At 70.8% G+C, this 57,671-nt stretch carries 47 protein-coding genes (1 of these 47 running past the window's edge); 15 read left to right on the forward strand and 32 right to left on the reverse strand.

Annotated features, from left to right (window positions below; genetic code table 11):
- Positions 1-121: 121 nt before the first annotated feature.
- From AB0L00_RS42660 to AB0L00_RS42670, 3 genes are all read right to left on the reverse strand, one after another.
- On the reverse strand, positions 122-952 hold the full coding sequence (locus AB0L00_RS42660) for a hypothetical protein (RefSeq protein ID WP_364443482.1): 831 nt from the start codon (positions 950-952) through the stop codon (positions 122-124).
- The gene (locus AB0L00_RS42665; protein WP_364443484.1) at positions 949-1,719 is read right to left on the reverse strand and encodes a hypothetical protein; all 771 of its coding nucleotides are present in this window, start codon (positions 1,717-1,719) and stop codon (positions 949-951) included. Before AB0L00_RS42665 ends, AB0L00_RS42660 begins: the two co-directional genes overlap by 4 nt.
- 143 nt (positions 1,720-1,862) lie before the next feature.
- Positions 1,863-2,765, reverse strand: coding sequence for a CDP-alcohol phosphatidyltransferase family protein (locus AB0L00_RS42670; protein ID WP_364443485.1), 903 nt, complete (start codon positions 2,763-2,765; stop codon positions 1,863-1,865).
- Positions 2,766-3,027: 262 nt separating this feature from the next.
- Here AB0L00_RS42670 and AB0L00_RS42675 point away from each other — a divergent pair, with 262 nt between their 5' ends.
- Positions 3,028-4,449 carry an NAD-dependent succinate-semialdehyde dehydrogenase gene (locus tag AB0L00_RS42675; protein WP_364443486.1) on the forward strand — a complete coding sequence of 474 codons (1,422 nt, stop codon included), beginning with the start codon at positions 3,028-3,030 and terminating at the stop codon, positions 4,447-4,449.
- A 49-nt stretch (positions 4,450-4,498) separates the two neighbouring features.
- Here the strand turns inward: AB0L00_RS42675 and AB0L00_RS42680 are convergent, their stop codons facing one another.
- From AB0L00_RS42680 to AB0L00_RS42690, 3 genes are all read right to left on the reverse strand, one after another.
- Positions 4,499-5,554 carry an ABC transporter substrate-binding protein gene (locus tag AB0L00_RS42680; protein WP_364443487.1) on the reverse strand — a complete coding sequence of 352 codons (1,056 nt, stop codon included), beginning with the start codon at positions 5,552-5,554 and terminating at the stop codon, positions 4,499-4,501.
- 80 nt (positions 5,555-5,634) lie between these two features.
- Positions 5,635-6,483 carry an ABC transporter permease gene (locus tag AB0L00_RS42685; protein WP_364443488.1) on the reverse strand — a complete coding sequence of 283 codons (849 nt, stop codon included), beginning with the start codon at positions 6,481-6,483 and terminating at the stop codon, positions 5,635-5,637.
- Positions 6,473-7,318: an ABC transporter ATP-binding protein gene (locus AB0L00_RS42690; RefSeq protein ID WP_364443490.1), complete on the reverse strand. Its 846-nt coding sequence runs from the start codon at positions 7,316-7,318 to the stop codon at positions 6,473-6,475. The genes AB0L00_RS42685 and AB0L00_RS42690 overlap by 11 nt, the downstream gene beginning before the upstream one ends.
- Positions 7,319-7,475: 157 nt before the next feature.
- Here AB0L00_RS42690 and AB0L00_RS42695 point away from each other — a divergent pair, with 157 nt between their 5' ends.
- The 3 genes from AB0L00_RS42695 (at position 7,476) to AB0L00_RS42705 (ending at position 10,916) form a co-directional block, all read left to right on the forward strand.
- The gene (locus tag AB0L00_RS42695; protein ID WP_364443492.1) at positions 7,476-9,071 is read left to right on the forward strand and encodes a sensor histidine kinase; all 1,596 of its coding nucleotides are present in this window, start codon (positions 7,476-7,478) and stop codon (positions 9,069-9,071) included.
- Positions 9,068-9,727, forward strand: coding sequence for a response regulator (locus tag AB0L00_RS42700; RefSeq protein WP_364443494.1), 660 nt, complete (start codon positions 9,068-9,070; stop codon positions 9,725-9,727). Before AB0L00_RS42695 ends, AB0L00_RS42700 begins: the two co-directional genes overlap by 4 nt.
- A gap of 553 nt (positions 9,728-10,280) precedes the next feature.
- Entirely contained in the window at positions 10,281-10,916 is a 636-nt protein-coding gene (locus tag AB0L00_RS42705) for a hypothetical protein (protein ID WP_364443496.1), read from the forward strand.
- 180 nt (positions 10,917-11,096) lie between these two features.
- Here the strand turns inward: AB0L00_RS42705 and AB0L00_RS42710 are convergent, their stop codons facing one another.
- A complete protein-coding gene (locus tag AB0L00_RS42710) occupies positions 11,097-12,383 on the reverse strand; it encodes a nucleotide sugar dehydrogenase (RefSeq protein ID WP_364443498.1) in 1,287 nt (428 codons plus the stop codon).
- 160 nt (positions 12,384-12,543) lie between these two features.
- On the opposite strand from AB0L00_RS42710, the gene AB0L00_RS42715 reads away from it, so the two are divergent.
- Positions 12,544-13,512: a ribonuclease Z gene (locus AB0L00_RS42715; protein ID WP_364443499.1), complete on the forward strand. Its 969-nt coding sequence runs from the start codon at positions 12,544-12,546 to the stop codon at positions 13,510-13,512.
- Positions 13,513-13,622: 110 nt separating this feature from the next.
- Here the strand turns inward: AB0L00_RS42715 and AB0L00_RS42720 are convergent, their stop codons facing one another.
- From AB0L00_RS42720 to AB0L00_RS42740, 5 genes are all read right to left on the reverse strand, one after another.
- Positions 13,623-14,579 (reverse strand): NAD-dependent epimerase/dehydratase family protein, encoded by a 957-nt coding sequence (locus tag AB0L00_RS42720; protein ID WP_364443500.1) that lies wholly within the window; start codon positions 14,577-14,579, stop codon positions 13,623-13,625.
- Positions 14,576-15,730 carry a glycosyltransferase gene (locus AB0L00_RS42725; RefSeq protein ID WP_364443501.1) on the reverse strand — a complete coding sequence of 385 codons (1,155 nt, stop codon included), beginning with the start codon at positions 15,728-15,730 and terminating at the stop codon, positions 14,576-14,578. The genes AB0L00_RS42720 and AB0L00_RS42725 overlap by 4 nt, the downstream gene beginning before the upstream one ends.
- Before the next feature lie 178 nt (positions 15,731-15,908).
- The gene (locus tag AB0L00_RS42730; protein WP_364443503.1) at positions 15,909-16,508 is read right to left on the reverse strand and encodes a hypothetical protein; all 600 of its coding nucleotides are present in this window, start codon (positions 16,506-16,508) and stop codon (positions 15,909-15,911) included.
- Positions 16,509-16,516: 8 nt separating this feature from the next.
- The gene (locus tag AB0L00_RS42735) at positions 16,517-17,518 is read right to left on the reverse strand and encodes an endonuclease/exonuclease/phosphatase family protein (RefSeq protein ID WP_364443505.1); all 1,002 of its coding nucleotides are present in this window, start codon (positions 17,516-17,518) and stop codon (positions 16,517-16,519) included.
- Between the two features lie 129 nt (positions 17,519-17,647).
- Positions 17,648-18,628: an LCP family protein gene (locus AB0L00_RS42740; RefSeq protein ID WP_364443506.1), complete on the reverse strand. Its 981-nt coding sequence runs from the start codon at positions 18,626-18,628 to the stop codon at positions 17,648-17,650.
- Between the two features lie 234 nt (positions 18,629-18,862).
- Between AB0L00_RS42740 and AB0L00_RS42745 the strand changes: the two genes are divergently transcribed.
- Both AB0L00_RS42745 and AB0L00_RS42750 read left to right on the forward strand, forming a co-directional pair.
- Positions 18,863-20,263 (forward strand): O-antigen ligase family protein, encoded by a 1,401-nt coding sequence (locus tag AB0L00_RS42745; RefSeq protein ID WP_364443508.1) that lies wholly within the window; start codon positions 18,863-18,865, stop codon positions 20,261-20,263.
- Positions 20,250-21,086, forward strand: coding sequence for a class I SAM-dependent methyltransferase (locus AB0L00_RS42750; protein WP_364443510.1), 837 nt, complete (start codon positions 20,250-20,252; stop codon positions 21,084-21,086). The genes AB0L00_RS42745 and AB0L00_RS42750 overlap by 14 nt, the downstream gene beginning before the upstream one ends.
- A gap of 74 nt (positions 21,087-21,160) precedes the next feature.
- On the opposite strand, the gene AB0L00_RS42755 is transcribed toward AB0L00_RS42750, so the two are convergent.
- Complete coding sequence (locus AB0L00_RS42755; protein WP_364443511.1) at positions 21,161-22,399, reverse strand: glycosyltransferase; 1,239 nt, start codon at positions 22,397-22,399, stop codon at positions 21,161-21,163.
- A gap of 195 nt (positions 22,400-22,594) precedes the next feature.
- Here AB0L00_RS42755 and AB0L00_RS42760 point away from each other — a divergent pair, with 195 nt between their 5' ends.
- Positions 22,595-23,869 carry a hypothetical protein gene (locus AB0L00_RS42760; RefSeq protein ID WP_364443512.1) on the forward strand — a complete coding sequence of 425 codons (1,275 nt, stop codon included), beginning with the start codon at positions 22,595-22,597 and terminating at the stop codon, positions 23,867-23,869.
- On the opposite strand, the gene AB0L00_RS42765 is transcribed toward AB0L00_RS42760, so the two are convergent.
- The 6 genes from AB0L00_RS42765 to AB0L00_RS42790 all read right to left on the reverse strand — a co-directional run bounded on the left by AB0L00_RS42765 (position 23,818) and on the right by AB0L00_RS42790 (position 28,647).
- Positions 23,818-24,771: a glycosyltransferase family A protein gene (locus AB0L00_RS42765; RefSeq protein WP_364443513.1), complete on the reverse strand. Its 954-nt coding sequence runs from the start codon at positions 24,769-24,771 to the stop codon at positions 23,818-23,820. The genes AB0L00_RS42760 and AB0L00_RS42765 overlap by 52 nt on opposite strands.
- 82 nt (positions 24,772-24,853) lie before the next feature.
- A complete protein-coding gene (locus AB0L00_RS42770) occupies positions 24,854-25,807 on the reverse strand; it encodes a glycosyltransferase (RefSeq protein ID WP_364443514.1) in 954 nt (317 codons plus the stop codon).
- A gap of 1 nt (position 25,808) precedes the next feature.
- Positions 25,809-26,267: a GtrA family protein gene (locus tag AB0L00_RS42775; RefSeq protein WP_364443515.1), complete on the reverse strand. Its 459-nt coding sequence runs from the start codon at positions 26,265-26,267 to the stop codon at positions 25,809-25,811.
- Between the two features lie 23 nt (positions 26,268-26,290).
- A complete protein-coding gene (locus AB0L00_RS42780) occupies positions 26,291-26,998 on the reverse strand; it encodes a WbqC family protein (RefSeq protein WP_364443516.1) in 708 nt (235 codons plus the stop codon).
- Entirely contained in the window at positions 26,995-27,987 is a 993-nt protein-coding gene (locus AB0L00_RS42785; protein WP_364443518.1) for a glycosyltransferase family 2 protein, read from the reverse strand. Before AB0L00_RS42785 ends, AB0L00_RS42780 begins: the two co-directional genes overlap by 4 nt.
- 42 nt (positions 27,988-28,029) lie before the next feature.
- Entirely contained in the window at positions 28,030-28,647 is a 618-nt protein-coding gene (locus AB0L00_RS42790) for a class I SAM-dependent methyltransferase (RefSeq protein ID WP_364443520.1), read from the reverse strand.
- A 239-nt stretch (positions 28,648-28,886) separates the two neighbouring features.
- Between AB0L00_RS42790 and AB0L00_RS42795 the strand changes: the two genes are divergently transcribed.
- Positions 28,887-29,954 carry a glucose-1-phosphate thymidylyltransferase gene (locus AB0L00_RS42795; protein ID WP_364443522.1) on the forward strand — a complete coding sequence of 356 codons (1,068 nt, stop codon included), beginning with the start codon at positions 28,887-28,889 and terminating at the stop codon, positions 29,952-29,954.
- The gene (gene rfbB, locus AB0L00_RS42800; protein ID WP_364443524.1) at positions 29,951-30,943 is read left to right on the forward strand and encodes a dTDP-glucose 4,6-dehydratase; all 993 of its coding nucleotides are present in this window, start codon (positions 29,951-29,953) and stop codon (positions 30,941-30,943) included. The genes AB0L00_RS42795 and rfbB overlap by 4 nt, the downstream gene beginning before the upstream one ends.
- Here the strand turns inward: rfbB and AB0L00_RS42805 are convergent.
- The 7 genes from AB0L00_RS42805 to AB0L00_RS42835 all read right to left on the reverse strand — a co-directional run bounded on the left by AB0L00_RS42805 (position 30,931) and on the right by AB0L00_RS42835 (position 40,317).
- Positions 30,931-33,216 (reverse strand): hypothetical protein, encoded by a 2,286-nt coding sequence (locus AB0L00_RS42805; RefSeq protein ID WP_364443526.1) that lies wholly within the window; start codon positions 33,214-33,216, stop codon positions 30,931-30,933. The genes rfbB and AB0L00_RS42805 overlap by 13 nt on opposite strands.
- Positions 33,217-33,225: 9 nt before the next feature.
- Entirely contained in the window at positions 33,226-34,386 is a 1,161-nt protein-coding gene (rffA, locus tag AB0L00_RS42810; RefSeq protein WP_364443527.1) for a dTDP-4-amino-4,6-dideoxygalactose transaminase, read from the reverse strand.
- 24 nt (positions 34,387-34,410) lie between these two features.
- Complete coding sequence (locus AB0L00_RS42815; protein WP_364443529.1) at positions 34,411-35,766, reverse strand: O-antigen polymerase; 1,356 nt, start codon at positions 35,764-35,766, stop codon at positions 34,411-34,413.
- A complete protein-coding gene (locus AB0L00_RS42820) occupies positions 35,766-37,199 on the reverse strand; it encodes a polysaccharide biosynthesis tyrosine autokinase (protein ID WP_364443530.1) in 1,434 nt (477 codons plus the stop codon). The genes AB0L00_RS42815 and AB0L00_RS42820 overlap by 1 nt, the downstream gene beginning before the upstream one ends.
- Positions 37,200-37,287: 88 nt before the next feature.
- Positions 37,288-38,382 (reverse strand): glycosyltransferase family 1 protein, encoded by a 1,095-nt coding sequence (locus AB0L00_RS42825; protein ID WP_364443531.1) that lies wholly within the window; start codon positions 38,380-38,382, stop codon positions 37,288-37,290.
- Entirely contained in the window at positions 38,379-39,575 is a 1,197-nt protein-coding gene (locus AB0L00_RS42830; RefSeq protein ID WP_364443533.1) for a glycosyltransferase, read from the reverse strand. Before AB0L00_RS42830 ends, AB0L00_RS42825 begins: the two co-directional genes overlap by 4 nt.
- Before the next feature lie 4 nt (positions 39,576-39,579).
- Positions 39,580-40,317 carry a sugar transferase gene (locus tag AB0L00_RS42835; protein ID WP_364443535.1) on the reverse strand — a complete coding sequence of 246 codons (738 nt, stop codon included), beginning with the start codon at positions 40,315-40,317 and terminating at the stop codon, positions 39,580-39,582.
- A gap of 283 nt (positions 40,318-40,600) precedes the next feature.
- Here AB0L00_RS42835 and asnB point away from each other — a divergent pair, with 283 nt between their 5' ends.
- Positions 40,601-42,508 (forward strand): asparagine synthase (glutamine-hydrolyzing), encoded by a 1,908-nt coding sequence (asnB, locus tag AB0L00_RS42840; RefSeq protein WP_364443537.1) that lies wholly within the window; start codon positions 40,601-40,603, stop codon positions 42,506-42,508.
- Between the two features lie 142 nt (positions 42,509-42,650).
- Entirely contained in the window at positions 42,651-43,946 is a 1,296-nt protein-coding gene (locus AB0L00_RS42845) for a polysaccharide biosynthesis C-terminal domain-containing protein (RefSeq protein WP_364443538.1), read from the forward strand.
- 120 nt (positions 43,947-44,066) lie between these two features.
- On the opposite strand, the gene AB0L00_RS42850 is transcribed toward AB0L00_RS42845, so the two are convergent.
- From AB0L00_RS42850 to aceA, 4 genes are all read right to left on the reverse strand, one after another.
- On the reverse strand, positions 44,067-45,080 hold the full coding sequence (locus AB0L00_RS42850; RefSeq protein ID WP_364443540.1) for an NAD-dependent epimerase/dehydratase family protein: 1,014 nt from the start codon (positions 45,078-45,080) through the stop codon (positions 44,067-44,069).
- 168 nt (positions 45,081-45,248) lie between these two features.
- Positions 45,249-46,343 (reverse strand): hypothetical protein, encoded by a 1,095-nt coding sequence (locus AB0L00_RS42855; protein ID WP_364443542.1) that lies wholly within the window; start codon positions 46,341-46,343, stop codon positions 45,249-45,251.
- A 119-nt stretch (positions 46,344-46,462) separates the two neighbouring features.
- Entirely contained in the window at positions 46,463-47,908 is a 1,446-nt protein-coding gene (locus AB0L00_RS42860; protein WP_364443544.1) for a M1 family metallopeptidase, read from the reverse strand.
- Positions 47,909-48,098: 190 nt separating this feature from the next.
- Entirely contained in the window at positions 48,099-49,394 is a 1,296-nt protein-coding gene (gene aceA, locus AB0L00_RS42865; protein WP_364443545.1) for an isocitrate lyase, read from the reverse strand.
- A gap of 151 nt (positions 49,395-49,545) precedes the next feature.
- On the opposite strand from aceA, the gene AB0L00_RS42870 reads away from it, so the two are divergent.
- Positions 49,546-50,982 (forward strand): helix-turn-helix domain-containing protein, encoded by a 1,437-nt coding sequence (locus tag AB0L00_RS42870; RefSeq protein ID WP_364443547.1) that lies wholly within the window; start codon positions 49,546-49,548, stop codon positions 50,980-50,982.
- 107 nt (positions 50,983-51,089) lie between these two features.
- Entirely contained in the window at positions 51,090-52,055 is a 966-nt protein-coding gene (locus tag AB0L00_RS42875; RefSeq protein ID WP_364443548.1) for a glucosyl-3-phosphoglycerate synthase, read from the forward strand.
- A 179-nt stretch (positions 52,056-52,234) separates the two neighbouring features.
- Here AB0L00_RS42875 and lanKC read toward each other — a convergent pair whose 3' ends face one another.
- Positions 52,235-54,898, reverse strand: coding sequence for a class III lanthionine synthetase LanKC (lanKC, locus tag AB0L00_RS42880; protein ID WP_364443550.1), 2,664 nt, complete (start codon positions 54,896-54,898; stop codon positions 52,235-52,237).
- 244 nt (positions 54,899-55,142) lie between these two features.
- Entirely contained in the window at positions 55,143-56,423 is a 1,281-nt protein-coding gene (locus AB0L00_RS42885) for an MCE family protein (protein ID WP_364443552.1), read from the reverse strand.
- Between the two features lie 252 nt (positions 56,424-56,675).
- Here AB0L00_RS42885 and AB0L00_RS42890 point away from each other — a divergent pair, with 252 nt between their 5' ends.
- Positions 56,676-57,671, forward strand: the 5' portion of a protein-coding gene (locus AB0L00_RS42890; protein ID WP_364443553.1) for an acyl-CoA dehydrogenase family protein. The gene runs 234 nt beyond the window's last position; 996 of the gene's 1,230 nt are visible here — the first part of the coding sequence; its start codon is at positions 56,676-56,678; its stop codon lies beyond the right edge, outside the window.

Here is a 57,671-nt window from a genome sequence, read left to right on the forward strand (position 1 = left end):
CCGGTCGTCGCGGCCGAGCTCGACCGTCATCTGTCCACGGCGAAGGAATGGTTTCCGCATCAGTACGTGCCGTGGAGCCGGGGCCGAGGGCGCCCGCCGCTTCGACGGCCTGGTCGGCGGGTCAGAGGGAGGTGAGACGGCCGAGGAGGTCACCGTACGCGCGCAGCGCCGTGCGCAGGCGTTCGGTGTCGGCGTCGCCGTTCCACCGCTCCCGCAGGCCCCGCTGCTGATCCTCCAGTGCGGTGGTCAGCGCGGTCACGGCCTCTTCGCACAGGGTGCCGGCCCGCTCGACCGAGGCGCGGGGATCGTCGACGAAGCCGGCCTTGACCTCACGCCACCGCGAATCGAATCGGTCGGCGTCGTCCCGGCCGAAGAACCGCTCACCGGCCGTCTCGCCGGCCGGGATGTCCGGAGCGGTCCCCTCCGCCACGGCGTCCGCGCCGGACCCGGCCGGCAGGGAGGTGCCGGACTCGCCGGCGACGGTGGCGGGGTCGGGGCCATCCGCCGCGACGGCCACGCCGGGGGAGTCGGCCGGCGGCCGCTCGTCGTCGGCACGGGCCGGGGCCGTCCAGGGCGCCGGGCCGACTCCGTCGTCGGCGGGTCCCGCGTCCGTCGGCGCGGAGCCCGTCGACCCGGCCGGCGAGCTGCCAGGAGCGTACGACCGGGCGGTGGCCGTGGGCCCGGCCGTACGCTCGCCCAGCGGGTCGGCCGGGCTGCCCGGCTCGATCCGGGACTCGCGGGTGCCGTCGCGTCCGGACCCGGTGGCCTCCCGGGCATCGTCCTCCGTGCGGCTCGACAGGATGATCTTGTTCGGCTCCGTGTCGTGGTCCTCGGTGCGGTCGGCCGTCCGGCCGCGCCCCTCGTCGGCGCCGGTCATCGGCATGCCCGCGACGGGCCGGTCGCCGGGCATGGGACGGGCGCGCTCGTCCGTCCGGTCCTGGTAGTCCTTCATCGTCTCCGTCCCTCCGCGATCTCCGCGTCCCTCCTTGACTCGGCCGACTCGTCGGCCCGCCCGTCGGCCGACCCGCGGGGATCGGCGTCCCGCCGGGACGGGGCCCGCTCGGTCGATACGACGGGCCCATCGGCCCGGGCCTCCCGCGCGTGTCCCGCGGCGTCCGGCGGGGCGGAGTCCGTGTCGGCGACATCCGTACGAGAGGCGCCCGTAAGAGAGGCGCCCGTGAGCGACTCGCCGTCGCCGAGCAGTTCGGCGAACAGGGCGCGGTAGTGGACCATCGCCTGGCGGAGATCCTCGGTGCTCGCCCGGCCCGCGTCGGCTCGGCCCCGGATGTCGTGGGCCGTGCGGTACCGGTCGATCGTGCCGGCGTGCTCCACGGACAGGTCGGCGACCTGCTGTTCGTAGTCCTCGGTGGGGTAACCGCGGTCCTTCATGACCCGGACGAGGAGGTTGTCCGCCTCGGCGACGGCGCTCTGGGGGGAGTCCACGAAGTGCTCCTGCACCCGCTGCCAGTCCGCGCGGTACCGGTCGCGTACCGTCGGGTCGAGGTCGCGGATCTGCAGTTCCCGGTGACGCTGCTCGCGGGCGCGCAGTTCCTGCTCGGCCTCGCGGGCGCTGTCATGACGTTCCACGGTGCGGTCGTATTCAGGCCCGAACCTCTCGCGCAGCCGGCGGCGCTGCTGCTGCCGCCAGGCGAAGAGGCCAAGTGCCGCTACGACCAGAACCGCGACGATCACGATGACGGCCACTGTGGCGGTCGACATGATTGCCTCCGGTGGGTGGGCTGTGATGGACGCCACGTGCCCGTAAAAAGCGGGTCAAAACACATCGCCCGGGTCGTGGGCGCCGCGAGGGCGGCCCACGACCCGGGCGATGTGCTCGGACTACGGGAGGCGGGGAGGACCGGTCACCCGACCCGCGCGGGCTGGGAATCGCCGGCCCGGATCTCCGCGAGGGCGCGGGTGAAGTCACGGGAGGACAGCCACAGCTTGTACATGATCGCGAACTCGAACACGAGCAGCAGCGCCGCCGCGCCGATGGTGACGGGGATGATCTGGTTCACCAGCGGTCCGATGATGAACACGGCCATCTGGAACTCGATGCCGCTCACCAGGTGCGTACGGACGCGGTGGTCGCGCAGCCAGTCACGGACCCGGATGTACCACGCGAAGCGGGAGCGGAACTCCTGCTGCAGGTCGATCACCTCGACGGTGCGGGTCTTGATCTCGTCCGGGTCCAGGTCGGGGTCCTCACGCAGCAGGTCCTCGGCGAAGACGGGCGTCTGGGTGGCGGCCGAGTCGGCGATGGCCTTGGTCAGCTCGCCGCGCATCTGCCGCCGGACCTTCGCCACCTGCAGGGCGTCGACGTAGCGGAGCATGTCGAGGAAGACGACCGCGACGCCCAGGAGGAGGTAGATCTCCCTGTCGGTGGCGCGGTACTCCCCCCACATCAGCGCGAGGGTGCAGGTGAGGACGCGGATGCGGTCGAAGACGTAGTCGAGCCAGCCGCCGAGCACGGTACCGGTGCCCTTGAGCCGGGCGATCTTGCCGTCCATGCAGTCCAGGACGAAGCTCAGGTGGTAGAGCACGGCGCCCAGCACCAGCCACTTCCAGTCCGCGGTGAGGAAGCAGCCGGCCGAGCCGAGGCCGAGGAAGAGCGCGCCCCAGGTGATCTGGTTCGGCGTGATGGAGGTCCTGTTCGCGGTTCCGACGACGAGTCGGCCGGCCAGGGGGTCCACGAGGAACACCGTCCACCAGGCGTCCCGAGCCTTGAAGGTCCGGGACTTCACCTCTTCGAGCGTGAACTTCATACGGTTGGCCCCTTGGTCATATGAGGGATGGCCCGGAACTCGCCGAGCCCGGGGATTTCGATTGGTACTCCGTCAGACGCTCCGGCGAACTTCAAGGTTTACCCCCTGTTTACGCGAACTTTGGCTTTGGTCGGTTTATCGCCTGGTGGGAGACCACGGGAGCGACCGCCCCACGGTCGGCCGACCGGTGCCCGACCTGCGAAGGGTTGCCCTCGGCCTGGCGGGTAACGTGCGGTGCGAGAGGCTCTGGGAGGCGATCGGCATGGAGAACCGGCTTTACATCGGCGGCACGTGGACGGCGGCGGAGGGGTCCTTCGACGTCATCGATCCGTCGACCGGCGAGGTGTTCGCCTCGGTCGCGGACGCCGACGCGGACGCCGCCGTACGCGCGCTCGACGCCGCCGCGGCCGCTCAGGCATCCTGGGCCGCGACCGCTCCACGCGAGCGCTCGGAGATCCTGCGCCGGGCGTACGAGCTGATGCACGAGCGTGCCGAGGAGCTGGCCCGGCTCACCACCCGGGAGATGGGACGGCCGATGGCCGAGTCGCTGGGTGAGGTCTCCTACGCCGCCGAGTTCCTGCGCTGGTTCGCCGAGGAGGCCGTCCGCGTCGGTGGCGAGTACCGGGTCGCGCCGGGCGGCGACTACCGGATCCTGACCACCCGGCAGCCGGTCGGTCCGGCCTATCTGGTCACGCCGTGGAACTTCCCGCTGTCGATGGTCACCAGGAAGGTCGGCCCGGCGATCGCCGCGGGCTGCACGATGATCATCAAGCCGGCCGAGGCCACCCCCCTGTCCGCGCTGGCCCTGGGTCGGCTGCTGGCCGACGCCGGCGTGCCGGAGGGCGTTCTCAGCGTGCTGCCGACGAACCGCGCCCCCGAGGTGACGAACGCCCTGATCGCGGACGGGCGACTGCGGCTGCTCTCGTTCACCGGCTCGACCCCGGTCGGCAAGAGGCTCATGGAGCAGGCCGCGGGCAAGGTGCTGAGGACGACGATGGAACTGGGCGGGAACGCCCCCTTCCTCGTCTTCGACGACGCGGACCTGGACGCCGCGCTGAACGGCGCGGTGCTGGCCAAGATGCGCAACACCGGAGAGTCGTGCGTCGCGGCGAACCGGTTCATCGTCCACGAGGCCGTCGCCGAGGAGTTCGCGGCGGGTCTCGCGGAGCGGCTCGGCGCCCTGCGGCTCGGACCCGGACTCGACCCGGAGACGGAGGTCGGCCCGCTGATCGACGAGCGGGCGCGCGACCGCGTCGCCGGTCTGGTGGCCGACGCCCTCGAACGCGGCGCGACCCTTCGCGCGGGCGGGAAGGTGCCGGACGGCCCGGGATGGTTCTACCCGCCTACCGTGCTCGGCGACGTGCCGGTGGACGCCCGGGTGATGCGCGAGGAGATCTTCGCTCCGGTCGCGCCGATCGCCGTCTTCCCGGACGAGGAGTCCATGATCGCGGCGGCCAACGACACCGAGGCGGGCCTGGTCGCCTACGCCTACACCCGCGACCTGAAGCGCGCGCTGCGGGTCGGGGAGGCGCTCGAGACCGGGATGGTCGGGCTCAACCGCGGGCTCGTCTCCAACCCGGCCGCGCCGTTCGGCGGGGTGAAGGAGTCCGGGATCGGCCGCGAGGGCGGCTTCGAGGGCATCGACGACTACGTCGAGCTGAAGTACCTCGCCGTCGACATGTGACGACGACGCGTACGGCCCCGGGAACGCGTTCCCGGGGCCGCACGTTCGGTCACTGCTTCGGCGCCTTGGAGACGTACTCGGTCGTGTAGGTCTTGGACAGGTCGACGGTGTCCTGCTTGCCCTTCACGTTCGGCGAGAACTGGGCGAGCACGTTCAGGACGTTCTTCGCCCCGTCGGCGGGCATGACGCCGTCCGCGGTGAACATGCCGATGGTGTCGTTGACCGCCTGCTCGTAAAGCTTGGGGTCACCGCCGGCGTAGTCCGCCGGCATCTTCGCGGCGATCTCCGCCGGCTTGTGCGCCTTGATCCAGCCCAGCGTCTTGACGAACGCGTTGGCCAGCTTCTGCACGGTCGCCGCGTTGTTCTTGACGTAGTCGCAGTTCATGTACAGGGAGCTGGACGGGTACAGGCCGCCGAGCGCCGCCTTGGTGCCCGCCTCCGTCCGCATGTCGAGCATGACCTTCCCCTTGCCGGTGCTGACGAGCTTGGCGACCGTCGGGTCGGTGGTCATGCCCGCGTCGATGCCGCCGTTGTTCAGGGTGGCGATGAACGTCTGGCCGGCGCCCGCCTTGACGGTCGTGTACCCGGAGGTCGGCACGCCGTTCTTGGTCGCCAGGTACTGCGTCAGGAAGTCGGTGGAGGAGCCGGGGCTGGTGACGCCGAGCTTCTTGCCCTTGAAGTCGGCCGGGGACTTGATCTGGCCGGCCTTCCCGGCCGCCACGACCTCCACCTCGCCCGGCACGTCGGCGAACTGGACGACGCTCTCGATGCACTTGCCCTTGGTCTGCAGGTCGATCGTGTGGTCGTAGAACCCGACGACGCCCTGGACGTCGCCCGAGATGAGGACGTTCTCGGCCTGCGCGCCCGCCGGCTCGGTCAGCAGCTGCACGTCGAGGCCCTGCTCCTTGAAGTAGCCGAGCTGCTCGGTCAGCTTGGCCGGCAGGTAGATGACCTTGTCGATGCCGCCGACCATGATCTTGACGGTGCCGCCCTGCTTGCCCCCGCCGCTCCCGCCGGACGAGGTGCGCGAGTCGCGGCAGGCGGCGAGGGACAGGGCGGTCGTGGCGGCGAGCGCCGCCGCGGCGATACGGGTGGTGGTGCGCATGTGAGCTCTCCTTGGGTACGCGCCCATCCGCGACGGTGCGGACGGCGGGCGGGGGAGGGTGAGGTCTTGGGGGAGGGGGGTCAGATCCGTGCCTCGTTGCCGGCGACGGGCGGGCGCCACCGCAACAGCCGGCGTTCGAGGAGGGTCAGGAGCCACTCGGCGAGCAGTGCGATCACCGTGATGACGATCATCCCGGCGTAGATGCCGGCCGAGTCGAAGGTGCCCTGGGCGTGGTTGATCAGCAGGCCGAGACCCTTGTCCGCGCCGCTGTACTCGCCGACGATCGCGCCGATGATGGCGAACCCGAACGCCGAGTGCAGGGAGGCGAGGATCCAGGAGGTGGCGCTGGGCACGACGATCGTGCGCAGCACGGCGGTACGGCTCGCGCCGAGGATCCGCGCGTTGTTCACCAGGTTCCGGTCGACCTCGCGGGCGCCCTGGAAGGCGTTGAAGAACACCGCGAAGAACACCAGGATGAACGCGGTCGCGACCTTCGACGACATGCCCAGGCCGAACCAGATGACGAACAGCGACGCCAGGATGATGCGGGGGATCGCGTTGGCGGCCTTGATGAACGGCGCGCACACGTCGGACAGGAACCGGCTGCGGCCCAGGACGATGCCCAGCACCACGCCGCCGACACTGCCGAGCACGAACCCGATCAGGGCCTCTTCCAGCGTGTAGGCGATCTGCGTCCAGATCGACCCCTGCGACGTGCCGTTCGTGAACCAGTCGACGAGCCGGTGCCAGATCGCGCTGGGCTTGGAATAGTAGAACGGGTCGATCCAGTACGTCGCCGCCAGCTCCCACGAGCCCAGCACGGCGACGACCAGCAGGATCCGGACGGCGTTCACGGAGAACGCCCGGCGGCGGCCCGCGGCGCGGGCCTGGGCGACGGCGGTCGCGTGGTCGTCCAGCTCAAGCAGCATTGCCGGTACCCCTCTCCCGGGTGATCTGGACCTCTTCGCGCAGTGACTCCCACACCTCGCGGTAGATCTCGAGGAACTCGGGGGTGAGCCGGATCTCCTCGGCGTCGCGCGGCCGCTTCAGCGGCACGTCGAAGGACGCCTTGACGGTGGCGGGGCTCGCGGTCATCACCACGACCCGGTCGCCGAGCACGACGGCCTCTTCCAGGTCGTGCGTGACGAAGACGACGGCCGCGCCGCCGCCCTTTCCGAGAGGGTCGTCACCGGCCCACAGGCGGAGCAGCTCGTCCTGCATCAGCCCGCGGGTCTGCACGTCCAGGGCGGAGAACGGCTCGTCCATGAGCAGGATGGACGGCTCGTTGACGAGCGTCTGGGCCAGGGCGACGCGCTTGCGCATGCCGCCCGAGAGCTGGTGCGGATAGTACGACTCGAAGCCGCCGAGACCCACCCGGCGGACCCAGTCGCGTGCCTGCTCGCGCGCCTGCCGCTTAGGAGCGCCGCGGTACCGGGGACCGGCGGCGACGTTGTCGAGGACCGTGCGCCAGGGCAGCACGGCGTCGGTCTGGAACATGTACCCGACCCCGTCGGGGATGCCGTCGACCGGCCGCCCGTGCACGAGGACCTCGCCGGCCGACGGAGGCTCCAGGCCGGAGACGAGGGACAGGGTGGTCGACTTGCCGCACCCGGTGGGGCCGACCACGGCGACGAACTCACCGGCGCGCACCGTCAGGTCGAGGTCGCGGACGGCGGTGTGCACTCCACCCGACGAGGAGCGGAAGCGCTTGGTCGCGTCGCGGAGCTCGATCGCGGGGCCGTCAGGCTCTGCTTGCGTTGGCATGCCGGGAGGTTACGAGTGCGTTTCCGGGCCGTTAAGTCTTGCTCGCGATGTAATCGCAAGCCGTGTTTCCGGAGGTTAGCGATCTTTGCGACGTTTATCGCATTGTGCTCACCGGATTCGGCGGAAGCGGGCCTGCTTAGGGCTAGTGTGCACGTTGATGTCCTCCCGTATCCGGATCCGCTTCGCACACCAGGTCCTGATCCTGCAGATCAGCGTCGTGGTGCTCGTCGCCCTGACCGGGTACTCCCTGGCCGCGTGGATGCAGCGCGACGAGCTGCGCAACCAGTACGCCTGGCGGGCCCTCACCGTGGCCCGTTCGGTCGCGGCCGACCCGGTGATCGGCGACACGGTGGCGACCGGCGGCGACCCGAACGGCGTCGTGCAGAGCCGGGCCGAGCGGGTCCGGCGGGCCACGGGCGCCCTGTTCGTCGTCGTCACCGACCGGAACGGCATCCGCCTCTCCCATCCGACCCGCGCGCTCATCGGCAAGCGGGTCAGCACCGACCCCTCGGCCCCGCTGTCCGGCCGGGAGGTGAGGGTGATCGAGCGTGGCACCCTCGGCCTGTCCGCACGCGGGAAGGTCCCGCTGTACGACCAGCGGGGCGACCTCGTCGGCGAGGTGAGCGTGGGCATCGACGCCGGGGAGATCGACCGGCGGGTGCACCGGACGATGGCCGTCGCCGCCCTGTTCGCCGCGGCCGCCGTCGCGCTGGGCGTGGGCGCGTCGTTCGCGATCGGGCGCCGTCTCAAGCGCCAGACATTGGGCCTCGAGCCGTACGAGCTGGCCGAGCTGGTGCAGGAACGCGCGGCGGTCCTGCACGGCATCAATGAGGGGGTGCTCGCGGTGGACGCGGCCAACCGGGTCACCGCCTGCAACGCCGAGGCGGCGCGGCTGCTGGGCGTCACCCCGGCCCGCGGTGAGCCGGTCACCGAACTGCCCGTACGCGGCCGACTGAGGTCGGTGCTCGACGGCAAGGAGGAGGCGCACAACCTGTTCGTCGTCGCCGGCGAGCGCGTCCTGATCGTCAACCGGCGGGAGGTCCGGCACGACGGGCGCCTGCTCGGCACGGTGATCACGCTGCGGGACCGCACGGACGTCGAGTCCCTCGCCCGGGAACTCGACGCGGTGCGCGCGCTGTTCGACGCGCTGCGCGCGCAGCGGCACGAGTACGCCAACCGCATGCACACGCTGTCCGGACTCCTCCGGCTCGGGCACTACGAGGAGGCGGCCGGCTACATCCAGGCCCTCGCCGAGGTTCCGGAGGCCCGCGAGGCGCCGCCGGACAACCTTCCCGACCCCTACCTCCGGGCGTTCCTCGCCGCCAAGGCGGCCGTCGCGACGGAGAAGGGCGTCGCCCTGGAGATCGCCGAGACGAGCTGGGTACCCGGCCGGGTCGTCGACCCGCTGGACGTGACCACCGTGCTCGGCAACCTCGTCGAGAACGCCATCGAGGCGGCACGGCTCGGCGCGTGCCGCCCGGCACGGGTGGAGGTCGAACTGCTCGGCGACGGCACCGACCTCCACGTCACCGTCGCGGACTCCGGTGAAGGCGTGCGGGAGGAGCTCAGAGAGGCCGTCTTCCGCGAGGGCGTGTCCACCCGCCGATCCGAGGACGGCCGGCCGCGCGGGCTCGGCCTCGCCCTCGCCCGGCAGGCGGCCCGTGCGCGGGGCGGCGACGTCGGCATCGCCGACCCGGATCCCGGCGGCCAGGGCGCCGTCTTCGTGGCGAGCCTCCCGGAGGTGTTGCAGTGATCGAGGTGCTGGTCGTCGACGATGACTTCCGGGTGGCGCAGATCCACGCCGGGTTCGTCGAACTGGTCCCCGGCTTCCGCGTCGCCGGGCGGGCGCACACCGCCGCCGACGCCCGCGCCGGCGCGGCAGGGGTCGACCTGGTGCTCCTCGACGTCTACCTGCCGGACGAGTCGGGGCTGTCCCTGCTGCCCGAGCTCGAGGCCGACGTCATCATGGCCACCGCGGCGACCGACCCGCACTCCGTGCACACGGCGTTCTCCCACGGCGCGCTGCACTACCTCATCAAACCGTTCACCGCGGAGGAGCTGGGACAGCGGCTGCAGGCGTACGCCCGCTACCGGGAACACCTGACGGTGTCCGGTGAACTCGGCCAGGCCGACGTGGACCGCGCCGTCCGCGCCCTGCACACGGTGCCGCGCCCCGAGGGCCGGGCGGTGAAGGGCCAGTCGTCGGTCACCGCCCGCCTCGTCGCCGAGGCGCTGCGGGGCGCCGGCGTGCCGCGGTCGGCCGCCGAGATCTCCGACGAGGTGGGCATCTCCCGCGCCACCGCGCAGCGCTACCTGGCATCGCTCGCCCAGTCCGGACGGGTCCGCGTCACGCTGCGGTACGGCAGCACCGGCCGTCCCGAGCACCAGTACACCTGGCGAACCCGCTGACCCTCGGCGCGGACCGTACCCGCGTGAAGACCGCACTCGGGCGGTACGCCGTCTCAGCGATTGCGTGACACCGAAAAGTGCCTCGCGGCCGGATACAAGGCGGGCTTCCGGAAATGCCGTTTATTCCGCGAGAGGCGAAGGCGGTATTGCTCGATCATTAACCCGGCATATGTCCCGGTGGACGGTGAGACGGGTATCCCTATATCGGCCGCCGCATTGCGGTGTGAAAAGCCAGATTCCCAACAGGATGAAGGTGTCTAAATTGACGTACTGCAGCAAAAAACGACCGGCTGAAGCGACCACCAGGCTGCGTCCGCTGGCTCTGGCCGCCATCGTGGCGTTCAGTGGTCTCGCGGTCGCCGGGGCCGCGGCGACGCCGGCGGAGGCGGCGCGCGGGGCGCAGATGAACGCCCGGGGATTGGCCTCTGCCAGCGCCTACTGCGAGGGCATGCCTCGCGAATACGCGAGCGATTGCACGGAGAGCGTCGACCGGTTCCTTCCGCCCCGCAGCAAATCCGCTGAAGATGACAAAGCCGGGCCGGACGACATAAACATGGATAACCACCCACACGTCATTCGGGACAGGGACGTCCGTGAGTCCGGGGGCGAGACGAGGAGCCCACGGCGCCGCCACGGCCGGCGGGCGGGCGCGGGCGCGGCCCACCACGGACGGCGGACCGGTGAGCGCCAGCGAGGGACCGAGAGCGCGCACTCCCCGCACGCCTCGCACCGGGGTGAGGGGGCGCAGCGCGGTGAGGGAGAGCAGCTCGCCCAGAGCCCGCGTCGGGGCGAGGGCGCGCAGCGCGGTGAGGACGCCCTCCTCACGCAGGGCCCGCGTCGGGGCGAGGGCGCGCAGCGCGGTGAGGGCGCGCAACTCACGCAGGGCCCGCGCCGGAATGAGGGGGCGCAGCGCGGTGAGGGAGAGCAGCTCGCCCAGAGCCCATACCGGAATGAGGGGGCGCAGCGCGGTGAGGGCGACCAACTCGCTCAGAGCCCATACCGGAATGAGGGGGCGCAGCGCGGTGAGGGCGACCAACTCGCTCAGAGCCCATACCGGAACGAGGGCGCACAACGGGGCGAGGGCGACCAGCTCGCCCAGAGCCCGCGCCGGGGTGAGCGCGCGCAGATGGTCCGCCGTCCGCAGAAGTCGCAGCGCCCCGTGATCCGCATGAGCATCACTCGGCGTTAACGCGGTGCGCGGCGTCCGGTCTCGCCGCCTCAGGCGTGACCGAAGACCGCTGCGGTGGCGACATCACCGGCGGGTGCCGGCGTCCGGCGCGGCACCCGTCGCGTTCCCGTGGTCACCCTGGCCGCCGCGCTGCCGCGGCCGCCCTGCCCGCCTCGGTCGTCAGGGTGGCTCGACGGCTGGTCAGAGCCGCTCCACGTGGTCCGAGACCGGCAGCACGCCGCGGGTGTCCAGCAGCAGGCGGGCCCGGGCGGAGACCAGGTCGAGGTCGAAGGCGCGGTGGGGCTGGAGCAGGATCGCGAGGTCGGCCGCGCCCAGCGCCGTCTCGAGGTCGGGCCGCCGGACGACCTCGACGCCCTCGACCGTCCAGTCGTCGACCAGCGGATCGACGTAGTGGACCTTCGCCCCGGAGGCGTGCAGGCGCCGGGCGAGCGGCCGGGCCGGCGACTCCCGGTCGTCGGCGACGTCGGGCTTGTAGGTGACGCCGAGCAGCACGATGGTCGCCCCGTTGACGCAGTGGTGGTAGCGGTGCAGCAGCCGAGCGGCGCGTTCGGCGACGTACGCGGGCATCCGATCGTTGATCTGCTGCGCGAGCTCGGCGAACTGGAACTGGTACCCGAGCCGCCGCACCCGGTGCGACAGGTAGCTCGGGTCGATCGGGATGCAGTGCCCGCCGACACCGGGGCCCGGCCGGAACGCCTCGTAGCCGAACGGTTTGGTGGCCGCCGCCGAGATCGTCTCCCAGACGTCGACGCCGAGTTCGTCGCAGAACATCGCGATCTCGTTGACCAGGCCGATGTTGACCTGGCGGTAGGTGTTCTCCAGCAGCTTGGCCATCTCGGCCTCGCGGGTGCCGCGGACGGGCACGACCCGCTCGACGAACTTGCCGTAGAACGACACGGCCCGGTCGAGACAGGCGGGCGTCAGCCCGCCGACGACCTTCGGGGTGTTGCGCAGGCCGAAGACCGGGTTGCCCGGGTCGATGCGCTCCGGTGAGTAGGCGAGGTGGAAGTCGATGCCCGCGCTCAGCCCGCTCTTCTCCAGCAGCGGCCGGACGACCTCCTCCGTCGTCCCCGGCCAGGTGGTCGACTCCAGGACGACCAGGGTGCCGGGCCGCAGCCGCCCGGCCACCATCTCGGCCGCGCCGGTGACGGCGCCGAGATCGGGCCGCCGGTCGCCGTCGAGCGGCGTGGGCACACAGATGATCACCGTGCCCGCCCCGGCCAGCACCCGCGGATCGGTCGTCGCGTGGAATCCCCGGGCGAGCAGGCCCGCGACCTCCTCGTCGGAGACGTCGTCGACGTGGGAGACGCCCGCGTTCAGGCCGTCGACGCGACGCTGGTCGACGTCCACTCCGACCACGCGCATTCCACTGCGCGACACCTCGCGGACGATCGGCATCCCCACGTAGCCGAGTCCGATCACGGCGAGGTCCCATTCGACCGCTCGATCGTCTCGTGGCTGGTCCATCGCACCTCACCGAGATCGTCACCCATGGTCAACATTCGAATGCTAAGCGTGATATCCGATTAGGCCGGTGATCGACACGCTCCCCGCCCCCGTGGGGTCCGACCGGTCCCACCGGTCGCCGTCCAGCGACGCGTCCCCTCGTCGGGAGCATGATGGGACCATGTCAACGCGCGATCTCGTCGTTCTCGGTACGGCCAGCGCCGTGCCGACCCGGGCCCGCAACCACAACGGCTACCTGTTGCGCTGGGACGGACACGGCATCCTCTTCGACCCGGGGGAGGGCACCCAGCGGCAGATGCTGCACGCCGGCGTGAGCGCGAACGACATCACCTGCCTGTGCCTCACCCACTTCCACGGCGACCACTGCCTCGGCGTCCCCGGGGTGGTCCAGCGCATCGCCCGGGACGGCGTCGCCCACCGCGTCCGCGCGGTCTTCCCCGCGAGCGGCGCGGAGTACTGGCGACGACTCCGGCACGCGGCGGTCTTCGCCGACACCGAGGTCATCGACGAGGAGCCGATCGCCGGCGGCGAGGCCCGGATCGACCTGCCTGGGGCGCCGTTCACGCTCACCGCGCATCGCCTGTCGCACGGGGTCGAGTCGTACGGCTACCGGATCGAGGAGCCGGACGGCGTCACCATGCTGCCGGAGCGGCTGGCCGCCCACGGCGTGACCGGACCGCTCGTCGGGACCCTGCAGCGCGAGGGGTCGGTGACGGCGCCGAGCGGCCGTACGGTCACGCTCGAGGAGTGCGCCGTCCCGCGTCCAGGGCAGAAGGCGGCGTTCGTGATGGACACCCGTGTCTGCGACGCGATCGCACCGCTCGCCACGGGCGCCGACCTCCTGGTGATCGAGTCCACGTTCCTCGACGCGGACGCCCGCCTGGCGGACGAGTACGGGCACCTGACCGCGGCGCAGGCGGGCGCGATCGCGGCCGCGGCGGGGGTCCGCCGTCTCGTCCTGACGCACTTCTCCGAGCGGTATCCCGCGGCGGAGCAGCCGAGGTTCGCCGAGGAGGCGGCCGCCGCGTTCGACGGCGACATCGTCGTCGCGCGCGACCTCGACCGGGTGCCCATGCCGCCCCGCCGCCGGATCGCACCGGTGTCCGCCGCGGGGACCGGCCCCGTCTGATCGTCGTACCGCTCCGCGCGTACGATCCGACGGGCCGCGGGCCCTGGGAGTGAACCGGCGCCGCCGGATCGTCGCGCGCGTCCGGAGGACGCGTTCATCGGTCCGGCACGTCAGCGGGCCGCGGGGCCCTGGAGGTGGACCGGCCGGTCGCGGAACCACGCGACCGTCCGCTCGAGTCCCGTCTCCAGCGGCACCGCCTCGATGCCGGGGAAGAGACGGCGCAGCCGGCCGTCGGCGGCCTGTGAGTCGCGGACGTCTCCCGGACGCGGCGGAACGTGCGCCACCTCGATCGGCCGTCCCAGCACGGCGGACAGCCGCCGTGTCAGTTCGAGGATCGACACTCGCGTGCCGAACGCCAGGTTGACCGGCCGCGCGCTGGTCACCCCGCGGAGGACCGCGTCGGCGAGCACCGCCACGACGGTGCCGACGTAGGTGAAGTCACGGGTCTGCAGTCCGTCGCCGTGCACGGTCAGCGGTTCGCCGCGTAATGCGCCGTCGATGAAGGCCGGGACCACGGCCGCGTACGCGTGGTCCGCGGGCTGCAGGGGGCCGTACACGTTGAAGAAGCGGAGAGCCAGGACCGGAAGGCCGAAGCTGGCGCGGTACGCCAGAACGTACGCCTCGGCGGCGAGCTTGCTCGCTCCATAGGGGCTGAGCGGACGCGTGGGCAGGTCCTCGTGCTTGGGCAGGTCCGGTACTCCGCCGTAGACCGAGGAGGACGAGGCGGCGACGACGTGGACGGAGCGCCGTCGGCACGCCTCGAGAAGCAGGAGCGTGCCGGTGGCGTTGGCGGCGTGACTCGCCACCGGAGCCGCCAGCGAACGCGGGATCGACGGGCGCGCGGCGAGGTGCACGACCGCGTCCGCGTCGGCCAGGACGTCAGAGACGAGCCCCTGGTCAAGGATGCTGCCCTCGACGAGGTCCGCCCCGGAACCCTCGAGGTTGTCCACCCGGCCGGTGCTGAGGTCGTCGAGGGCGACGACCTCGTCGATGCCCGGCCGGGCCATGAGCTCCCGGCACAGGTTGGCGCCGATGAAGCCGGCGCCGCCGGTGACCACGACCTTCACCGGGCGGCCTCCTCGGCCCGCGCCGGCCGCCGGCCCCACGCCTCGGCGATCGACGCGTAGATCTCGGCGATGTCGGACACCAGCCGCTCCGGGCCGAACCGCGTCGTCGTCCACGCCCGCGCCTCGTCGCCCATCTTGCGGCGCAGCGGCTCGTCCTCGAGCAGCCGCACGATGTGCCGGGTGAGCTCGTGCGTGTCGCATCGGGCGAGCAGTCCCGTCTCCCCGTCCCGCACCACCTCCGCGACGCTGCCCACCCGCGTCGCGACGCAGGGCAGTCCGGCCATCCCGGCCTCGATGAGCGAGACCGGCATGCCCTCGTTGTCGGAGGTGAGGATCACCAGGTCGGCCGCCGCGTAGACGGTCTCCACGTCGGCGCGCCAGCCCAGCATGGTGCACATGCCGCCGAAGGTCCGGGCGGCGGCCTCCGTCGCCGGCATGGCGTCACCGCCGCCGGCGATGACGAACCGTACCTCGGGATGGGAACGGCGCACCTGGCGTGCCACCGCGACCATCCGGTCCGGCCGTTTGATCCTCGTCAGCCGGCCGACGAACGCCACGACCGGGCCGTCGTCGGGGATCCCCAGCTCGTGTCGGGCCTCGGCGCGGCCGGGGAGCGGGCCGAGCGAGGTGCCCGGCGGCACCACGGAATACCGCTCGGAACCGCCGATCCCGGCGGCGATGAGCTCGTCACGGACGCGGGCGCCGACCGCGACGAGCCGGTCCGTCATCGCGGCCGCGGCACGCTCCGCGGTCACCACGAGCCGGGTCTTGGCGGGCGAGAAATAACCGTGCAGCAGGTGGCCGTGGTACGTGTGCACGCGAGCGGGCACGCGCGTCAGCACGGCGGCGGCCCGGCCCAGCAGGCCGGCCTTGGCGGTGTGGGTGTGCACGATGTGCGGCCGGAACCGGCGCATCTCGCTGACCAGCGCCGCGATGGCGCGGGCGTCGTCGCCCGGCCGTACCGTACGTCCGAGGGCAGGTATCCGGTTCGGGGTGATGTCGGCGCCGCGAAGGTCGAGGTGGTCGGCCTCGCCCGGTTCGACGGTCCCCGCGTAGAGACGCTGGTCGAAGAGTCCGGGGTCGAGGCCGCGCATCAGCTCCACCGCCTGGAGAGCCGGGCCGCCGACGTTCATCCGGGTGATGACCCGCATTACTCTGATCCGATTGTCCGCCACCATGCGCCCCCCGGCACCTAAAGTGATCACTTACGTACATCTCCGTTGCTCGCTTTACGAACGATCCGGCTTCGCTAAAGAAAGCGGAATGGCCGTCGCGCGCCACCCGATGAATCGGACGGCACGGGATATCGCCTCGCGTAATACCGAGAGATCACGCCGACTCGGACAGGACGTACCGAAGCGGCCGCTCGAGAGCCCGGTCGATCGCCGTGACACAGGCGCGGTACTCCCCGTCCGAGCGCCGATACGGGTCGGGGATGTCATCGGCGCCGATCGCGCCGGGCGGGCTCATGCCGCGCATGCGGGCGGCCTCCCGCACCAGCGACACGGCCCGGGAGACGACGCACGCGCCGCTGAGCCGCCCCGCGTCGAGACGGTCGACGAGTCGCGCGAACTCCAGGATCGTGAACACCCTGGAATGAGACGCCGGCCGGCACGCGACGACCGCCTCCAGGTGCCGGCGCTCCGCGGTGAGGACCAGGTCGGCCGTCGCCACCACGGCGGCGGTGACGGCCCGGGCGGAGAACCCCGCCGTGCGCCCGCCGAGGGAACGCAGCAGCGCGTCTGCGCGCGGATCCATCGCGACCCCGTCGCATCCGAGCGTGCCGGCGCTGCTCACGGTGAGGCGCGATCCGTCGGACCCTCCGGCCGCGCGGATCCTCAGCCGGGTCAGTTCGGCCGCGATCGGCGACCGGCAGATGTTCGCGGTGCAGACGAACAGCAGGTGGAATCGCTCAGGGGCGGCGGGCACCGGGATCCTCACGGCAACCGCACCCGTGCGAACACGGCGCGGTGGTCGCTGCGGGGCAGGGCGTACACGTCGGCCCGCTGGACCGCGCAGCGCGCGTCGATCATGATGTGGTCCAGGGCGATCGGGGGTACCCACCAGGCCTTCCGGAAGGTCGGGACCAGTCCCTTGCCGGTCCTGTCGGCCGCGTCGGCGTACCCCTCGCCGAGCAGGCCGCGCAGGGGGGCGTGGTCCAGCGTGGCGTTGAAGTCACCGGCCAGGATCCGTACGACGCCGTGCCGAGCGCCGGGGAGCAGCACGAGCGCGCGACGCCACTGCCCCACCCCGGACGGGCTCAACGGCCGGGCCAGATGCACGCCGAACAGCTCCACCCGGCGACCGCCGGGCAGCCTCATCTCCGCGCGCGGCATCGCGAGCCCGATCTCGCTCATCGGGAAGGTCGGCAGCGCGCGCAGCGGATGACGCGCGTACAGGGCCGTCCCCTGCGCGCCCGCCATCGGCATGGCGACCTTGTACGGCAACAGCCTCGTCAGCCCCGCCCGGTCGAGACCGGCGTCGGCCCGGGAGGTGAACTCCTGCACGCTCAGCACGTCCGCGCCGGTCCGGCGTACGAGGCCGACGATCGCGTAGGGATCCGCCAGGCCGAGGCGGAGGTTCGCGGTGAGCACCCGCAGGGACGGCCCGTCCGCCGCCGGCCCGGAGTCGCCGACCGCCCGAGGCACCACCGCGATCGCGAAGGCCGCCGCGACCGCGACCGTCACACCCAGCGCCCGCCAGCGCCGGAGCACCAGGGTGTAGACGATGAACACGGTCGACAACGCGGCGGCGTACGGCGTGAAGGCCAGCACCGGGACCAGTATCCCGGTGAGGAAGGAGATCCGGTCGCTCCCGGTCAGGCGCGCCAGCGCCCAGATCGCCAGGACTACGACCGTCCACCGCACCAGCACGCGCATCACCTCGCGCGTGCGCGTCCGCGGCGTCGTGCCGGTCGGGGTCGCCGTCGCCGTTCTCAAGGAATCCCACCTCTTCCGACTCCGGTCGCACCCTGTCCGCGACGCAGTGCTGTCGTTCCGTCGCGGAGAGTAGCAGACGCCTGGTCGCCGTCACGCGCATGGCAGCGCGCCGCGGCGGATCGAGCCGGGTCAACGATCCGGACAGCCCGGTTTCGGGCAGTCGGTCACCAGGGCCCTGGCGATCTCGCTGACCTCCGCCGGGTTCAGCGTCACGACCCGGCCGACGCCGGGCACCGACCCGTGACCGACGGTGGAGATCACGGTGGGCGGGAGGTCGCCCGTTTCACGCAGGGTGAGCGCCAGGCGGATGAGGTCGTACAGGTGGGCGCCCTCGTCGGTCGTGACGGTGCCGGTGCCGTGCGCCATGAGCGAGAGACCGCGCACCGGGTTGAGGGCCACGCCGGGTCCGGCCATCGCGCGGACCAGTGCCGTGACCAGCCTGCGTTGATGTTCGGCGTGGTCCAGGTCGCCGCGGTTGTGCGCGGCGGCGCGCAGGTACGCGAGCGCCTGTCGCCCGGAGAGCCGGGGGCAGGCCGTCGGCGGGCCGGGCGTCCTGGCACTTCGCACGGTACCGGGCGACGGCGGCCCGGCCGTGGCCGCGCCGGCCGGGCGCGCGCAGATCCGTACGCCGCCGACCAGGCCGACGAGCGTCGCGAGGCCGGTCAGGCCGATCTCCAGGTACCGTTCGACGCCGACATGCGTGACGGACTCGGTCGTCCGTACGAGCAACGGGGGACCGCCCCACGCGAACGCGGCCCGGAGAGAGCCGGCGCCGTGCCCGGCCACCGCCGGGGCGTAGGCGTCGGGCGGCAGGTCGATCAGCGTGGGCCTCCCGCCGGTGGAGGGCAGGTGGAGCAGCATGATCGTGTCGACCTGACGCCGCCCCGTGCCGATCCCGCGCGTCGCGGCCGCGCGACGCTCGTCGTGGCGGGGCCCGTCGTGCCGGAGCTGATCAGGGCGGGGCTCGTCGTAGAGGACGAGCAGCCAGTCCTGCCCGAGCCCCCACGTGGGTCTGCCGGGGTAGTAGCCCCCGATCGCGTCCACCCGGCGTGGTGCCGTCTCGGCGAAGGCGCAGCAGCCGATCAGTAACACGATGAGGACGTCGAGCACGGCGAACGGCCACCGCCCGCGGCCGTACGGAGACCGCCGCGTCCACCGGGGGCTCGACGGTGCGTCTCCGCGCGCTCGGGCCGCGTTCTGGGACTCGTCTTCCATGGCACCCCCGGATGTCGGCCGTCCGGCCGGTACATCGACTGCTACGCTCCGTAGTTATATCCGTTCGCACCGTGCGGGACGGCCGCGGCCTTCCGGATGTTCCCGCCGCCTCGGACAGGAGGGACCGGCGTGGGGGTGTTCCGCCGCGACCGTGGCGAGGGCTCCCGGGACGGCGCGTCGCCCGGCTCCGCACGCCCGGCGGTCGCGGGCTTCCGAGACCTGTGGCGACCGGCGACGGTCGTGCTGCTGCTCGTGCCCGTGAGCATGCTCGGCGGGACGTCGGCCGACGGCCGGTTCGCCGCGGTGGCCGGGATCGCCGCGCTCACGCCGGTGGTCGCCGTCCTGCTCGCGACGGGCGTCCTGCCGTTCCGGCTCTGCTACCTGGGGATCGCGCTGTTCGCCGGCCTGCTCCTCGTGAGCTTCTTCCGCCCGGCGATGACGACCCGGGTGGCACCGCCGCCGGTGCGCCCCCGGTTCGCCGACCACCTGCACATCCTCGGCGGAGCGGCCCCGCTCCAGCTCAGCCGTCTCGCGGATCTCGTGGGGCTGCTGTCCGGCCTGGCGCTGTCGGGTCTCCTCATCGCGGCGAGGCCGCACCCTCGGCAGGTCGCCCGCGTCATCGTCCTGTCCGGCGCCGCCGCGGCCGCGTACGTGCTCGTCCGCGGCGAGTTCGTCCACGCGCGCCTCGCGGGGCTCGGCTGCAATCCGAACTATCTCGGCTGCCTGCTCGCGGCTCCGCTGGTCGCCGCCGTGGGGCTGCTGCGGTACGCCCGCAACGTGAGGTGGCTCCTGCCCGCCGCGATCTGCGCCCTCGCGCTGGTCCAGACCCACTCCCGGAGCGCGTTCCTGGCGGCGGCCGTCGGCGTCGCCTGCGTGCTCTTCCTCGACCGGTCCTGGCGTGCCCATGCCCTCCTCGTCGCCGGGCTCGGCGCGGGGGCGGGCGTGGCGGCGGCGACCGGGATGCTCGGCCGGTTGTCACGGCACGTCGCGAACCTCGGGGCGGCCAACCGGACGGCCACGGATCTCAGCGCCAGCAACGGACAGCGCGCGCAAGTGGCGGAACTCGCCGCGCGCGTCATCGCGGACCACCCGTTCCGGGGGATCGGGTATTCCATGTTCCCCGCCTACGCGCAGCGGTCTCCCGGGTTCGCCGTCTATCTCGGCACCCACAACGACTACCTGCGGCTGGCGGCCGAGGCGGGCGTACCCACGCTTCTCGCCTTCCTCGTCCTCGTCGGCCTGGGGATCTTCCACCGGCGCCCCGGCGAACTGGCGGTGCAGCAGGCCGTCATGCTGACCTTCGGGGTGCTGCTCATGTTCGCCAATCCGCTGGCGAACCCCGCCGTCAGCGCGCCGTTCTGGGGAGCGCTCGGGTGCCTGCTGGCGTGGCGACCTCGCCGGGTCCCGGATCCTTCGCGGCCCTCGATCGCGTCTCGCCTCCGCAGAGCGCCCGGCCACGGGCGCGGAGGCACGCCGGCGCCCGGACCGATCGCATCGCGGGAAGGGACCGGATCGCATGCTCCGCACTGAAACGGATGGCCACCGGGCCGACCGGTTCGCGTTCGGCAGGAACTGGCGCTCGTTCGCGGCGCTGGTCGACGACGCGAGGATCGAGGCCGCCGGCGATTCGCTGCTGGGACCGCTGGGACGAGCCGACCTGGCAGGCTGCGCCTTCCTTGACGTCGGGTGCGGCAGTGGGCTGTTCTCCCTCGCCGCCCACCGGCTCGGGGCCCGCGTCCGCTCGTTCGACTTCGACCCCGACTCCGTCGCGGCGGCGGCCGGGCTGCGGGACCGGTTCGCGCCGGGGAGCGACTGGCTCATCGAACAGGGGTCGATCCTCGACGCGGGATTCGCCGAGGCGCTCGGCACGTACGAGATCGTCTACGCGTGGGGGGTCCTGCACCACACCGGGGACCTGTGGGGTGCGATGGACGCGACGTCCCGCCTGGTGGCGCCGGGCGGCCTGCTCTACGTCTCCGTGTACAACGACCAGGGGCCGCGCAGCCGGAGGTGGTGGCGGGTCAAGCGCCGCTACAACAGGTCCGGTCCGCTGACGCGTCGCCTGCTCCTGGCCGGCAGCGCCGCCTACCTCGCCCGGCGCCTGCCGCTGCGCCTGCTCGAACGACTCGTCCGTCCGGCCGCCCGCGTACCGGCCGGGCAGGTCCGGGCGCGCGGCATGTCCGCATGGCATGACCTCCTCGACTGGGTCGGCGGGTTCCCGTTCGAGGTGGCCAGGCCCGAGGAGGTGTTCGACTTCCTGCGAGCCCGCGGCTTCGCGCTGCGCCGCATGACGACCTGCGGAGGCGGTCTCGGGTGCAACGAGTTCGTCTTCGAACGCTCCCATGGGGGCTGAGGCCGCGTCCCGGTCGACCGGCGGCGCGCGCGTCGTCAGGCGGTGTCACGGTCGACGGGGCGGCGGGCGTGTCGTCACGCGGTGTCGCGGCGGGTCCTCGGCACCGGGCGCCGGCGAGTCGGCCGGTACGCCTTCGGGCGCCGCGCCCGCCCGACGAGGTCGGCGTAGAGGCGGACGTGCTGCTCGACCATGGCATCGGCGCTCAGGTGGGCCCGGCTCCACGCGCGGGCCCTCGCCGCCAGGTCGGCTGCGAGCCCGGGATCGCCCAGCAGCCGTTCGAGGCCGTCGGCCAGCGCCTCCGGGTCGGCCGGAGGTACGAGCAGGCCCCGGCCGTCGAGGAGCTCGCCGGTGCCGCCGACATCCGTCGCGACGACCGGGCGTCCGGCCGCCATCGCCTCCATGACGGCGTTGCTCATGCCCTCCTCGAGCGAGGCCAGGGCCACGACGTCGGCCCGGGCCAGCAACGGCCCGACGTCGGTGCGGACGCCGAGGAAGCGGACATCGATGCCCAGCCGCGCCGCCTGGTCCTCCAGCGCGGGTCGCTCGGGCCCGTCGCCGACGAGTACGAGGATGCAGGCCGAGCCTCGCGACCGCAGTCGTGCGACGGCGTCCAGGAGATGCCGGTGACCCTTGTACGCGATGAGGTTGCCCACGCAGAGGACGACGGGAGACGGAGCCGGGAGGGCCGCCGGGGCCACGGGATCGAACGCCGAAGCGGGCAGCCCGTTGCGGACCACGGTGATCTTGGAACGGCGGACCCATCCGTCGCGGAGCGCGTCCTCGGCGACGACGCGGGCGTTCGCCACCAGGTGATCGGTCATCCGCGTCGCCGCCGCCTCGACGACCCGCAGCAGCGGGCGGGCCCGGACGAAGCCGGCCAGACCGCGGCGGCCCGCCACGAGCACCGGCGTCCCGGCCAGCCGAGCGGCCGGCGCGGCGGTCACGTAACTGTGGAAGAGGAACGCGTGCAGTGCCTGTGGCCGGGTGCGGCGCAGGTGGCGGACCAGCCGCACGAAGGCGGCGACGTTTCCGGCGAGCATCCGCGGGCCCGCCGGCCTGCGCCGGAAGCCGAGATGCTCGACGGGGACACCCCGGGCACGGAGCTCGTCCTCCCGAGGGCCGCCCTCGAACATCACCAGCACGCGCGCGTCGACGCCCCGGGCGCGCAGTCCGTCCGCGAGGAGGACCACCTGCTTCTCGGTGCCGCCGAGACCGAGCTGGCCGATCAGCAGGAAGACCCGCCCGAGCCGGGTCGCGGCCGCGCCGCGGGGCTCGGCCGGGGTCGAGGTCGGATCGTCGGTGCGCGGCTTCATCTCTTTTGGATTCTCCGCGACACGGCGGCTTTCCGCCCTCCGGTCCCGCGTGTCGCCAGAACTGTTGAGAAGGTGTTTGTCGAACTGTTTCAGAAGCGTTGATCGCGGCCTGATCGCCTGCCATTCGCGGCCTGATACACAGATGACGTCGGCGTGGAATCCCTGGTGGCCAACGACGAAAAAGGCGCGGTATTGATGATCAAAGCACCCTTGCGGCGCAGTGGTTGGGTCCTGGCCGATTATGGGGTCTCCGCGGCGACCAACATGCTGCTGACCGTCATGGTGGCGCGAAATGTCACGCGCGCCGAGTTCGGCGTGTTCGCCGTGCTGTACGGCTATTACGTCCTCGTCGTCGAGTTGTCGCGGGCGACGTTCAGCGAGCCGCTGCTGGTTCGCGTCTCCGGTGCGTCGCACGACAGACGGCACCTGGCCGACAGCGCCGGCGCCGCGGCGGTCTTCGGCGTCGTGGCCGCGACGGTCCTCATCCCGCTGTCCATCATGGTGCGCGGCGGCCTGGACCCCGCGGCCGTGGTCCTGGCGCTGGCGCTGCCCGGCCTGTTGGTCCAGGACGCGCTGCGCGTGGGGTTCATCGCGCACGGACAGGCCGCGAGGTCTCTGGCGAACGACCTGTTCTGGGGGGCGTCGCAGGCCGTGGCGCTCGTCCTGCTGTTCACCGCCGGCGCCGGGCTGGTGTGGGCGCTGGCGATGTGGGCGGGTGCCGGGCTGGCGGCGGCCGTGCTCGGCATGGCTCAGGCCGGTGTCGTGCCGCGCTGCACCGCCGTACGCGGATGGTGGCGCGACTACGGGAGGCTGTCCCGCCCGTACGCGGTCGAGGTCGCCGTCATCGCGACCGCCGCCTACGCGGGCACGCTCGCGGTCAGCGTGGTGGCGGGCGTCGCGGCCGTGGGCGCCCTGCGGGCCGGGAACACGCTGCTGGGACCGGTCGGTCTGGTCTGCGCCGCCGGACGTACGATCGCGATCTCCGAATGCCGCCGGGCGATCGCCCACGCGCCGAGCCGGCTCGTGCCGACGATGCTGGTGATCGGGGGAAGCCTGGCCACGGTGGCCGTCTGCTGGGGGCTCGTCATGCTGTCGCTGCCGCCGAGCCTGGGCGACCGGCTGGTGGGGAGTTCCTGGACCACCGCGCGTGTCGTGCTGCCGCCGCTCGTCGCCGTTCAGTTCGTCAGCACCATCGCCATGACGATGGGCGGTGCGATGCGGGCCCTCGAAGCGGTCCGCGAGCAGTTCATCCTGCGCGTCCTGGGCGGGGCGCTGGCCTTCCTCGGCCCGACGGTCGGTGCGGCCTGGCATGGCGCGTTCGGCGCCGCAGTCGGTCTGGCCACGCTCAACGCGCTCGGGTGCGTCCTGACCTTCCTCGTCTTCGTCCGTATCCTGTCCCGGCGCCGGGCGGGACGCCTTCACTCACCGGGCTCTCCGGTCCCGGTCGCCGAGCAGGCCGAGGTGTCGTAGAAGCGCCGTGCCTCGAGCGGCTCCGGAGCGCGGACCTGGCTGAAGACCCGCCCGGTGAGGCCCTCGAGGATGCCGATGATCTGCTGCAGGCACCAGGCGGCGCGGCGACGACGCCCCGTCGCGAGGAAGAAGACGACGCCTCCCATCTCGCGGACCAGGATGGGGGCGATCAGGCGGGGGCCGTAGTGGCGACGGTAGACCCGCCCGGCTCCGCGCGCGTAGTGCCGGCACTTCACCCGGTAGAGGAGGTCCTCGGGGGTGCCGTTGTAGCCGGTCTCGTAGACGGCGATCGCCGGGTCGAAGAGGATCGTCCAGCCGGCGCGCAGGCCGCGCAGCAGCAGGTCGAGGCCGGCCGTCGACTGCCAGGGGGTGGGGTTGCCGACGCCGAGCGTCTCGTCGAATCCGCCGACGCCGCGCAGGAACGCCGCGCGGAAGAAGCATCCCGCCTCGATCGTGTTGGTGCGGACCGTCGCCTTCGTCAGGACGGTCCGCCGGCCGCCGCAGATCCGGTGGCTGCGATGGCCGCCGGGGAAGTTCACGGCGCCGGATACGACGCCGATGTGGTGGCCGGTGGCGAAGGCGGCGGCGGCGTTCGCGAGGGCGTCGGGGGCGAGGCGGACGTCGTCGTCGGGGAAGGTGACGATGTCGTAGTCGTCGCCGAGGGCGGCCAGGCCGGTGTTGCGTCCGAGCGAGGCACCGCGGGCGGAGGTGAGGCGGCGCAGGGGGAGGCGGTCGCGCCAGGTGTCGATGACGTCGGCGGTCTTGGTGTTCGTGCTCTGGTCGACGACGATGACGTGGCTGGGTGGCAGGGTCTGGTCGGCCAGTGACCGCAGGAGCGTGTCCAGGTGGACCGGGCGGCCGACCGTGGCGACCACGCATGCCATCCGTGGCTGTGAGGACATGTCTCGATGATCGGCGGGCGGGCGGGGGACCGGCCGCCGCCCCGTCGGCGATGGACGCTCTTTTGCGGCGGAGGTTACCGCTTCATTGCCCGGTCCTCATCGCCCCGTCCGGCCCGTGAGACGGAGCGCTGTCGCGGAAACGGCGTTGTTCGAGCGGCTCGGGCAGGGCGGAGTAGGGAAGGACGTGACCCGTCAGCCCCTCGGCCCGGCCCAGCGCCCGCTGCCAGTGCCAGCGGGCCTCGGCGCCGCGCCCCGTGAACGAGCACAGCAGGAGGCCGCCGAGCGGGCGGAGCACGCTGATGAGCTGACGGCGAATCCCGTGGTGCCGGCGGTAGACCCGCCCGGTGCCGCGAGCGTAGTGGCGCGCCTTCGCCCGGCACCCCGGCTCGGCCGGGCCGTCCTCGTCGCACGTCTCATGCACCGCGATCGCCGGGTCGAAGAGGATCGTCCAGCCGGCTCGCAGGCCGCGCAGCAGCAGATCCGTCCCTTCCCCGGACTGCCAGGGGGTGGGGTTGCCGACGCCGAGCGTCTCGTCGAAACCCCCAACGGATCGCAGGAACGCCGACCGTACGCAGGTGGCGCCTTCGGCGGCGACCCAGACCGTTCTCTCGGTGAGCGGCGTCGGACGGGCCGGGGCCCGCTGCCGGTCGAGGCGGCCGGACGGGGTGATCAGAGCGCCGGATACGACGCCGATGTGGTGGCCGGTGGCGAAGGCGGCGGCGGCGTTCGCGAGGGCGTCGGGGGCGAGGCGGACGTCGTCGTCGGGGAAGGTGACGATGTCGTAGTCGTCGCCGAGGGCGGCCAGGCCGGTGTTGCGTCCGAGCGAGAGGCCGCGGGCGGAGGTGAGGCGGCGCAGGGGGAGGCGGTCGCGCCAGGTGTCGATGACGTCGGCGGTCTTGGTGTTCGTGCTCTGGTCGACGACGATGACGTGGCTGGGTGGCAGGGTCTGGTCGGCCAGTGACCGCAGGAGCGTGTCCAGGTGGACCGGGCGGCCGACCGTGGCGACCACGCATGCCATCCGTGGCTGTGCGGACATGTCAGGCGTCGCCTCGCTTCCGGAAGGTCCAGGTCCGATTTATCGCGTAACTCAGGGGCGGGCTCATCAGGATGATCAGCGCCTGCGCCACCATGAGGGGAATCCCGCCGAACTCGACCATGATCGGCAGGCCGATCACGGACGCCGCGAGGAAGCCGAGCCCGACCGCGTAGAACCGCATGAAGCCGGGCAGCCAGTCCTCACCGGAGACCTTGAAGATCGCCAGCCGGTACATCGGATAGACGATCAGAGCGGTGACGAAGTGGCTGCCCACCACCAGGAACAGGTACGGCACCCGATCCTGGGCGGCCAGCAGCCCGCCGCCGAGGAGCACGTAGTAGACCACGGCGGTGACGCCGCCCGCCAGCAGGTAGGTGACGCGCTCGCCGAACAGCTCCGAGATCCAGGCCCAGCGCGCGGCACGGGTTCTCAGCGGGGTCCGGCCGTTCGATCGCGACATGGCACGCTCACTCCGGGTGTGGCTCACGAACGGGCGGACGCCGGGGCGGCGAACTTGAGGTAGCGGGCGGCGTCCGGTCCGGTGTTGACGATGAGGTCGAGAATGCTCACCTGGTGGTCGAACGGCGGGTGGATCTGGGGATACTCCGGGTATCCGGAATAGTCGAACCAGTGGACGTCGATGCCCACGTCGTGGAAGAGGCTCTCGTCGAGATAGGCGCGAGCCGCCGGTCCTGTCACGTACTCGTCGGCGCCGGCCTTCCGGCACAGATCCACCACGCGCTCGGTCCTGGACCCCGTCGGGTCGTAGTCCTCGGCCCGGGTGAACCGGGACCGGATCCCGAGGATGTCGCAGACGCCTTCGAGGAAGTGCCGGTTGATCGCGGACAGCCGAAGGCTCTGGCAGCTCTCGTAGAGTCGTTCCAGGACCGGTGCCGTGTCCGCCCAGTACGGAGCCTTCCGGTAGGCGTCGGTGAGGATTCGCCAGTGCTTGAGGCGCCAGTCCGGGTCGCCGGCCTCCACCTCGTTGATCGGCCGGTTCAGCGGGCCGCGGGTGATCGGGATCGAGAGCCATCGGACGCCGGTCGCCGTCTTCACGCGGTTGCGATTGCGCCAGCTACCGGTCGTGAACTGAACGTTGTCGAGCAGGATGAACTCATCGACCGCGGCGATCAGGTCGAAGTAGCCTTTCCACGGGATGTAGTTCGACTGCACTATCGCGACGCGTTTCACGCCATCCACCCCTCTTGCGACCGCTGGGACACGACTTCGGGGATTCGCACCTGACCCGTGCTCGCGCCGGCCGCGCCGACCTCTGTTCGCACCACGTACGTGGGGCGGCCCATGCCGCCGGAGTGGAGGCGGCCCAGATATTCACCGAGGACCCCGATGCCGAGCATCTGCGCGCTCGAGAACAGCGCGATCATCGAGGCGATGCTCGTGAAGCCGGCGACGCTCGTGTGGCCGGCGAAGTAACTCCACAGGACGAGGCCGAGCAGACAGGCTCCGAATCCGCCGGCGAGCAGCCCGAGGTAGCTCACGATTCGCAGCGGCGTCGAACTGTACGCGACGACCACGTTGACGGCCTGGCGCAGTAGCGTGCGCAGCGTATAGCCGGACCTTCCCTCGCTGCGCTGGTCCATGTGCACCTCGACGTCCTGGACCCTCCTCGTGCACCAGGACAGGACGACGTCGATGCAGACGAAAGGACCGGTCACGTCGTCCAGTCCGCTCCGCAGGAACGCGCGGAACGCGCGGAAAGCGCTCAGCGACCTCGCGTCTCGCGCGCCGAGCGGTCCGGAGAGCCCCAGTTTGAACAACTGTGAGGAGAGATTCCGCAGAATCCCGTGCTCCTCCTCACGCGGGTGCCCGTACACGAGGTCGACCTCGTCGGTGAGCGCGGCCAGCAGGCGCGGAATCTCCTCCGGCGGGTGCTGCAGGTCGTCGTCCATGGTCACGATGACGTCGTGCACGGCGGCGCGTACTCCGGCGATGGTGGCGTTGTGCTGGCCGTAATTGCGCGCCAACCGGATGGCGCGGACCTCCGGGTGGTCCCGCGCGAGTTCCGCCGCGACCTCCCACGTGTCATCCGGGCTGCCGTCGACCACCAGCACGACCTCGTATCCGATGGCCGCCGCGGGCAGGGCGGCGGCGAGCCGGTCGATGAGCGACGGCAGGGTCCGGGCCGATCGATAGCACGGAACGACTACGGAAACGAACATCGTTACCTCGCAGGATTACCGTTCGGGAGCCGGAGGGGCGCGCTAAAGGCGCACTATGATCGTGAAGTCGAATCCGTTGTAGTCGTGGAGGAGTGCGACGTTGCGCGAGAACTTGCGCTTGCAGTGGTCGAAATACAGGAGAGGGTCCCCGTAATAGAGATCGTCTCGCATGTGCTCCGGATCGGAGTACGACGTGAGCATGTTGAAGGCGAAGCCTTTCTTGCTCACCGCCGCCATACGCCCGACCTCCTCGACGACGTACCGCTGCCAGGTGTCTGAGTCGCAGTCGAGTTTGATGTTGAAGGTGCCGCTGGCCACGGTGTAGTCGGCCATGTCGAGCTCGGCGTAGTCGCCGGTGAAACGTATTCGCGTGTCGCTCGCGTAAAGTGATTCGCCTACGGTCCGCATCGCTTTCGAGATGTCGAATCCGCAGTAGGCGAAGTCGGTCCAGCGGGTCGCCAGGAACTCCACCAGTGCGCCGTATCCGCTACCGTAATCGTTGATGGAGAACGCCTCGTCGCCGTCGACCACCTTGACGAGTTGCTCGAAACGGTTCGTTTGTGCGCTCGGCGTAGTGAAATCCACGCCATAATGGGTCGCACCATGCGTCTTTATCTTGTCTTCGAAGTAGGCCTCGACATCCCGCAATAGTTCCTGCATCTCACTCCTTTTGTCCGAGTTATCGACGAGTTGCTCGCAATCGGAGCGGCCGGATCCGCCGATGTGGATATCCTAAGCAATGGACGCGCGGCGACCGGCGTGTCCTATCGCCCGGTGCGCAAATAGGTCATTCGATCTCGGGCAGTGATCGGCAAAGACGCGGCCACCACGGTGCTGTGGAAGAGAACCGCATGCGATCGTGGTATCGCCACCGCGCCGAACCGGGGGGAGCCGGCTTCATGAAGGCATTGGTGTTGGCCGGAGGGCGAGGCACCCGCCTACGTCCGCTCACCCATACTTCGGCGAAGCAACTCGTGCCGGTGGCGAACCGGCCGGTGCTGTTCTACGGTCTGGACGCGATCCGCGAAGCGGGGATCACGGAGACCGCCATCGTCATCGGGGACACCGGTGACGAGGTCCGGGCCGCGGTCGGTGACGGATCGGACTTCGGGCTGAAAGTGTCCTACATCCAGCAGGAAGCGCCGCTGGGACTCGCGCATTGTGTCGTCATCGCGCGGGAATTCCTCGGTGATGACGACTTCGTGATGTATCTCGGCGACAACCTCCTCATCGGCGGGATAGCGGATCTGGTGGCCGCTTTCCAGGCGAGCGACTACGCGGCACAGCTCCTGCTCAGCAGGGTCGCGGAGCCACAGTTCTACGGTGTCGCCGAACTCGACGCCGACGGGGCCATCCTCAGCCTCCAGGAGAAACCGGATGTGCCGCGGAGCGACCTCGCCATCGTCGGGGTGTACATGTTCTCGCCGGTGGTGCACGAGGCGGTGCGGGCCATCACCCCGTCGGCGCGGGGGGAACTGGAGATAACCGACGCGATCCAGTGGTTGATCAACCGCGACCACAAGGTGCACTCGTACCTGGTCAGCGGGTACTGGAAGGACACCGGCCGGCTGCGGGACATCCTCGAGTGCAACCGTATCCTGCTGGAGCGGGTCGAGGCTCGTACGGACGGCACGATAGGGGGGCGTTCGGAGATCGAGGGACGGGTCGTCGTCCATCCGGGCGCCGTCGTCGAGGACTCCGTCCTGCGCGGACCGATCGTCATCGGGTCCGGGACCAAGGTGGTCCGCTCCTACGTCGGGCCGTTCACCTCCATCGCGGAGGACTGCGTGATCGAGGACGCGGAGATCGAGTACTCCATCGTCCTCGGGAGCTCCACCATCCGGAGCGTGCCGCGCATCGAGCACTCGCTGATCGGGCGGGACGTCGAGGTGACGGGCGCGTCGCGCGTCCCCAACGCCCACCGGCTCATGGTGGGAGATCACAGTAAGGTGCAGCTACGGGCATGAGGTTTCTCGTCACCGGCGGGGCCGGTTTCATCGGATCGAGCTATGTTCGCGCGCTGCTGCGCGGTGCCTATCCGGGCTTCGAGGACGCCAAGGTCACCGTTCTGGACAAGCTCACCTACGCCGGCCGGCCGGAGAACCTGTCGGCGCTGGCGGGGCATCCGGATCTCACCTTCGTACGCGGTGACATCGCCGACGGTGACCTGCTGGGGCGGCTGGTCCCCGGGCACGACTTCATCGTCAACTTCGCCGCGGAGACGCACGTCGACCGGTCGATCGGCGCCGCCGCGGACTTCCTCCACACGAACGTGCTCGGCACGCAGCGGCTCCTCCAGGCGGCCCTCGAAGCAGGGGTCCAGACGTTCGTCCAGGTCTCCACCGACGAGGTGTACGGGTCGATCGACGAAGGGTCCTGGGTGGAGACCGATCCCCTCCTGCCCAACTCTCCGTACTCCGCGTCGAAGGCCGGCGCGGACCTGCTCTGCCGCGCGTACCACCAGACGTACGGCCTCGACGTCCGGGTCACCCGCTGTTCGAACAACTACGGCCCGCGGCAGTTCCCGGAGAAGATCATCCCTCTCTTCGTGACGAACCTGCTCGACGGGCGCAGGATCCCGCTGTACGGCGACGGGCGCAACGTACGGGAGTGGCTGCACGTCACCGACCACTGCCGCGGCATCCAGCTCGTGCTCCAGAAGGGGTCGCCGGGGGAGACGTACAACATCGGCGGCGGCGTCGAGCTGACCAACGCCGACCTCGCCCGGCGACTGCTCGCGGCGCACGGGGTGGGCTGGGAGATGGTCGAGTACGTGCCCGACCGGCCAGGCCATGATCTGCGCTACTCCGTCGACACGACGAAGATCCGCGGGCTCGGCTACCGGCCCGAGGTCGACTTCGACGAGGGGCTCGCCGAGGTCGTGCGCTGGTACGCCGCCAACGAGGCGTGGTGGCGGCCCCTCACCGCCCGCGACGGGCGAGCTCAGATCTCGTAGACGGCCCAGTCACCCGCCGCGTACCGCAGATGCGCGTACCGGTCGAGTCCGGACGCGGGCCGGTCCTCCCGCAGATCGACGAACAGCCAGCGCACGCCGTACCGGTCGCGCAGGCGTCGCACCGTGCCGGGTGACGGGTGATGGAAGGCCGCGTCGTTGTCCGCCAGTCGCCGGCCGTCCCAGAACGGTACGGAGGCGTCCTCGACGTGCTCCTTCGCGGCCCTGTCCTGCGTCCTCATCTCGTAGATCCAGGTTTCCACGAGGAGGCGTCGTTCGGCGTAGGCGGCCACCGAGAAGTGGTTCAGGTCGCAGACCCGGGCGTCGGCCGCGGTGCAGATCGCGTTCGTCGCGACGACGTCGTCCGGGCGGGAGTGGTCACGGAGCCAGCGCCCCGCTTCGACGGTCCCCGGTGATACGACGGTCGTCGGTGACCTGGCGGAGACGTTGTGCCACGTCTCCTTCACATGAGCGACGCTGGCGGGCACCGCCAGACCCATGACGAACGCGGCGACCACCCCCGGCGACACCGCCCGCAGCGCGAGGCGCCGGCGTCCGGCCACGAGCAGTGTCACCGCGAGGGCGGCGATCAGGAGCACGAGCACGGTGACGGGGCCGACGATCCGTCGCACCATCTCGTCGGCCTCGGGCCTGGCCGTTCCGTCCAGCCTGCGGACGGTCAGGATGACGGCGATCCCCCCGGCGAGCGCGCCCACCAGGGCCGGTACGGAACGCGACCGCGCGATGTCCGGCCGGGGGAGTACGGCCGCGAGTCCGCGGACCGCGGCGAGGCACAGGTACGGCGTCGCGCCGTACAGGAAGTAACGCTGGGAACTTCCCGGGAAGCGGAGGGTCACACCCGCCGCGAACCCGGCCGCCCCGATCCCGAGGAGCAACAGGACCGGCGGGTCGAGCAGCGTCCTGGGCCGTAGCCCGAGCAGGAACACCCCGATCCAGAAGCAGCCCAGTCCGAACACGCAGGCCGCGACGACCGCGAGCTTCAGCGGAAGAGAGGGCTCGGCCGTCGAGCCGATGTCCGCGGCGAGCGTGCTGAAGACTGAGAGGGGGTGGACGACCAGCCCGTCAGAGGCCCCACCGTAGATCACGATCTGTGCGAAGACCAGGGCCGCCGTGACCATGAGGGCGGCGATGACGGCGGGCCGGTGCAGCCGCCGTCGTACGAGCAGGGTCACGGCCGGCACGACGATCAGACCGGCGAAGAGCATCGGCAGGAAAACGGACTTCGCCCCCGACGTCGCCGTGATCAGAATGGCGAACATCGTCCAAGACCCCTTCCCGGGCCTCGGCTGCCGGAGGATCGTGACGAGGAGGAGGACCACGGAGGCGAACAGCATCACGCCGAAGGTCTGGGTGGGGCTGCACCAGGGGACGCTGTACCGCAGCACGAAGTCGGCCCCCAGACCGGGTGCCCACGCGCACGGGTTCGGGCACAGCGCGAACAGCGCGAGTCCAGGGGCCACGAGGGCCGGCCACCACCGGTCGGTGAGCCGGCGCGCGATCGCCGCGAACAGCAGGACCGTGGCCGCCAGGACCGGGAGCAGGAAGAGGCGGTACAACAGGGTCTCGGGCTCGATCCCCGTCACCCAACTCGTCGCCGCCATGTCGGCGTACACGAACCAGTGATAGTGGAGCGGTTCGCCGAGCACGAACGGTGAGGTCGGCGGGACGTGGTGCTTGAGCTCGCCCACCACGCTGAGGTGGAAGAGCATGTCGACGTACGGTGTGGCGTGCCCGGACCAGGCCAGCCGGTGCGCCCGGAAGAAGGACGTGGCGCTCGCGACCACGGTCAGTGCGACGAACGTGGCGAGACCCCACGAGAGCGCGACCGGGGCCCGGCTCGCGCGGTCCGCTCCTCGCCAGTACGGACGAAGCGCCGGAACCATGACGAAGGCGACGATCGTCGCGACCGGCCAGGCGAGCACCAGCAGCGGCAGTCCGGCCCACCGGGCGGGGACGTAGGCGAGAACGGTCATCCCGTGCCCGAGGGCGGTGCCGAGCGCCACGTCCTCGGGGAAACCGGCCGAGTGACCGCGGAGGGCGCGGGCGAGGAGGGTTCCCGGCACTGTCACGCCGAGAACGGCGAACACGCCGAACACGACCGTCTGCCGAGCGGCGACGCCATAGTGGTGCGACACCGCGACGGTGAATGCGAGCGTGAGCGCGGCCGGGATCCAGCCTGATCGGAGAACCTCGCGGGACTTCGAGGTCTCCTTTCCGACCCGCCTCGACATCTGGACCGTCGTCACCGGTGCCACTGTCACTCCTTAAGCGGTCGGTCCGCTGAACGACGTGATGCTCTCGACGACCAGGTCGAATTCGGCGTCGCTCATCTCCGCGAACAGGGGGAGCCGGATGATCCGGTCGGCGACGTCCTCGGTGACCGGACAGCCTCCGGGGGCGACCCGCCCGTAACGGAGCCCACCTGGGGCGGTATGCAGGGGCTGGTAGTGGAAGGCCGCGCGCACGCCTCGTTCCGCCAGGTGCCGGAGGAGGGACTGGCGGCTCGGCAGATCGGGCAGGAGCAGGTAGTACAGGTGCGCGGGGTGCGCGCAGCCGTCGGGGACGGTGGGCCGCTCGACGCCTCTGTCTCCGGCCCAGTCCGCGAGCCGTTCGTCGTAGGCGTCCCAGATGCGATGGCGTCGACGCTGGATGTCGTCGATCGCCTCCAACTGCGCGACCAGGAAGGCGGCCAGGATGTCCGAGGGCAGATAGCTGGAGCCGTTCTCCACCCACCGGTACTTGTCCGTCATGCCGCGGAAGAACTGGCTCCGGTTCGTCCCCTTCTCGCGGATGATCTCGGCGCGTTCGATGAGTGCCGCGTCGTTGACGACCAGCGCTCCGCCCTCACCGCACTGGACGTTCTTCGTCGCGTGGAAGCTCTGTGCGGCCAGGGCGCCGAACGACCCGAGGGGGCGGCCCTTGTAACGGCCGCCGAGGCCGTGCGCGTTGTCCTCGACCACCGCGAGGCCGTAGCGGTCGGCGATCGCCATGACGGCGTCCATCTCGCACGCCACGCCCGCGTAGTGCACGACGACGATCGCCCGGGTCCGCGGCGTGACCGCCGCCTCGACCCGGCGCTCGTCCAGGTTCAGGGTGTCCGGCCGGCAGTCGACGAAGACCGGGACCGCGCCGCGCAGGGCGATCGCCGTGGCCGTCGACACGAAGGTGAACGACGGCACGATGACCTCGTCTCCCGGCGCCAGGTCGAGCAGGAGCGCGCTCATCTCCAGGGCGTGGGTGCACGAGGTCGTCAGCAATGCGGCGGGTGCCCCGATGATCTCGGCGACCAGGGCGTTCGCCCGTTTCGTGAATGGCCCGTCCCCTTCCAGGAGCCCGTTCACGATGGCCGTCGTCATGTACTGCTGTTCCACGCCTGTGATGTAGGCGCGGTTGAACGGGACGATCGGCGCTTCGGTCAGCGGCATGAGGATCCTCTCTCCATCGGCCGATCAGGTTCCATCGCCCGCCGCCCGCAGTCCCGCGCGACGCAGGAGGACCGCGAGGAGGATGCCGCCGGTGATGACCGGGAAGGCGCGGCCGAGCCCCCAGTAGAAGATGCGCCCCATCTCGAGCAGTCCCACGTAGAGGACCGCGTACAGCACGAGGCCGTGCAGTTCGCCCGCCCGCAGAGCGCGGTAACAGACGCCAAGCAGCAACCCGATGACGGCCCACCACACCAGCGCGCCGACCGGGCCGTAGTCCGCGACCGCCGGCAGGATGGCCCCCTGGTTGTTGAACTCCGGATTCCCGTATTGCGCCAGCACCAGCATCCAGTGGTGCGGGCCCGCGTCGAGGGCGCCGTGGACGTTGAACAGCGACTTGAGTATCGGGAAGTTCCAGATCACCGGGATGGTGAAGCACGGCAGCTTCGCGTACGGCGCCAGGTGCGTGAGGAGCACCGCCGAGTTGTTGGAGGCGGTCGCGTAGTACCCGCCGAGCCGGAGCATGACGAACTCGCCGACTCCGATGTGTTCGTGCTGGTAGCGGTCGCTCCAGCTGCGCGTGTACTCGAAGAGCCCGAAGACGACCGCCAGGAGCAGCGGGGCGACCATCGGCAGCAGGGCCCACCAGAGCCGATGCCGGGGCCGGGCGGAGCGGCCGGACCGCAGGGCCGCGGCGACCACGATGAGGGGGACGACCGCCTCGAAGAGCGCCAGGCGTTCGGCGTTGATCAGCACCCTGGCCAGCACGAGGGTCGCGAGGAGCGCCAGGGCCCACCGGTGGCGGTGGCCGCTGATGCGGCGGTCGAGCAGCAGGCACACGATGGCGAGGGGGCCGAACTGCGTCAGTGTCGTCACCCCGGGAGCCGTCGAGAAGTATTCCTCCTTCGCCCCGATCAGGGTGTCCCGGTCGAGAAGGAGCGCGCTGCCCAACTGGTCGCCGCCGTACCCGCGCGAAATGGCGAGGAGGGCCCAGACGGCGTATCCGATCAGGGTCAGTACGACGAAGACGCGACCGGCCTGCGCGAGGATCCGCTGCTGGTCCGCCGTGGGAGTCACCCGCGAACCCCGGACGATGCTGCGCCTGCGGGCCAGCGACGGCGCGATGGCGCCGACGACGAAGGCACCGAGCAGGAGCAGCGTGGTCAGGCAGGCCGCCGAGTCGAAGTACTTCGGCGTGCGCCACCAGAGACGGTAGTCCTGGTCGGGGATGTACCAGGTGACGGCGAGACATGGGAGGGCGACGAGAACGCCCGTCCAGGCGGGATGCAGCCACCAGGTGCCGTGGCGGATCCACAGGGACTTCCCGGTGGGGCCGTCCCGGCCGGGCGCGGCCGGGCGGCTCACCGTGCCGAGGGTTCTCATCACCGGGCGCTCGCGCTCGGCACCGGGTCCTCCTCGTCGCGGCGCCGAGGAGACGGCGACGCATCGTCGCCGCCGCCCGGCGAGGTTCTTCCCGAGTAGACGTAGTAGCGATCGTTGGCGGTGGACTTCGTCATGTTGACGACCACGCCCAGAGTCTCGGCGTTGACGGCGGCGAGGCTCTCGGCGGCGGAGCGCAACTCGTCCTGCTTGGTCCTTCCGGCCCGCGCCACGAGGATGACCCCGTCACAGCCTGGGGCGATCACCGCGGCGTCGGCGACGGGGAGGAGCGGCGGCGAGTCGATGATGACATAGTCCGCGTTCTCGCTGAGCTCCTCCAGGATCTGTTGCATCCTCCGGGTGCCGAGCAGCTCGCTCGGGTTCGGCGGAACGGGACCGCTGGCGATCACGTCGATCGTCGATCGTCTCTTCGCCTGCTGCAGCACGTCGGCGATCGTGGCCTGGCCGGCCAGCACGCTCGTGAGACCGGCTCCCTCGACCAGACCCAAGGCGGAGGCGATGGACGAGCGCCGCAGGTCCGCGTCGACGAGGACCACCCGAGCGCCGTCGTCGGCGAGCGAGAAGGCGACGTTCATCGCGGTGCTCGACTTGCCGTCGCCGCGGTGCGGGCTCGACACGACGATCGTCCGGGGCGGCTGGTCGACACCGATGAAGCGCAGGTTGGTCCGGAGCTTGCGGTAGGCCTCCGCCCGCCGGCCGAACCGGTCGGTGTCGTCGACGAGGACGTGCCTGCGGGCGGCCGCGTCGTGCGGGACCTCGCCCAGCACCGGGAGACCGCTGACCCGGGTCACGTCCGCGGCCCGGCCGATCCGGGTGTCGAGGGCGTCCTTGAGCGCCCCGGCCCCGATGCCGGCGATGGTCCCCAGAACGAGACCGATGGCGACGTTCAGCAGCGGTCGCGGACTGCTCGGCTTGAGCGGGACCGTGCCCGGACGGACGACGTGGATCTGGATGGGCAACGGCCGGCCCGGCTGAGGCGGCTCCAGGTCCGAGACCGCTTTGGACAGATGGCTCGTCACGCTGTTCACGATCCGCGCGGCCATCACCGGGTCGGAGTAGCGCACGCTGATGTTCAGCAGGGTCGTGTCCAGGGGCACCTCGACGGTCAGCCGCTTGGCGAGCAGGTCCGGCCGTACGCGCAGGCGCAGCTCGTCGATGACGGGCTGGGTGACCTTCGGGGTGGTGACGATGTCGGCATAGGACCGCACTTTCTGCTGGCTGAACAGGGTCCCCTGGTACGCCTGGTCAAGCCGGTCCGTCGTCTGGGAGAGAGAGAAGAAGACAGATGCCTTTGACTCGTAGGATCGGGGCTGCAGCATGGTGATGAGCTGAGCGACGGCGGCCCCCAGCAGAGGCGCGATCGCCAGCAACACCAGGTGCCGACGAAGCCCACGTACGAATTCACTGATCGTCACGCGATCTCCTACTCGTTGTCTCCGTTGCAGATCAGGCCGCTGTTTCGAGGAGGCGCCGATGTGACCCGGCGGAAACCTCCGCGGCCGATCACGTCGCCGGTCCCGAGACGAGGCCGGAGAAGATCTCCAGATGCCGCCGGGCGCACTCCGTCCAGGCGTACCGGCGCGCGTTGGCCTCTCCCCGCGTACGCAGCCGCGCGGCGAGTCCGTCGTCCGTGAGGACCTCGCGCAAGGCCGCGGCGATCGAGGCCGGGCCGAGATCGGTGACGACGTACGCCGCGTCACCGGTCACCTCGGGCAGCGCGCCCCGGTCGGACGTCACGACGGGCGTGCCGCAGGCCATCGCCTCGACGACCGGAAGTCCGAACCCCTCGTGGCTCGACGGCAGCGCGAAGACGCTCGCGGCTCGCATCAAGGGCGCGACGAGCTCCGCCGGGACCTGGCCGAGGTACCGCACGTGCGGGGTGACCGCCAGCAGCCGCTCGATGGGCTCCGACCCTCGGAAGGGGCCGCCGGCGACGACGAGTCGTACTCCCAGCCGGCTGATCTCCGGTCGGCCGACGGCCTCGACCAGGGCCGGGATGTTCTTGCGGGGATCGAGATTGCCGAGGTGGAGGACGAAGCGCTCCGGCAGCCGGAGGGGGGCCAGCAGCGGGGCGTCCGCGCGGCTGTCCGGGTGGAAGCGCCCGGTGTCGATGCCGTGCGGGACGACGTGCAGGCGCTCCTCCGGAACGCCGAACTCGCGTCCGATCTCGCGTGCGGAGTTCGCCGAGACGGTGATGACGGCGGCCGCGACCTCGGTGAGCCGGGCCACGCGCAGCCGCCACGTCCGCTCCCACATGGCGCGCCGGAGACCCGGGACACGGACCGACGGGACGCCGTGGACGGTGGCCACGACGGGCACCCTCGCCCGCACCAGCGCGCCGGTGTCCCCGGGAAAGTGCAGGAGATCGGCGTGCCGGTCGTCCACCGTACGCGGCCAGACGACGCCCTCCGCGGCGGCGTAGGCCAGCGCGCGGACGACGCCCGACCGGCCGTCGCCCGGCGGTAGCAGCACGTCGGCCGTCACTCCCACGTCGGCCAGGTGGTGATAGAGCCGTTCCGTGTAGGTCGTGTTGCCGCCGACGTTGCGACTCAGGACCTTGCCGGTCAACGCGACGCGGAGGGGCCGTGAACCTCTCATGGCGTCGGCACCTCCGCCGACCTCCGGCGCAGCGCGGTGACGAAGGCCGTCATCTTCTCGATGAAGACCGCTTCGTCGAAGCGCGCGGCATGCTGTCGGAGGGCCTCCGGCTCGAACCGCATCCCGTCGAAACGGCGCAGCGCGTCCTTGAGGGAGTCGACGGTCTGCCGGTCGAAGAACGTCCCCGTGTGCCCCTCGACCACGGTCTCCTGCAGGCCGCCGCCGTTGAAGGCGATCACCGGCCGCCCGCTCGCCATGCTCTCGAGCGGTATCAGCCCGAAGTCCTCTTCGGCGCAGTGGATGAGCGCCCTGGCCCGGCGGTAGTAACCGGCCAGCTCCTCGTCGCTGACCCGGCCGGTGAAGCGGGTCCTCGGACCGGCCATCGCCCGCAGCCGGGGCAGCTCGCTTCCCGTTCCCGCGACGACGAGCGGCAGGTCCAGGTCCCGGCAGGCCCGTACGGCTAGGTCCACGTGCTTGTAGGGGACCAGCCGCCCGGCTATGAGGAAGAAATCGTCCGGCCCGTCCTCTTTGATGGAGAACTGATGCGTCTGGATGGGCGGATGGATCACGACGGCGTCCCGCCGGTAGTACTTCTCCACCCGCTGCGCTACGAACGCCGAATTGGCGATGAAGGCATCCACTCGGGCCGTTGCCGCCAGGTCCCACATTCTCATGTGCCGGATGAAAGCGGGCATGGCCAACCGGATGACTGGGTTCAAGGGGCCGAAACCTGGATTCTTTGCATAGCGGTAGTGGTCGCTCCAATAGTAGCGAGTAGGCGTGTGCAGATAGCAGATGTGCGGTGTCTCAGGGCGTGTCACGATGCCTTTCGACTCGGCGGAACAACTCGAGATGACGACGTCGTACGAGCTGAAATCAAATGATTCGAAGGCGAATGTCCGAAGAACCGGATAAAGCTGGTGACGGGTGGCGGCGAAGGGCCACCTCTGCAGAAACGACGTCCGCACCTGGGCGTGCGTGAACTGCGGCAGCGCGCGAGGTGCGAAGACCGACGTGTAGATCGGTGCGTCCGGGAACGCCTTGTGCAGGCTCCACAGGACGCGCTCGGCTCCACCCTGGTTCGTGAGCCAGTCGTGGACGAGCGCGACCTTGAGGCCGCCTCCCTCGCCTCCTGTGCGGGGAACGGGGACCGGCCGCCCGTCCGATGGCGCTTCCACTTCCACTCGTGTCATCGGTTCACCCCGCTCCGCGGCCGCCCAGCACCGCGCTGACGGTGCGAGCCAGGATCCGTGCGTCGAGCAGGAGCGACCAGTTGTTCACGTAGTGCAGATCGAGGTGGATCGCCTCCTTCCAGGACAGCCGCGACCTGCCGCTGACCTGCCAGAGGCCGGTGATGCCCGGCCGTACGCTGAGCCTGCCGTAGTCGTCCGGGGTGTAGAGGAGCACTTCGGCGTCGATCTGCGGACGCGGGCCGACCAGCGACATCTCGCCGAGCGCCACGTTCCACAACTGGGGCAGCTCGTCGAGGGACCAGCGGCGCAGCCACTTGCCGAGTCGGGTGATGCGCGGATCGTCGGGGATCTTGAACAGCGGCTCATCGCCCCGATTGTGAATGTGCAGCAGATCTGCGAGTTGTTCTGCGGCATTCGCTTTCATGGAACGGAACTTCCACATTCGGAATGGCTTGCCGTCAGTGCCGATACGCTCGTGCCCGAAGAATATGGGTCCCGGACTGCTCAATAGGACGGCAATGGCGATGGCCAGCAGTAGCGGGGCAAGGGCGAGGAGCAGCAGAACCGCCAGCGCCCGGTCGGCGGCATGCTTGACACGACGTGCTCCATGCCCGCCCATCAGGCGTTTTCCCGGTGGATGGCAAGTCGGGGGCGAAGGCGCGTCGAAATCCACAACGTGATGGTTGAGCTGGCCTGTCGACGTGACCTCGCCCGACTGCGCGCCCGGTGCGAAAATGGACATTATTGTTCCCCGGCGTCGAGTTGAAGAGATCTCCACTCCCTGGCCCCAGGTATATCACCGCCTTGTGAATGGCTGCCCCATCTTCAAGATCAACAGTTGGTCAGTCGCACGGAAATTGTTCATCGAGACGGCTTCGGTGACTTGCCGCCGCGTGGACCGGACGGTGAAATGCTGGAAACCCGGCATCTCGCGGCGGACGGGTCTCGGTCGGCGGGGGAGTGTTAATGTGCGTGCAGCGCGCGTAGTGATTCAAAAATAGCCTTTTTAAAGGGTGGGGGTGTATATGTGCGGCATAGCGGGCGTGGTGACGACGGGTCGCCCCGATCCATCCCTCGTCCGCCGTATGTGCGACGTGCTCGCCCACCGGGGGCCGGACGGCGAGGGCTTCCACGAGGACGCGCACGCCGCGCTCGGCATGCGGCGGCTCGCCATCGTCGACGTGCCGGGCGGCGGCCAGCCGGTCTACAACGAGGACCGGAGCGTGGTGGCGGTCTTCAACGGGGAGATCTACAACTTCCCCGCGCTACGGCGCGAACTCCGCGACCGAGGCCACCGTCTCGCCACGAACGGCGACACGGAGTGCCTCGTCCACCTGTACGAGGACTTCGGGGACGATCTGGTCCACCGGCTCCGTGGCATGTTCGCGTTCGCGATCTGGGACGGCAGGCGGCGCCGGCTCCTCCTCGCCCGGGACCGGGTGGGCAAGAAGCCGCTGTACTGGCGTTCCGACGGCGGGACACTGTGGTTCGCCTCCGAGCTCAAGGCGCTCACGCGGGATCCCGCGGCCCGTCGCGAGGTCGACCTGGTGGCGCTGCACCACTACCTGACCTATCAGTACGTGCCGGCCCCCTGGTCGATCCTCCGGGGCGTGCACAAGCTGGTGCCCGGCCACCTGCTCTCCTGGCAGGACGGCGTCGCCGTGACACGACGCTACTGGCGCATCGACTGCACTCCGCGCGAGGTCACGTCCGAGGAGGAGGCCGCCGAGGAGCTCCGTGGCCGGCTGCTCGACGCGACGCGCGTCCGCATGGTCGGTGAGCGGCCGCTCGGCGCCCTGCTGTCCGGCGGGATCGACTCCTCCGCGGTCGTCGCCGCGATGGCCCGGTACTCCACCGGGCCCGTCAAGACGTTCAGCATCGGCTTCGACGAAGAGAGCCTGGACGAACGGCGCTACGCGCGGATGCTGGCCCGGCACTACGCGACCGACCACCACGAGATGGTCGTCACCTCCTCGGCCCTCGAGGTGCTGCCCGCGCTGTCCCGGCACTACAGCGAGCCGTTCGCGGACTCATCGTCGATCCCCACCTTCTACGTCGCGCGGATGAGCGGTGCGCAGGTGACGGTCGTCCTCAACGGGGACGGCGGCGACGAGCTGTTCGGCGGCTACCTGCGCTATCTACTCATGGCGCGCGCCGGTCGGATCCCCGTCTTCCCGGTCCTGCGGGGGCCGCTCGACCGGGCCGGCTCGGCGCTCGCCGCGCGCGGCGCCCCGCGCTCGGGGCTGCAGCGGGCGGGTCGGGTGCTCGGCCTCCTGGGGCACCCGGCACCGCGCCGCCACGCGCGGTTGATGTCGTACTTCACCTCCGCGGAGAAGACGGCGCTGTACTCCGACCCGCTGCGCGCGCGCCTGGCGAAGATCGACAGCCACGACCTGCTCGACGACGCGTTCGCCGCCTCCCGCGCCGACTCCGTCCTGGGCCGCGTCATGGACGTCGACATCAACACGTACCTCCCCGGCGATCTCCTGGTGAAGATGGACACCGCCACGATGGCCAACTCGCTGGAGGCGCGTTCCCCCTTCCTGGACCATCACCTCATGGAGTGGGCCGCCGGGCTACCGCCGGGCCTGAAGGTCCGCGCGGGAACGACGAAGTACCTGCTGAAGAAGGCGGTCGCGCCGTGGCTGCCGCCCGAGCTCCTGACCCGGCCGAAGATGGGCTTCGGCGTCCCGCTCGCGCGGTGGCTCCGCACCGAACTGGCCGACCTCTCGTGGGACGTCCTGACGGACCACACGGCGAGATCCCGTGGCCTGTTCCGGCCCGAGGCGGTGCGGGAGCTGCTGCGGCGGCACGCGAACGGACACGACCACGGCAGCCGGATCTGGGCGCTGCTCCAGTTCGAACTGTGGTGCCGGGCCTTCCTCGACCCACCGGTGCCGGGGATCGACCACGGCCCCACCGCCCGCCCGTGAACCACCGCGGCGACCGCCACCCGGCCGAGCATCACGGCGGCGACCGTCACCGGGTCGGGCATCACCGCGGTGACCGCCATCCGGTCGTGCGCCACCGCGGCGACCGCCGTCCGGGCCGCCGTCCGGGCCGCCGGCCGGCGCGGTGAACGCGGCGGCCGGGCAGGCCGCCCGCACCCTGGGCGCCTACGCCGCCAGGTTCGTTCTGGGCGCGCTGATGAGCGTGGTCGTGAACCGGTCGCTGGGCCCCGAGGGGCGAGGCGCCTACGCGGTGCTGATAGCCGTCGGTACGGTCGCACTGCACCTCGGACACCTGTCGGTGGAGGAATCGCACGTCGCGCTCTGGTCCCGGGTCCGCGACACCGCCGTCGTCACCGCCAACAGCGTGCTGTTCGGCGCGGCGCTCGGCGGGGTCTGCGCGATCGCCGCCGCCGTGGTCGTGGTGGGGCTGGGGCCCGGCGTCGTCCCGGTGACGGATCCCGGTCTGCTGGCCGTGGCGCTGGTCTGGATCCCGTGCGCGATGACCGAGAAGCTGCTCGCCCGTCTCATGGTCCTGAGGGCGCGCATCGACGTCAACAACCGCGGTGGCCTGCTCAGCGTGGGCGTGCACTGCGCGTCGCTGGTCCTGCTCGCCGCGCTGGGCAAGGTGACACTGTGGTGGGTGGTCGCGCTGTGGACCATGTCCGCCGCGCTGCCCCTGGTGGTCCTCCTGCCCGCCGCCCGTCCGAGGCTGCGGCACTGCGACCTCGGGATGGCGCGCCGGACGCTTCGCCTGGGGCTGCGCTACCACACCGGTCTCGTCTCGATGTTCCTGCTGCTACGGGTGGACGTCCTGATCCTGGGCGCGATGGCGACGACGGCCGAGGTGGGGCTGTACGCCGTGGCGGTGACGCTGATGGAGCTGGGCCGGGTCCCGTCCGACGTCGTCGCGAACCTCGCCATGCCACGGCAGCTCGAGGACGACGAGCGTGCGGCGACCGTGTGCACCGTGCGGTCCACGAGGATCGCCGCGCTGGTCGCCGCCGGCTCCGTGGGGTTCCTCTGCGCCACCGCGCCGTTCGTGGTCCCGGTGGTGTACGGGCCGGCGTTCACCGGGGCCGTCGGCCCGCTCCTCGCACTGGCGCCGGGCCTGTGGGCGATCGGCGCGAGCAGACCGGTCGGCGCCTTCCTGCTCCGGCTCGACCGCCCGCTGCGGAACTCGGTGACGGCGGTCGCGGCCCTCACGGCCAACGTCGCCCTGAACCTCGCGCTGATCCCGTCGTACGGTGCCGTCGGCGCCGCGTTCGCCTCCAGCGTCGGTTACAGCGTGTTCGCGGCACTCCAGGTCCAGTGGTTCCTGCGGGTCACCCGGCACTCGTGGAGTGACCTGCTCCCTCGGGCCTCCGACCTCCGCTACCTGTGGGGGACTGTGCGCCGCACCCCGTCCTGGAGCGCCGACTGACGCGGCGCCGGCACGCACCGCGCACGTCCGTACCGCGACCGCGCGCGGCGACGGCGGCGCGGTCCCGCCCTCACGTCCGTATCGGGGTGGCGTGCGGTGGCCGGTGGCGCGGTCCCGCGCTCACGTCCGTATCGGGATGGCGCGCGGCGGCGGCGGTCCGGGAAATCCCGCCCGTTCCCGTCTCGCGTGGGTGATGGCGTCGCCGAGGATGTCATCGAGGGAACGGCGTGGCAGCCAGCCGGTGAGCACCCGCAGTTTCGTGGTGTCGGGGACCTTCCGCTGCATGTCCTCGAACCCTGACTCGTACGCCTGGTCGTACGGGATGACCTGGATCCCGGACGCGCTGCCGGTGCGCGCGATGATCGTCTCGGCGAGCTCCCGGATGCTGATCTCGCGGGAGGAACCGACGTTGTAGGTCTGCCCGATGGCGGCGGGCTCGTCCAGGAGCCGGAGCAGCGCGTCGACGACGTCGCTGACGTGGGTGAAGCAGCGTGTCTGCCGCCCGTCCCCGTACACGGTCAGCGGTTCGCCCCGTACGGCCTGCCGGACCAGCCGCGGAACGACCATGCCGTACGCCGGGCTCTGCCGAGGGCCGACCGTGTTGAAGAGCCGGACCACGATCGTCGCCAGGTCGCGTTCCCGGTGATAGCAGTTGGCGAGGATCTCGTCGACGGCCTTCGCCGTGCTGTACGCCCAGCGCACGATCGACGGAGGCCCGAGGACCCGGTCCGCGGTCTCCCGCAGGGGCCCCGCGGAGTTCTTCCCGTAGATGTCCGACGTGCTGGTCATCAGGACCTTGCGGCGGTAACGGTGCGCCGCCTCGATCACGATCTGCGAGCCGCGGATGTTGGTGATCAGCGACCGCAGTGGCTCCTCGACCACCAGCCGTACGCCGACGGCCGCGGCCATGTGGACCACGGCGTCGCACTGGCGCATGAGCTCGTCGACCATCAGGTCGTCGAGCACCGAGCCGTGGACGAAGCGGAAGCCCGCGTTCTTCGCCGCCTCGCTCAGATTGGCGGGGCTGCCCGTCGAGAGGTTGTCGAGGGCGATGACGGAGTCGCCGCGGGCCAGCAGCGCCTCGACGAGGTGCGAGCCGATGAACCCCGCCCCGCCCGTCACCAGGTATGTCATCCTGCCGCCTTCCGGCATGCCGGGCCTCCCGGGCTCCGTGATCGTCGCTGGGGATCGGATCAGCCGACCCGGGAACGGCATGGGGTGGCGGGAAGCCCGTTCCCGCCACCCCATGCCGTCCGATCGTCGTGTGCTGTCACCGCTGCGGAAGACGGTCGAGCACTCGCGTCAGGAGCAGCCCGGCACGCTGCCGACCGGCCTGCAGTTGTTGGGAGTGTTCGCGGTCACCAGGCTGTCCGCGAGCGTGACCGGGCCGGAGCCGGGGACGCGGAAGATCCCGCCGCCGTCGTTCGCGCTGTTGGCCTTGACGAGGGTGAGCACCAGCCTGGCCCGTCCGCCAACGCCGTTCAGCAGCCCGCCTCCACGGATCTTGGCGGTGTTCTTGTCGAGCGTCGTCCGGAAGAAGGTCGCGGTCCCGCCCAACTCGTTGTAGACGCCGCCGCCGCTGCTGTTGGCGCTGTTGAAACTGACCTGGCTGAAGTTCAGTTCGAGCCGGCCGTCGCTGTAGATGCCGGCGCCACCGCCGCCGGACCCATTCGGATGAATGGTCGTATTGTCGGTGACCAGGGTGTAAGAGAGCAGCGCCGTGCCGCTGTCGTTGCTCAGCCCGGCGCCGTTGTCCGCCGTGTTGTTCCGCAGGGTGACCCGGAACAGATTGAGGGTGCCGCGTGCGCTGAGGATGCCTCCGCCGGTATTGGCTCCGGAGTCACCGCCCTCGATGAAGATTCCCTCGACCCTGAGCCGGGCGCCGGTGAAAACCTCGAACAGGCGGAATTCCGGTCCTCCGGTACGCCGGATGTGCGTGGACGGCCCGCCCACGATGGTGATGTCGCCTCTGATGATGGGCAGCGCGTCCCCGCCGCGTGTCCCTGAGGTGTCCGTCGGGGCGGTGAAGTCGTAGTTGCAGTTCGCGGCCAGCCGGATCGTGCCGTGACCGGCCGTGTTGGCGTTCTTGATCGCCGTGACCAGGCCGGCCGCCCCGCCCGCAGGTCCGCTGCACGGCACCGTCACGACGGGCTGTGCGTAGGCCGAGGGCGGCGATGCGGCCGCTACTCCTGCCCCCATCAGCGCGGCAGCCGCTACGCTGCCCGCCGCTCTAGCGAATGAACCCATGAGGCTCCCCCCGAACAGAGTGGACATTTCCCTTTGTCGGTGATGAATTGTCCTCGCGGCACCGCCGACATCGGATAGGGAAACATCGCGCAGGCCACCGCACCGCATCCGTGCGTCGAGGATTTCCGGTTCTTTGCCGCCGTTGACCACTTCTTGAGCGGCCTGCTGTTCTGCTTCCCGGAGTATGAGCTGCGGAATATGCGTGTGGTGGCCGGGGAGACTCGGGTGGTGTTCCGCCGGGGACCCCGGAGGATCCCCGGCGGAAAGGGTCAGCCCTGCGGGAGGGCCGGCTTGCCGGGGGACCAGAGCCAGGTCTTGAAGAACCCGCTCAGGTCCTGCCCGGAGATCTTCTGGGCGAGCGCGGTGAACTGCTCGGTGGTGGCGTTGGCGTGCCGGTGCTGGGCCGCCCAGGTGCGGAGCAGCTTGAAGAAGGCGTCGTCACCGATCTTCTCCCGGAGGAACTCCAGCACCATGCCGCCGCCGCTGTAGACCCGGTCGTGGAACATGGTGTCCCGCTTCGGGTCGGCGATCACGACGTTCCACCAGCTGTCGGTCGCCGCGTGGCCGTTGTAGACCGCCAGGGCCTGGTCGTGCACCGTCCGTCCGCCGTGCTTCTCGGCCCAGTACCACTGCGAGAACGTCGCGAAGCTCTCGTTCAGCCAGATGTTGTTCCAGGTCTTCACCGAGACGCTGTCGCCGAACCACTGGTGCGCCAGCTCGTGCGCGATCGTGTTCGTGCTGCGCACGTCGGAGTACAGCGGCCGGGTCTGGGTCTCCAGCGAGAAGCCGATCGCCTGCCCGTTGTACGTCGCCAGGTCGGCGATCGCGCCGGTCGAGTCGAACGGGAACTTCCCGTACAGCTTGTCCCACAGGTCCGTGGCCTCGGCGGTGGTGTCCCAGAAGAACGACATCGGGTCCGGGTGGTTCGGGTCGCGGCCCACGAGCTTCGGGTCGACGGCGACCGTCTCGCGGATGCCCGAGGGCGTCTTGCCGTTCTTGAATGTCCACTGGCCGATGTCGGCGGTGGCGAGGTAGGTCGCCATCGGGTTCTTCTCGTCCCAGACGAAGGTGCTCTGGTCGCCCTTCGTGCGCTGGGACACGAGCCGCCCGTTCGCGATCACGCCGAGGTTCTTGGGTACCGTCACCTTGAAGGTGAAGGCGGCCTTGTCACCCGGGTGGTCGTTGCTCGGGAACCACGTCGACGCGGCGTTCGGCTCGTCGCCCATGAACGCGCCGTCGTCGGTGTGGACGAAGCCGTACGGGGAGCCGAACACGATCGGCGAGCCCACGATCGTCTGCGGCACGCCGCCGTAGGTCACGCTGACGGTGAAGGTCCGGTTCTTCCGCAGGCCGCTCTCGGGCGTGATGATCAGTTCCTGGCCGTCGCGGGTGAACTCCGCCTTGTGCTTGTTCACCGTGACCTTGGAGACCGTCAGCTGCTGCAGATCCAGGTCGAACCGGGACAGGTCCTGGGTGGCCCGCGCGGTCATGGTGACGACGCCGTCGAGGCGCTTGGTCGAGGGGTCGTACTTCAGGTCGAGCCCGTAGTGCAGGGCGTCGTACCCGCCGTTGCCCTCCAGCGGGAAGTAGGGGTCGCCGATGCCGGGGGCGCCGGGGGTGAAGTGAGGCCGTGCCGCGGCCGACGCGGCGGGGGAGATGGCCGCGACGGAGGCAAGCGTCGCGCCGATCGCCACCAGCCGGGATGTTCTGCGCATGTGGGGGGTTTCCTCGTGCAGAAGATCAAGTGGACCTTGCGACTCTGGCCTACGTGCCGGGGGATTGTCCAGACTTCCAGCACCGAAAGTGGCCTTCGGTCCTGATCCGGACAAGTCATCTAAACCGGATAAGAGCGCACGGTGGCCCCCGGCGTCGCCGGGGGCCACCATGCCGACCTGGGGGCAGTTCTCAGTGGGCGCTGACGAACTGCTCCTCCTCGGTGGACCCCTTCAGCGCCACCGTGGAGGAGTCCGGCGAGATCGCCGTGCTGACCAGGTCGAAGTAACCGGTGCCGACCTCGCGCTGGTGCTTCGTGGCCGTGTAGCCGTCCCGCTCCGCCCCGAACTCGGCCTCCTGCAGCTCGACGTAGGACGTCATGCCGTCCTGTGCGTAGCCCTTGGCGAGGTGGAACATCGAGTAGTTGAGCGAGTGGAAGCCGGCCAGGGTGATGAACTGGAACGTGTACCCCATGTGCCCGAGCTCGCGCTGGAACTTGGCGATCGTGGAGTCGTCCAGGTGCTTCTTCCAGTTGAACGACGGCGAGCAGTTGTAGGCCAGCATCTGGTCGGGGTACTCCGCCTTGATCGCCTCGGCGAAGCGCCGCGCCACGTCCAGGTCCGGCGTGCCGGTCTCCATCCACAGCAGGTCGGAGTGCGGCGAGTAGGCCAGGCCGCGGGCGATGCACGCCTCCAGTCCGTTGCGCACCCGGTAGAAGCCCTCGGCGGTGCGCTCACCGGTGACGAACCGCTGGTCACGCTCGTCCACGTCGCTCGTCAGCAGCGTCGCGGCCTGGGCGTCGGTCCGCGCGATGATCAGTGACGGGACGCCGGCGACGTCGGCGGCGAGGCGGGCGGCGTTCAGCGTCTTGATGTGCTGGCCGGTCGGGATGAGCACCTTCCCGCCGAGGTGACCGCACTTCTTCTCCGAGGCGAGCTGGTCCTCCCAGTGCACCCCCGCGGCGCCGGCGGCGATCATGGCCTTCATCAGCTCGTAGGCGTTCAGCACCCCGCCGAAGCCCGCCTCGGCGTCGGCGACGATCGGCGCCAGCCAGTGCGGGGCGGACTCGTCGCCCTCGGCCCAGGTGATCTGGTCGGCGCGCAGCAGGGCGTTGTTGATACGGCGCACGACGGCCGGGACGGAGTTGGCCGGGTAGAGGCTCTGGTCGGGGTAGGTGTGCCCGCTGAGGTTCGCGTCCGCCGCCACCTGCCAGCCGGACAGGTAGATCGCCTTGAGGCCCGCCCGCACCTGCTGGACGGCCTGGTTCCCGGTCAGCGCGCCGAGCGCGTTGATGTACTCCTGCTCGTGGAGCAGCTTCCACAGGCGCTCCGCGCCGAGGCGGGCGAGCGTGTGCTCCTCCTGCACCGAGCCGCGCAGGCGGATGACGTCCTCGGCGGTGTAGGTCCGCTCGAGGCCGGCCCACCGCGGGTCGGTCTTCCACTGACGCTGCAGCTCTTCGGCTGCTCCCTTGAGGCGACGGTCGCTCATGGATACTGCCCTCCTCTGTCGTCCCCTGGGTGCTTGTGTCCTACTCTCTGGCCTCGAGAGCGGGTAGTGAACCGGTCAGTAACAAGAAGAACGGCATAATTTTCGCTATTATGAACCTGTGACGGCCTTTCAAAAAGAAGAAGCGCTGAACTTGACGAATGGTCTAGACCTCGTGACGTTCGGCCAGCGGCTTCGCCACCTCCGGCGCGCACGTGGCTACACCCTCTCTGAGCTGGGAGAACGCGTCGGGCGCGCGCCGTCCCAGCTCTCCCTTCTGGAGAACGGCCGGCGCGAACCCAAGCTGTCCCTGCTGCAGGCGCTCGCCTCGGCGCTCGAGGTCCCCATCGAGGAACTGCTCCGCAAGCAGCCGCCGAACCGGCGCGCCCAGCTGGAGATCGGGCTCGAGGAGGCCCAGCGCGACCCCGTCTACAGTGCGCTCGGCCTGCCGCACCTCAAGGTCGGCAAGCGGGTGCCCAACGACGTTCTCGAACACCTGCTCGCGCTGTACGAAGAGGTGAAGCGGGGCCGTACGAAACCGACCGCCAGCCCTGAGGACGCCCGCAAGGCCAACGCCGAGCTGCGCCGCCAGATGCACGAGCGCGGCAACTACTTCGGCGAGATCGAGCAGGTCGCGGCCAAGTCCCTGGAGGCCGCCGGCTACCGGGGCGGCGCGCTGTCCCAGGGCATGCTCCTGTCGCTCGTCACCCACTTCGGCTTCACCCTGCGGTACGTCCAGGACCTTCCGCGCTCGGTCCGGTCCGTCACCGACCTGCGCAACCGCCGCATCTACCTGGAGCGCGAGCAGCTCGGCATGCACACGCCGCGCACGATCCTGCTGCAGACCCTCGGCCACATCGCGCTCGAGCACGCCGTGCCCAGGGACTTCGCCGACTTCCTCCGGCAGCGGGTGGAGGCCAACTACTACGCCGCCGCCACCCTGCTGCCCGAGCGGACGGTCGTGCCGTACCTGCAAGAGGCCAAGGCCGACCGGGAGCTGTCGATCGAGGACCTGTGCGACGTGTTCTCCGTCTCGTACGAGATGGCCGCGCACCGGTTCACCAACCTGGCGACCCACCACCTCGACCTGCCGGTGCACTTCACGAAGAACGACGAGAGCGGCACGATCTACAAGGCGTACGCCAATGACGGCCTGATCTTCCCCGCCGACGAGCACGGCGCGATCGAGGGCCAGCGGATGTGCCGCCAGTGGGCCGGGCGGCGGGTGTTCGGCGCCGACGACCGGTTCTCCGTCTACTACCAGTACACCGACACCCCGACCGGCACGTACTGGTGCCTGTCGCACATCGACCCGAGCCACGAGCGGGACTTCGCCATCACGCTCGGCGTGCCGTTCGAGCACTCCCGGTGGTTCCGCGGCCGGGACACCAACCGCCGCGTCAGGTCGGCCTGCCCGGACGGCGACTGCTGCCAGCGGCCCCCGGCCGAGCTGGCCCGCCGTTGGGAGGGGCACGCCTGGCCGTCGGCGCGCGCCCATTCGCACGTCCTCGCCGTGCTGCCGCCCGGCGCGTTCCCCGGAGTGGACGAGGCGGACGTCTACGCGTTCCTGGAGCAGCACGCCGAGACCTGAGTCCGAGCCGCCAGGGTTCCCCTCGCTGTGATGCCGGCGAAACGAGGGTGAAACGCTGGCGGGAGTCAATGGGCCCGGAGTGCTGACGCAGGAGAGGGGACGATGAGGTGCTGCCCCAGGTACAGGCGTGGCTGCGCAACCGCATGAGCTCCGCGGCGGACTGGCCGGTGGACCGGCTCCTGGCCGCCAAGGGCGAGACCACGGTGAGCGTCGTGCTGCCCGCCCGGAACGAACGCGCGACGGTCGGCGAGATCGTCACGACGATACGACGGGATCTCGTCGAGCGCGCCCCGCTCGTCGACGAGATCCTCGTCATCGACTCCCGGTCCATCGACGACACCGCCGAGGTCGCGGCGGCCGCGGGCGCGCGTGTCGTCGCCCAGGACGCCGTGCTGCCCGACCTGCCGCCGCTGTCCGGCAAGGGCGAGGCGCTGTGGAAGTCACTGCACGCGGCCCGCGGCGACGTCCTGGTGTTCGTCGACGCCGACCTGCGGAACTTCTCGTCCTCTTTCGTCACCGGACTGCTCGGCCCGCTGCTCACGGACCCGTCCGTGGCGTACGTCAAGGCCTGCTACGACCGCCCGCTGAACACCGGCGGGGTCTCCGTCCCCAGCGGCGGCGGGCGGGTGACCGAGCTGGTCGCCCGCCCACTGATCAACATGCACTGGCCGCTGCTCGCCGGGTTCGTCCAGCCGCTGGGCGGCGAGTACGCCGGGCGGCGGACCCTCCTCGAACGGGTCCCGTTCGTCACCGGCTACGGCGTGGAGCTCGGCCTGCTCATCGACGTGCTGGAGGCCGCCGGCCTGGACGCTATGGCCCAGGTCGACCTCGGCACCCGCGAGCACAGCCACCAGTCGTCCGAGGCGCTCGGCGGCATGGCGGGCCAGATCATGCAGACCGCGTGGTCCCGGCTCGACCGGCAGGGCCGGATCGTGCCGCTCGAACCGCCGTCGACCGTGCTGACGCAGTTTCGCCGGGACGGCGACGGTCACCAGGCGCGGATCCGGGACGTCTCGGTCGGCGAGCGCCCGCCGATGGCCGAGGCCCGCGCCTACAGCAACTCGGCCGCCTGAGGCCCGCTCGGGCGGGTGAGAACCTGCCGGACACGCCGTCTGAAGCCTGTTCGGGCGGGTGAGAGCCTGCCGGACACGGACAACGTCGCCGTGTCCGGCAGGCCGACCGTCACAGGCAGATGCTGCCCTTACTGCTCATGGTGAGCACGTTGCAGGCCAGTTCCTCCTGGACCGCCGTCTCAGCCTGCAACCGCAGAACTTCTTCCATGCCGACCGCTCCTTTCCATCGATGCGGGCGCTACGGCATCCCTCGACTCGGCCGGATGCCCGTCGAGGGCGTCAAGGGGGGCAGGCGCGGAATCCGTCAGGCGCCGCAGGGCGAGAAGGATTCCGGCCGAGCCGGACCACAGGTCGGCGGACAGTCGCTGTCCCGGCTCGCCGAGCCAGCCGACCCCGTCCTCACGTGGGATCGCGTACCGGAACAGGCCGCGGGCGCCGGTGAGCGCGGCGTCGATGAGTTCGGGCCGGCCCAGCCGCTCACCCGCGCCGGCCAGCGTCACGGCGAGACCGGCCAGGCCCGGGAACAGCCCCGGGAACACGGCGAAGCGCACCGAGCAGGCGCGCAGGCAGCGCTCCAGCGCGTCGGCCGCGCCGAGGTCGTCGCCGGTGGTCACGTCGAACTCCGCGTCCGGGCGGCACGCGAGGTAGCGGGACAGCACCGCGGCGTATCCCGCGCTGCCGCCGAACAGGTAGGGATAGACGCGACGGTCGGCGTGCGAGAGCTTGAAACCCAGGCCGTCCACCGGCAGCGGCTCGGCATAGGCCAGTTCGTCCTGGAGCAGCCGCATGCCCCGGGCGAAGTATCGAGGATCCCCCGTACGCCGGTACAGGCCGTAAAGCGCCAGCGCCACGCCGGTCCGGCCGCCGACCAGCCCGGACCGGTTGACCGGGCTCAACCGGGCGGTGAGCTCGTCCCCGTCCGGGACCCGGTCGAGCAGCCGCTGAGCCAGGTCCAGCCAGCGCTGCTCGCCGGTGCGGCGGTGGTGGATCAGCAGGCCGAGGGCGGTACCGGCCGCGCCGCCGCCGAGGGTCGCGGACGTGGCGTTCAGCGGATGAGCCGCCGCGGCGGCGAGCAGAGTGCCGGCCGCGTCGGCCTCCCCGAGCTCCGCCAGCACGCACGCGATGCCGGCGCTGCCGTACAGCAGGCCGGGAGCGCTGGTGTCCGCCGCGGCCAGCGCGTCGTCCCGCAGCCGGCGGACCACGGCCGGGTCGCAGCCGCGCCCGGCGCGGCGCAGCGCGTAGAGCACACCGGCGGTACCGGCGGCGACCGCGCGGGTGTCGGTCCGGTACCCCAGGGGGCTGGTCGGATAGACCGACTCCGGGTGGTCCGGCCGGGCCATCGCCTCCAGCGCGTCCGCGGTCCGGTCGGCCAGCCGGCGCAGCGCGGCGACGGTGTCCTCGCGGACGGCCTGCGGCGTGGGCAGGCGGGAGTCCGGGGTCCGGTCCTGGCAGCGGGTGGCCCACCGCCACAGCCTCGGGGCGACCGGCGCGAGCTCGGACAGGTCGGCGTGCAGGTGGTCGAGGAGCGGCGGCTGCCGTTCGACCGCCTCGTGCACGGGGAACAGGAGCAGCAGCGCCAGCGCGGACAGCCCGAAGCGGTCGAGCTCGAGCGGATCACGCTCGACCGCGGAGCGCGGGTCCGGGTGCAGGTAGCCGGGAGTGCCCATGATCCGCCGTACGTCCTCGAGGGGTTGCACCGCCTCGAAGTCGATCAGGCGGGCGTGATCGTCGTCGTCGACGAGCACATTGGTCGGGCTGAGATCCACGAAGACGTAGCCCAGCTCGTGCAGGCGGCGCAACTGCGCGTCGAGCCGGTCGATGATGGCCAGACAGCGGCGGTGATACTCGGCGAACTCCGCGGGGTCCGGCCCGATGCGCACCGCGGGGTTGTTCAGCACCATCCAGCGGTACAGCGGCATGCCGGGCACGAACTCGGAGACGAGATAGCTGTGCTCCCAGTGCTGGAACAGCTCCACCGGTCGCGGGCACAGGCCCGGCTCGCGACCGTGTATCGCCCGGAGGACCAGGTACTCGGCGGTCAACCGCGCCTTCGCGTCGGCGCCGTCGGGGGTGTAGCCGTTGTGCGCCCTCGCCTCTTTCAGGAAGACCCGGCCGCCGTCCGCGGCGCGGAAGCGGTAGGCGCCGCCCGCGTTGCCGTGCCGTACGACGGCCTCGAAGGTGTAGCCGTGCAGGGTGACCGGTCCGGTCGCGACGTCCGGATCGGCCTGCCGGAACGGGTCGACGACACCGGGCGGCAGGTGGAACGCCGGCCCGCGCTCGTCATCGATCTCCCGGCCGTCCGGTCCGAGCATGACGGGTACCCGTTCGCCCTCCGCGTCGACCCGTACGCGACCGCGGAACGCCCCGTACCGGTACGAGACGCACTCGCTCGCGCCGAAACGGCGATCGGAGAGCACGAAGGGCCCGCTGATCCCGGACAGGTCCTCCGCCAGCCGTCGTAAGATCCGCAGCGCGCGGTCCTCGGTGGGCGGGTACAGGGTGCAGAACTTCCCGCTCTGCACCCGGTTCGCGTGCTTGCCGTGCGCGTGCAGGAACATCTCGCGCCCGGCCAGGTGCTTGAAAGGGACACCCGATTCGGCGCACGCCGCCGCCACCACTCCCAGCACGAACTGCGCGTTCGGCAGGGAGCTGGACACATGCACCTTCCACCCCTGATCCGGGAGAAGGAGATCCGCCGGCCCCCAGTGAGTCCACGCGCCGGAGTCCCGCCGCGTCCATCCGGCCGGCAGGGGACCCGCGGCGTAGCGCGGACCGGGATCGGCGGCGTCCCAGGGCGCGTAGTGATCCGGGTCGGCGATCAGGAAGGACATGTCCAGTGCCACTCAGCCGCTCCTGACCGGTCGAGTCCGAGTTCACGCGGGAACCCACGACGACGGGCACAGGTTCCCCGTCACGGCCGAGGCGACGAGAGATGATCTACGCGCGTCTGTCCAAGTATCGCCCATTGATAGCCGGAATCGACGTGTCTGTCCGCCTCCGGCCGCGCGGCCGGAATGAGTTCGACGAGGCGCGTGCGCCTGAGACGGGACCCGTCGGAGGCCGGGTGTCGAGCACCCGAGACCGGGCTCAGCCGGGGGACGGGGGCGCCAGGATCCCGCCGAAGGTCGGGTCCGGATTCGCGCTCGCCGCCGGGCCGGCCTGCTTGGTCTTCGCCGTCGTACGGGCGGAGCCGCTGCCGTACGCGTCCGCCGGCGGTGGCACGACGTCGAAGTGCGTCGTGGCCTGGGTCAGCCCGGACAGGTCCAGCCCGATCTTGCTGAGCGGGGCGCCCAGCGCGTTCAGCGGCTTGAGCAGCGTCTCGCACTGCTTGGGCGGGGCGCCGAGGGAGTAGGCCAGCGAGCACAGCCACATCGCGATGTTCTGCGACTGCATGAGGTTCAGCCGCGAGTGCAGTGTGCCGTCCTGGTAGTCATAGACCGACATGGCGTTGGTGGCCGCCACCGGAGCCTTGTCCAGGAAGGTCTGCAGGGCCTGCTTCTCCTTGACGAGGATGCCGGTCACCTGGGCGAGTCCCTGGACGTTCGCGGCGATCTGCGACTTGTTCTCCTTGACGAACGCCGAGACCTCCTGCAGCGCGACCGTCAGGCTCTTCAGCGCCGCCGTGAGCTCGGCTCGTTCCCCGTTGAGCGTGCCGGAGACGGTCGCGAGGTTCTCGGAGAACGCCCGGATCTGCCGGTCGCTCGCGGCCATCGCCTGCGTGATCTTCGCGAGGTTGCGTACGGTCTGGCTGGTGTCACCGCGGTTGTCGGCGAGGATCCGGCTGACCTCGGACAGGTCCTGAAGGGTCTGCTTGAAGTTCTCGCCCTGCCCGTCGAGGGTCTGCGCGCTGGACTTCAGCAGCCGGGACAGCGCGCCCTGGGCGTTGGCGCCCTGCGGCCCGAGGGCCTTGGCCAGATCGTTGACCGACTGGTTCGCGTCGTCCAGCTCGACCGGCACCGCGGTGCTGGACAGGGACAGGGTGGCCCCGTTCCTGAGCGCGGCCCCGCCGCGGTACACCGGCGTGAACTGGATGTAGCGGTCGGCGACCAGCGAGGGGACGATGATGACCGCTTGGGCGTTCGCCGGGACCTTGTGCTTGGCGTCGAACGCCATGCCGACCTCGACCATGTTGCCCTTGGGGGTCACGCGGGTGACCTTGCCGACCTTCACGCCGAGGATGCGGACCTCGGTGCCGGGGTAGACGCCGGTCGCGCGTTCGAAGTAGGCGGTGACGTGCGTCTGCTCGCCACTGGGCCAGAAGACGGCGGCGAGCGCGGCGACCAGGACGACGGCCAGGACGGCCGCGCCGTACGCCAGCACGCGGGTGGGGCGGGAATCCCGACGGCGGGGGGAACCGGGCGAACCCACACGAACTCCCGTTCTTCCGAGCGACCAGGGACACGGGCGCGGATTGGGTAATAAGTTACCTCTTACCTCGCGGGGGGCGCACCGCTCGTTACAGCCTCGTGACTCCCATCGCATCAAGTCAACTCTCTTCCGGCCGTATTGTGACACTCACCACCCTGTTACCGGCGGTAGCACCCCGCCCGCTAGGGTGAAAATCGACAACGGGTCCAATAGCGTGCCCGCCGCCCGTGGCCGGCCGTGAACGGAGGAAACATGTCGGAGGACGGCGCCCCGGCCTTCTCGCTCGAGCTGAACGAGGACGTTCGGGCGGTGCAGGAATGGGTCCACGAGTTCGCCAAGGACGTCATTCGCCCCGCCGGTCAGGAGTGGGACGAGCGGGAGGAGACGCCGTGGCCGATCCTCCAGGAGGCCGCCAAGATCGGGCTGTACTCCCTCGACTTCTTCGCGGGCCAGTGGATGGAGCCGTCCGGGCTCGGCATCCCGGTGGCGTTCGAGGAGCTGTTCTGGGGTGACGCCGGCATCGGCCTGTCGCTCGTCGGCTCCGGCCTGGCGGCCGTCTCCGTGGCCGCGACCGGCACCAACGAGCAGATCGGCGAGTGGGTGCCACAGATGTTCGGCACCGCCGACGACATCAAGCTCGGCGCCTTCTGCGCCTCCGAGCCCGACGCCGGGTCCGACGTCGGCTCGATCCGCACCCGCGCGGAGTACGACGAGGCCAAGGACGAGTGGGTGATCAACGGCACCAAGACCTGGGCGACGAACGGCGGCATCGCCAACGTCCACGTGGTCGTGGCCTCCGTCGACCCCGAGCTCGGCACCCGCGGCCAGGCCAGCTTCATCGTGCCGCCCGGCACTCCCGGCCTGTCCCAGGGCCAGAAGTTCAAGAAGCACGGCATCCGCGCCTCCCACACCGCCGAGGTCGTCCTCGACGACGTCCGTGTCCCCGGCTCCTGCCTCGTCGGCGGCAAGGAGAAACTCGACGAGCGGCTCGCCCGCGTCCGGGAGGGCAAGCGCGCCGCCGGCCAGGCCGCCCTGCGCACGTTCGAGGCGTCCCGCCCCACGGTCGGCGCCATGGCCGTCGGCATCGCCCGCGCCGCGTACGAGTACGCCCTCGAGTACGCCCGCGAGCGCGAGCAGTTCGGCAAGAAGATCGGTGACTTTCAGGCCATCGCCTTCAAGCTGGCCGACATGAAGACCCAGGTCGACGCCTCCCGCCTCCTGGTCTGGCGCGCCGCCTGGATGGCCCGC

The organism is Actinoallomurus sp. NPDC052308 (genome assembly GCF_040679195.1).
Taxonomy (GTDB): Bacteria; Actinomycetota; Actinomycetes; order Streptosporangiales; family Streptosporangiaceae; genus Actinoallomurus; species Actinoallomurus liliacearum.

Excerpts from the sequence above, each read along its gene's own strand:
- AB0L00_RS42660 (WP_364443482.1), bottom strand. The coding sequence starts at position 952 with ATGAAGGACTACCAGGACCGGACGGACGAGCGCGCCCGTCCCATGCCC.
- AB0L00_RS42665 (WP_364443484.1), bottom strand. The coding sequence starts at position 1,719 with ATGTCGACCGCCACAGTGGCCGTCATCGTGATCGTCGCGGTTCTGGTC.
- AB0L00_RS42670 (WP_364443485.1), bottom strand. The coding sequence starts at position 2,765 with ATGAAGTTCACGCTCGAAGAGGTGAAGTCCCGGACCTTCAAGGCTCGG.
- AB0L00_RS42675 (WP_364443486.1), top strand. The coding sequence starts at position 3,028 with ATGGAGAACCGGCTTTACATCGGCGGCACGTGGACGGCGGCGGAGGGG.
- AB0L00_RS42680 (WP_364443487.1), bottom strand. The coding sequence starts at position 5,554 with ATGCGCACCACCACCCGTATCGCCGCGGCGGCGCTCGCCGCCACGACC.
- AB0L00_RS42685 (WP_364443488.1), bottom strand. The coding sequence starts at position 6,483 with ATGCTGCTTGAGCTGGACGACCACGCGACCGCCGTCGCCCAGGCCCGC.
- AB0L00_RS42690 (WP_364443490.1), bottom strand. The coding sequence starts at position 7,318 with ATGCCAACGCAAGCAGAGCCTGACGGCCCCGCGATCGAGCTCCGCGAC.
- AB0L00_RS42695 (WP_364443492.1), top strand. The coding sequence starts at position 7,476 with ATGTCCTCCCGTATCCGGATCCGCTTCGCACACCAGGTCCTGATCCTG.
- AB0L00_RS42705 (WP_364443496.1), top strand. The coding sequence starts at position 10,281 with ATGGATAACCACCCACACGTCATTCGGGACAGGGACGTCCGTGAGTCC.
- AB0L00_RS42710 (WP_364443498.1), bottom strand. The coding sequence starts at position 12,383 with ATGGACCAGCCACGAGACGATCGAGCGGTCGAATGGGACCTCGCCGTG.
- AB0L00_RS42715 (WP_364443499.1), top strand. The coding sequence starts at position 12,544 with ATGTCAACGCGCGATCTCGTCGTTCTCGGTACGGCCAGCGCCGTGCCG.
- AB0L00_RS42725 (WP_364443501.1), bottom strand. The coding sequence starts at position 15,730 with ATGCGGGTCATCACCCGGATGAACGTCGGCGGCCCGGCTCTCCAGGCG.
- AB0L00_RS42750 (WP_364443510.1), top strand. The coding sequence starts at position 20,250 with ATGCTCCGCACTGAAACGGATGGCCACCGGGCCGACCGGTTCGCGTTC.
- AB0L00_RS42755 (WP_364443511.1), bottom strand. The coding sequence starts at position 22,399 with ATGAAGCCGCGCACCGACGATCCGACCTCGACCCCGGCCGAGCCCCGC.
- AB0L00_RS42760 (WP_364443512.1), top strand. The coding sequence starts at position 22,595 with ATGATCAAAGCACCCTTGCGGCGCAGTGGTTGGGTCCTGGCCGATTAT.
- AB0L00_RS42765 (WP_364443513.1), bottom strand. The coding sequence starts at position 24,771 with ATGTCCTCACAGCCACGGATGGCATGCGTGGTCGCCACGGTCGGCCGC.
- AB0L00_RS42770 (WP_364443514.1), bottom strand. The coding sequence starts at position 25,807 with ATGTCCGCACAGCCACGGATGGCATGCGTGGTCGCCACGGTCGGCCGC.
- AB0L00_RS42775 (WP_364443515.1), bottom strand. The coding sequence starts at position 26,267 with ATGTCGCGATCGAACGGCCGGACCCCGCTGAGAACCCGTGCCGCGCGC.
- AB0L00_RS42785 (WP_364443518.1), bottom strand. The coding sequence starts at position 27,987 with ATGTTCGTTTCCGTAGTCGTTCCGTGCTATCGATCGGCCCGGACCCTG.
- AB0L00_RS42790 (WP_364443520.1), bottom strand. The coding sequence starts at position 28,647 with ATGCAGGAACTATTGCGGGATGTCGAGGCCTACTTCGAAGACAAGATA.
- AB0L00_RS42795 (WP_364443522.1), top strand. The coding sequence starts at position 28,887 with ATGAAGGCATTGGTGTTGGCCGGAGGGCGAGGCACCCGCCTACGTCCG.
- rfbB (WP_364443524.1), top strand. The coding sequence starts at position 29,951 with ATGAGGTTTCTCGTCACCGGCGGGGCCGGTTTCATCGGATCGAGCTAT.
- rffA (WP_364443527.1), bottom strand. The coding sequence starts at position 34,386 with ATGCCGCTGACCGAAGCGCCGATCGTCCCGTTCAACCGCGCCTACATC.
- AB0L00_RS42815 (WP_364443529.1), bottom strand. The coding sequence starts at position 35,766 with ATGAGAACCCTCGGCACGGTGAGCCGCCCGGCCGCGCCCGGCCGGGAC.
- AB0L00_RS42825 (WP_364443531.1), bottom strand. The coding sequence starts at position 38,382 with ATGAGAGGTTCACGGCCCCTCCGCGTCGCGTTGACCGGCAAGGTCCTG.
- AB0L00_RS42830 (WP_364443533.1), bottom strand. The coding sequence starts at position 39,575 with ATGACACGAGTGGAAGTGGAAGCGCCATCGGACGGGCGGCCGGTCCCC.
- AB0L00_RS42835 (WP_364443535.1), bottom strand. The coding sequence starts at position 40,317 with ATGTCCATTTTCGCACCGGGCGCGCAGTCGGGCGAGGTCACGTCGACA.
- asnB (WP_364443537.1), top strand. The coding sequence starts at position 40,601 with ATGTGCGGCATAGCGGGCGTGGTGACGACGGGTCGCCCCGATCCATCC.
- AB0L00_RS42850 (WP_364443540.1), bottom strand. The coding sequence starts at position 45,080 with ATGACATACCTGGTGACGGGCGGGGCGGGGTTCATCGGCTCGCACCTC.
- AB0L00_RS42860 (WP_364443544.1), bottom strand. The coding sequence starts at position 47,908 with ATGCGCAGAACATCCCGGCTGGTGGCGATCGGCGCGACGCTTGCCTCC.
- aceA (WP_364443545.1), bottom strand. The coding sequence starts at position 49,394 with ATGAGCGACCGTCGCCTCAAGGGAGCAGCCGAAGAGCTGCAGCGTCAG.